This is a genomic window from Streptomyces sp. NPDC102437 (assembly GCF_044765565.1).
GTDB lineage: Bacteria > Actinomycetota > Actinomycetes > Streptomycetales > Streptomycetaceae > Streptomyces.
Window position 1 is genome coordinate 1 of the sequence record NZ_JBIWKI010000037.1, and the last position, 56,240, is coordinate 56,240.

Below are 56,240 nucleotides of genomic sequence, written 5' to 3' on the forward strand. Positions count from 1 at the left end.
TCACCGACCCCGTCGCCAACATCACCGCGGCCGCCAACTACGCCGCCGACCGCTACGGATCCATCGACAACGTCAACTCCGCCTACTGAGCAGCGAGTTCACCGAGTCACGGAATCACCGACTCACGAGATCACTGAGCCGCGGAACCGCTGATCCGCGGAGTCACGGAATCGCCGAGTCGCCGCACCGCCTCCAGATGGCGAAATCATTCGCCGATCGGATCCGCGCTCTGCTTGGCTCGCCCCATGAGTGATCTCCGCATACGCCACGCCGGCCTCCCCGACATCGACACCGTGTTGCGCTTCTGGCGCGAGGCCGCGGAGGGTACGAGCATCAGCGACGACCACGACGGAGTGGCCCGGCTCATTTCGACAGACCCCGAAGCCCTGCTGCTGGCGGCCCGTGACGGCCGCCTCGTGGGAACCGTCATCGCCGGTTTCGACGGCTGGCGGTGCTCCGCCTACCGGCTGGCCGTGCACCCCGACTGCCGCCGGCAAGGGGTCGCCACCGCCTTGATGGAAGCGGCGGAACAGCGATTCCTCGCCCTTGGCGGGCGACGGGTCGACGCCATGGTCCTCGAAGCCAACGAACGGGCACACCACGCCTGGGCCGCGAGCGGCTACCACCGCGAGGATCACTGGCGGCGCTGGGTGAAGCCGCTCAGCGACTGAGGAGATCAGCGGCGAGACGGCCGACTTTGCCGATCCTTTACTATGGTCCCCTCCTGTTCGATCCTTCCGAAAGGTGTGAGCGTCCGTCCATGGGCGAGCCTCCCAGTAGTCGATATCGTCGGCACCGAGCGATCCTCCTGTCCCTGCCCGATCATGGGACGGAGGTGAACCGATGACCGAAGTGCTCCTACTGCTCGTGGCGGTACTGCTATCGCTGGCCTGCGGCGCCTTCGTCGCGGCCGAGTTCTCTCTGACGACGGTCGAGCGCGGACAGCTCGAACGCGCCGTCGAGCGGGGCGAGCGGGGCGCGGCGAGCGCCATGAAGGCCGTACGCAGCCTCACCTTCCAGCTCTCCGGTGCGCAGCTCGGCATCACCGTCACCAACCTGGTGGTCGGCATGCTCTCCGAACCGTCCATCGCGAAGCTGATCCGCGGTCCGGTGGAGGCGGCCGGCCTCTCCCCGAGCGTTGCGTCCTCGGTGGCCCTGGTGCTGGGAACGGCGCTGTCCACCGTGTTCCTGATGATCGTCGGTGAACTGGTCCCGAAGAACTGGGCGATCTCCTCCCCGCTCGCCGTGGCGAAGACCGTGGCCACCCCGCAGCGGGCCTTCACCGCCGTCTTCCGCCCCTTCATCAGCCACCTCAACAACACCGCCAACCGGATCGTGCGCCGCTTCGGCCTCGAACCGGCCGAGGAACTGGCCTCCGCGCGAAGCCCGCAGGAGCTGGCGGCGCTGGCCCGGCACAGCGCGAAGGAAGGTGCGCTGGAGGCCGACACGGCGGAACTGTTCGTCCGCACGCTGAACCTGGCCGAACTGACGGCGGAGAACGTGATGACCCCCCGGGTCCAGGTCACCGCGCTGGAGGCACAGGCGACCGCCGAGGACGTCGCGAACGCCACCCGGGCGACGGGCCTGTCCCGTTTCCCCGTCTACCTCGGCAGCCTGGACACCGTCGTCGGCGTGGCGCACATCAAGGACGTGCTGGCCATCCCCGCCGAGCAGCGGTCCCGTATCCGCGTGTCGGAGATGCTGCGCGAACCCCTGCTCGTGCCGGAGACGCTCACGGTGGACCGGCTCCTGGACCGGTTGTCGGGCAAGCTCGCCATGGCCGTCGTCATCGACGAGTACGGCGGCACCGCGGGCGTCGTGACGCTGGAGGACATCGTCGAGGAAGTGGTCGGTGAGGTGCGCGACGAACACGACCCGCATGAGACCGCGGACCTCGCACCAGCTGGCGAGGACGCCGACGGGCGGACCCTGTGGTCGGCCGACGGCGCCGCCCGCATCGACCAGCTGAAGACGATCGGGCTGCGGGTGCCGGACGGACCGTACGAGACACTCGCCGGGCTCGTTGCCACCGAGGTCGGCCGCATCCCGGCAGTGGGTGACACGGTCGAGCTGGCGAATTGGCGGATCGACGTGGTCGACGCATCCGGACGCCGCGCCGCGCGGGCCCTGCTGCACGCGCCGCTGCCCGGCGGCGACGAGCGGACGGAGGACGCACGATGATCGCCGTCCAGCTCTTCATCGGACTGATGACCCTGGTCGTCAATGCCTTCTTCGTCGGGGCGGAATTCGCGCTGATCTCCGTGCGCCGCAGTCAGATCGAGCCCGAGGCCGAGGCCGGGAACCGGCGGGCGCGCAGCGTCATCTGGGGCCTCGAACACGTATCGGCGCTGCTCGCGGCCGCGCAGCTGGGCATCACCCTCTGCACTCTGGTGCTCGGTATCGTCGCCGAGCCGGCCTTCGCGCACCTGCTGGAGCCGGTGTTCGACGCGGTGGGCGTCCCGCACGGACTGATCCATCCGATCTCGTTCGTGATCGCGCTGTCCGTGGCGACGTATCTGCACATGCTCCTCGGCGAGATGGTGCCGAAGAACATCGCTCTGGCCGAGCCCCTGCGCGCCGCACTGCTGCTCGGACCGCCGCTGGTGGCCCTCGCCAGGGCGCTGCGCCCGGTGATCTTCGCGATCAACGCCTTCGCCAACGCGCTGCTCAAGATCCTGCGGGTCGAAACGAAGGGCGAGGTGACCGCCACGTTCTCCGACGACGAACTGGCCCGGCTGGTGACGGACTCGGGCGACGCCGGGCTGGTCGACGACCGCTCGGCCGAGCGATTGCGGCACGCCCTGGAGCTGGGCCGTCGTCCGGTGCGTGATGTGGCGATGCCGGTGGACCGGGTCGTGTACGCCAAGGTCGGAACCACGCCGGAGCAGCTTGAGCGGCTCTCGAACGAGACCGGCTTCTCACGCTTCCCCGTGATGGACAGCGAGGAGCGGATCCTGGGCTACCTCCATGTGAAGGACGCCCTCGATGCCACACCGCGCGACGTGCCCTTCCCTGTGACGGCGATGCGCCCGATCGCGCGGGTCCGGGCCGGCACACCGCTCGACGACGCCCTGACCGCGCTGCGACGCAGCCGTACGCACCTGGCGGCGGTGCTCGACGAGGACGACAGGCTGGCCGGAATGGTCACCATGGAGGACGTGCTCCGCGAGCTGGTGGGGCGCCCGAAGGCGCGCTGACCGATGTGGGGGCCGCGGCACGGAATTCCGGCCGCGGCCTCCTCAGTCGCCTTCCGGCCTCTTCCGGCCCGTTCCGGCCCCAGGGAGTGGCCGGACCCGCCGCGATACGATCGCATCGCCATGGAAACAAATGCCTCCTACAACAGTCTTGTCGCGGTCGGCGACTCGTTCACCGAGGGCATGTCGGACCTGCTGCCCGACGGTTCGTACCGCGGCTGGGCCGACGTCCTCGCCGGACGGCTCGCCGCCCGCACGCCGGGATTTCGCTACGCGAATCTCGCCGTACGGGGCAAGCTGATCGGGCAGATCGTCGACGAGCAGGTCGATGTGGCCGCCGCCATGCGGGCAGATGTCGTCACACTCGTCGGCGGACTCAACGACGCACTGCGGCCCAAGTGCGACATGGGCATGGTCCGTGGACGGCTCGAAGAGGCAGTGGAGCGACTCGCCCCCTCGTGCAACACTCTCGTGCTCATGCGAAGCCCGGGGCGCAACGGTCCGGTGATGGAGCGTTTCCGTCCGCGGATGGAGGAGCTGTTCGCCCTGGTCGACGATCTGGCTGCCCGGCACGAAGCGGTGGTCGTCGATCTGTACGGGGCACCGGCCCTGGGTGATCCCCGAATGTGGGATGTCGACCGGCTGCATCTGACGGCGGACGGGCACACCAGGGTCGCCGAGGCGGTCTGGCAGACGCTGGGACTGCCTCCGGGGAACGACTGGCGCACGCCCCTGCCTACCGCCGTACCGCCCAGGTGGGCCAGACGGCGGGTCGACGACCTCCGCTTCGCCCGCGAACACCTGATGCCGTGGATCGGCCGCCGCCTGACCGGCCGCTCGTCCGGCGACGGCCGGACGGGCGCCCAGTACAGCTCCGAGCTGGGTCGGGCTTTCTGGGTCACCCCCGAGGACAACGGCGCCCCCGGCCCCGTGGCGACCTGGCGCCGGATCGACTCGGCGCCGCTCTCGTAGCAACCCACAAACCGGACCGCGGCGCTGGCCTGCACAAACCACCAGTAGAATCCGGACACGTGACTGCTGTGTCTGCGAAGCCTCGCATCCCCAATGTCCTGGCCGGCCGCTACGCCTCCACGGAGCTGGCCGTCCTCTGGTCCCCCGAGCAGAAGGTGAAGCTGGAACGCCAGCTGTGGCTGGCGGTGCTGCGCGCTCAGAAGGACCTCGGGATCGAGGTTCCGGACGTCGCGCTCGCCGATTACGAACGTGTCATCGACCAGGTCGACCTTGCCTCGATCGCCGAGCGCGAGAAGGTCACCCGGCACGACGTCAAGGCCCGGATCGAGGAGTTCAACGCCCTCGCCGGCCACGAGCAGGTCCACAAGGGCATGACGTCCCGGGATCTCACGGAGAACGTCGAGCAGCTGCAGATCAGGCTCTCCCTGGAGCTGATGCGCGACCGCACGGTGGCGGTCCTGACCCGGCTCGGCAAGCTGTCGGGCGAGTACCGCGAACTGGTCATGGCCGGCCGCTCCCACAACGTCGCCGCCCAGGCGACCACGCTCGGCAAGCGGTTCGCGACCGCGGCCGACGAGCTGCTGGTGGCCTACGGACGGCTCGAAGACCTGCTGGACCGCTACCCGCTGCGGGGCATCAAGGGCCCCGTCGGCACGGCGCAGGACATGCTCGACCTGCTGGGCGGCGACGCCGGGAAGCTCGCCGACCTCGAACAGCGCATCGCCGCACACCTCGGCTTCTCCCAGGCCTTCACCTCGGTCGGCCAGGTCTACCCGCGCTCGCTCGACTACGACGTGGTGACCGCGCTGGTCCAGCTGGCCGCGGCCCCGTCGTCGGTCGCCAAGACGATCCGTCTGATGGCCGGGCACGAGCTGGTGACCGAGGGCTTCAAGCCGGGTCAGGTCGGCTCGTCCGCAATGCCGCACAAGATGAACACCCGGTCCTGCGAGCGGGTCAACGGCCTGATGGTGATCCTGCGCGGATACGCGTCGATGACCGGTGAACTGGCGGGCGACCAGTGGAACGAGGGCGACGTGTCCTGCTCCGTGGTCCGCCGGGTAGCGCTCCCGGACGCCTTCTTCGCGTTCGATGGTCTGCTGGAGACCTTCCTGACGGTGCTCGACGAGTTCGGCGCGTTCCCGGCAGTCGTCGCCCGTGAGCTGGATCGCTACCTCCCGTTCCTCGCTACGACCAAGGTCCTGATGGGCGCGGTGCGCGCGGGTGTCGGCCGTGAGGTCGCACACGAGGCGATCAAGGAGAACGCGGTCGCCTCGGCCCTGGCCATGCGCGAGCAGGGCGCCGAGCGCAATGAGCTGCTCGACAAGCTGGCCGCCGATAACCGCATCCCGCTGGACCGCGCGCAGCTCGACGCGCTGATGGCCGACAAGCTCTCCTTCACCGGGGCTGCGGGTGACCAGGTCACGGCGCTGGTGTCCCGCATCGAGGAGATCGCCAAGCAGCACCCCGAGGCCGCCGCATACACACCGGGCTCCATCCTCTGACGGCCATGACCCCAGCCGGATGACACCCGAAGAGCTCCAGGCCGCCCGCGACCGCACCGTTCCCGATGTGGTCTCGGGCGGCCTGCGTGTGCTGTTCTGCGGGATCAACCCGAGCCTGATGGCGGGGGCAACGGGCCACCACTTCGCCCGCCCCGGCAATCGGTTCTGGCCGGTACTCCATCGGTCGGGCTTCACACCGCGGCAGTTGAAGCCGGCCGAACAGAGCGAACTGCTGCGATACGGCCTCGGCATCACCAATGTGGTCGCGAGGGCCACCGCCCGCGCGGACGAGCTCACCGCCGAGGAATTCCGCGCGGGCGGTCAGATCCTGGCAGCCAAGGTAGAACTGCTGCGACCGCAGTGGCTGGCGGTCGTAGGGGTCACGGCGTACCGCACGGCCTTCGGTAGGCGTACCGCACGGATCGGCCCGCAGGACCACGCGATCGGCCGCGCCCGCGTCTGGGCCCTGCCCAACCCCAGCGGCCTCAACGCCCGCTGGACCGCTCAGACAATGGCGGAGGAGTATGGCCGCCTCCTCGCCTGCGTCAACCACAACACTGCCGACCCCACTTTTCCCGCTACCCCCGCCGATCCCGCGCGGGCCGCGGAAGCCCCCTGACACACCTGGCGCCACAGCCTCCGCTCCCGGCACCGGGTCTCGACCGCACCGAACGTCTCCCCGAACGTCGTTCCGACCGACCGACGACCGATGGCCTGCTCAGGTCACGGCGGATCGATCTCCGTCACTACGACGTTCAACTCACACCCCGGCCCTTCCTCCTCCAGGTAGAGCCCGATGCCGATCCACCGCTCCTCGATCCTCCAGAGCTGGAGAAAGTCGCAGCCCGCAACCGTATCGGCCCACGCCTCCGGTATCTCCTCGCCGGCGGTCATCCGCTCCTGTGCACTCCACAGGCTGATCGCCTGCGGCTCACCCCAGCGACCGGCGAGCAGTGTCAGCAGTGCGTCATGCTCCGCGAGGCACTGGGCCCGGTGTTCCAGTCGCCGCACCTCGTCGTCGTCCCAGTGATCGACGTCCGCGTGCAGGGACGCCGTGTGGTAGCCGGGCCCGCTGACTCCCGAGCCTGACCGGATGCGCTCCGCGGGAAAGCCCGAGGTGCGCATCGCGTCGATGAGGCGGAGGTGATGTGCGGTGGTCATGCCGCCAGTAAACCGTGCAGCACTGACAAGCCGCTCCTCGCCATGGCCTTTGAGGTGCTTTCAGCCGCCGTGATCCGTATTGAATCGTGGCAACCGGCTACGCGTCCCTGCGCCGGAGCGCCCACCAGCCCGCCAATAGGGCAGCCACCGCCCAGGCCGCTGTCACCGCGAGCCCGCCCCACGGTCCGAGACTGCCCTCGGGGTTCTGGTGGAGCACCAACTGTCCTGCCCGGTCGGGCAGATACTGCGCGGCTCCGCCTGCGACATCACCGACCACGAAGGAGACTATGAGGACGAACGGGATGAGCAGGCTGAGCACGGCTACGGCGCTGCGCAGCACAACGGTCAGTCCGGCGGCGAACAGGGCCATCAGCGCCAGATATATCCCGCCTCCGAAGGCCGCCCGCAGCGCGCCCGGCTCCCCCAGGTCGATCGCGTACTTGCCCATGAACAGCTGTCCCACCAGGAAGGCGCCGAAGCTGGTGACGAGGCCGACGACAAGTGCCGGCGCTCCGACGAGCGCGATCTTGGCAGCGTAGAAGAGATTGCGGCGTGGCACGGCGGCGAGCGATATCCGCAGGGCTCCGTTGAGGTACTCGGACGAGATCGCGGTCGCTCCGAAGCTGATGGCCGCGATCTGGCCGAAGTTCAGCGCGTAGAAGGCGTCGAAGACCGGCTCGGCGTCGGCATTGTCCGCCTCGACCTGGCCGACCGTGGAGAACGCGAGCAGGGTGACGGCAAGTGTCACGGCGAGGACGGATATCAAAGATCCCGTGACGGACCGGACCGATCTGATCTTGATCCACTCGGAACGCAGTACTGCGGTGGTCGACATGGTCAGGCCTCCTGACGGTTGGCGGTTGAGGTGGACGCCGATGCGAATTCCGTGGCGTCGGCGGTGAGGTCGAGGTAGGCCTGTTCCAACGTGACCTGCTCATCGACGAGTTCAAGGACAGGAATTCCTTCGGCAGCGGCTATCGCACCGACCTCCCCTGCCTTCGCGCCCTCGATGGCCCATGAGCCGTCCTCGCTCTGCACGGGGTCATATCCCTTGCGGATGAGGACATCGCGCAGCCGCGTGGATTCGGTCGTCCGCATCCGTGCGCGCGGCTTGCTGCGGGAGTCCAGGAAATCCTGCATCGGCAGGTCCGCGAGGAGCCGGCCCCTGCCGAGGATCACGAGGTGGTCGGCGAACGACGAGGTCTCGTTCATCAGATGGCTGGAGACCAGGACCGTGCGTCCCTCGCGGGCGAGCCGCTTCATCAGCTCCCGGATCCAGATGATGCCTTCCGGATCGAGACCGTTGGACGGCTCGTCCAGCATCACGACCTCCGGATCGCCCAGCAACGCGGCCGCTATGCCCAGCCGCTGTCGCATGCCGAGTGAGAAGGTCTTGATCCGGGTTCCGCCGACCTCGCTGAGGCCTGCCTCTTCCAGAACCTCCTCGACCCTGCGCGCACCGAGGCCGTTGCTGACCGCCAGGGCGAGCAAGTGGTTCCGCGCGGTGCGCGAGCCATGGGCGGCCTGAGCGTCCAGCAGGGCGCCCACCCGATGCAGCGGATCGCTGAGCGCGGCGTAGGGCTGCCCGCCGATCGTGGCCTTGCCGCCGGTGGGCCGGTCGAGGCCGAGGACAAGTCGCATGGTGGTGGACTTACCCGCGCCGTTGGGACCGAGGAAGCCGGTGACGCGCCCCGGGTGCACACTGAACGTGAGGTTGTCCACGGCACGGGTCGTGCCGTATGCCTTCGTGAGCTCGTGGACATCGATGCTGGTCATGTCCTCAGCCTCGCCGTCGCGTCCGGGTCCCCGCTTCCCCCGCGCGTGGGGATCGTCTCCCTCTCGCGGGGGAGCCGCCGCACGCATGCGGGCTGGCACGATGGCTGCATGTTCCGCCTTCTGCGCCCGCTCGCCGCATCTGTCACCTACACCCGGTGGCTGCATCTCCTCATCCCGGGTGCGGGTTACAGCGTGTGGTTGTTCATCTCTCCGGATTCCCCATGGGCGCCCATGGTCTTCGCGGTACCGGTCGGTCTGGTGCCCGGCATGCGGCTGGCCGAGGGGGTACAGGCACAACTTCTGCTCGCACCGGAGGAACGAGGCAAGGCTGATGCCAGCATCTCCGCGGCCACGGCCGCCACTTGGAGTGACCGCTGGAGAACCGTGCTGTGGCTGGAGATACGAATGCTGCTCGCCGTTCCCGTCGGGTACGCGACGGTATGGCTGTCGGCAACCGCGGTGGACCTCGTCCTCACCGCCTCCGGCAGCGGCCCGAGCGATCAATGGCTGGTCCGCGGAGTGGAGCCGCACTGGTGGTATGCCCTGCTCTCCCCCCTGCCACTCCTGCCGCTGCTCGCCGTCGTCGTGTTGAGCGGCCGGCTGATCACCGAGGCCGCCAAGCAGCTTCTCGGCCCCTCGCCGGTGCAGCGGCTGACCGCTCTGGAGGAGCGCACGGAGCAGTTGCTCGAGCGCAACCGCATCGCCCGGGAGCTGCATGACTCGATCGGGCACGCATTGACGGTCGCGGTCGTACAGGCCGGCGCGGCCCGGGCTGCGCACGACCCGGAGTTCACCGAACGGGCCCTGGCCGCGATCGAGGAGACGGGCCGGGACGCGCTCGACGATCTGGAACGGGTTCTGCGGGTGCTGCGCGAATCGGGGCCGCCCGTGGGGCAACGGCCGACGCTCGTCGAAGCGGACCGGCTCCTGGACTCCGCGCGCGGCTCGGGCGCGAAGATCGAAGCTGACGTATCAGGTCCGCTGGAGCAGGTTCCGGGCGCGGTCTCCCGCGAGGGATATCGCATCCTTCAGGAGTCCCTCACCAATGTGCTGCGTCATTCGGGTACGGTCCCCGTCCGCGTGCGGATCACCGTCGCCGACGGCGGGCTGGAGTTGGAGGTGACCAATCCGCTCAGCGCCGCGATAGCCGATTCGGCGGCTGTGCCGGGCGGCGGGAGCGGGCTGCGGGGCATCCGGGAGCGGGCCGCGCTGCTGGGTGGAAAGGCCGAGACGGGTCCGCACGAAGGGGAGTGGCGCGTTCGTGCCAGGCTCCCGTTGGACGGCCTGAGGGCTGCCCCTTAGCCCTTGGCCCATCAGTGCGGCGGCGTGGTGTCGGGTGGGGCAGGTCGCGAGACAGGGGGCGCCGGAAGACCGGGTGCGGGCGTTCCGGCGACGCGGCGAGGTGCCGCAACTGTCGTCGTGCGCCCACCAGGGGGTGTGGCACAGCGCTTAGGGTGGCCCAATGCCAGTTAGCGTACTTCTGGTCGACGACGAGCCCCTCGTCCGCGCGGGGTTGCGTGCGGTCCTTGAGGCCCAACCCGATATCGAGGTGGTGGGCGAGGCGGGCGATGGCGCCGCCGTGATCCCTCTGCTGCATCAGCTGCGCCCCGATGTGGTGGCCATGGATGTCAGGATGCCGTTGATGGACGGGATCGAGGCCACCCGGGTGGTGCTGCGTACGGTGCCTGATCCGCCGAAGATCCTTGTGGTGACCACCTTCGAGAACGACGAGTACGTCTACGAGGCGTTGCGTGCCGGTGCAGACGGTTTCCTCCTCAAACGTGCCCGGCCCGCCGAGATCGTGCATGCGGTGCGTCTGGTCGCCGAAGGCGAGTCGCTGCTCTTCCCGGCGGCGGTCCGGCAGCTCGCCGCCGAGTACGGAACGAGCAAGGCGCGCGCGGTCATGGACCGGGCAGCGCTGACCGAGCGGGAGTCCGCGGTCCTGCGGCTGATGGCCCGTGGCCTGTCGAACGCGGAAATCGCTGCCAAACTCGTGGTCGGCGTCGAGACGGTGAAGACCCATGTCAGTGCCGTCCTGGCCAAGTTGGGCGCGAGGGACCGTACCCAGGCGGTGATCGCGGCATATGAATCCGGGTTCGTCGCGCCGGGCTGAATTCCCGGCTGCAGGGAACCGCCTCGCGGCCCACGGTCGCCCCGCACCTGGGCAGCGAGTACCATCCGCCTGACATGCGCTAGAGCTGGGAGGACACACCGTGGGCCGGCTGACCGGTGGGGATCCGTCGCTGTTGCGACGCATCAATTCCGCGGTGGTACTGCATGCACTGCGAGGTGCCGACTCCCCGACCCTGACAGACCTGACCCGGATCACCGGGCTGTCCCGCCCGACGGTCGAAGGTGTCATGGAGGGGCTCTTCGAGGCCGGGCTGGTCGTCGAGTCGGGGCCCGACGGGGGCGAGACCCGGCGCCAGGGGCGGCCGGCCCGCCGTTTCCGGTTCCGTGCCGAGGCCGGGCATCTGCTCGGCATCGAGATCGGCCCGCACCGCGTTTCCGCGCTGCTGTCGGGGCTGGACGGCCGGATCATCGGCGCAGGCGCCCGCGAGGTGCCGGAGACCGCGGGCGCCGATGACCGGCTCGACAAGGTGAGGGCCGTGGTGGCCGACCTCCTGCGGCGGACGGGCGTGGCCAGGAGCAGTCTGCGCGCGGTCGGGGTCGGCAGTCCCGGCATCGTGGAGGCCGACGGGACGGTCCGGCTGGGCACCGCCCTGCCCGGCTGGACGGGTCTCGCGCTGGGCGAGCGGCTGAGGCGCTCCTTCCGCTGCCCGGTCCTGGTGGAGAACGACGCCAATGCCGCGGCGGTCGCGGAGCACTGGAAGGGCGCGGCCACAGAGTCCGACGACATCGTATTCGTCCTGGCGGGGCTGAGCCCGGGTGCCGGTTCGCTGATCGGTGGACGGCTGCACCGCGGGTTCGGCGGTGCGGCGGGCGAGATCGGCGCGCTGCATCTGCTCGGCCGCGAAGTGACTCCGGAGCGGCTTCTGTCCACGACGGACACCCCGCTGGATCCGCTGGACGAGCCCGCGGTCGCCGATGTGTTCGCGGAGGCCCGGCGCGGCGATGCCCGGGCTCAGGCCGCGGTCGAACGCTTCATTCAGCGTCTGGTGCACGATGTGGCGGCGCTGGCGCTGGCGCTGGACCCCGAGCTCGTGGTGGTGGGAGGCTGGGCCACCGGGCTGGACGATGTGCTCGATCCGCTCCGCAGTGAGCTGGCTCGCTACTGCCTCCGGCCGCCACGGGTCACGCTGTCGCTGCTCGGTGAGGCTGCGGTGGCCACCGGTGCGCTACGGCTGGCGCTCGACCACGTGGAGGAGCAGCTCTTCGCGGTGGAGGGGACGGTGACGGCCCGCCGCTGACTGCGACGGGCCGTGCATATCGACGGACGGTGCCTGCCTGCGTGGACCGGTGGAGCCGGCCCGGTCAGGAGGCCCGACGCTCCTGGTCGTGGTGGCTGATCTCCAGGTCTCCCGAGTCACCGAAGGTGAGTCGGCAGGTGTCGGCCCGGTACGTGGCGACGGAGAGCGCGGCGGTACCGACCGCCGCGAGGTAGCGGGTGGTGACGACGAGCACGGGGGCGCCGGGCAGCCGGTCGAGCTCCTTGGCGTCGTCCACACGCGCCGAGCCCAGCTCCACCGACCGGTCCTGGCCGTCGAGGCCGAGACGGTGCAGCTCGCGCAGAACACGGCGGGCCCGGGCAGGCCCGGACGGAGCGTCGATCGCGGAGAGTTCGGGCACGGACGACGACGGGACGTACAGGAGCTCCGCCGCGACGGTCTGCCCGTTGGTCACCCGGATCCGGCGCACGATGTGTATCGGCTCGTCGGCTTCCACGTCGAGCACGGCCGCCACCGCCGACGGCGCGACCGCGGTGGAGCAGTCCACCGGCTGCCAGACCTCGGCCGGACCTCCGCCGGACCAGTCCCGCTGTGCCGTGGAGACGGCGACCCCGACGCGCGGCGGCGCGACGGTGGTCCCGACGCCGCGGCGGCGCTGCAGCCTTCCTTCGAGTTCGAGCTGTTCCAGTGCCTGCCGGAGCGTGGCTCGGGCGACACCGAACCGGGCGGCGAGCTCGCGCTCGTTGGGCAGGATCTCCCCCACCGCAAAGTCCGAGTCGAGTGCCTCACTGAGCACGGTCTTGAGGTGCCAGTACTTCGGCTCCTGCACCGATTCCAGCTGCGTCGTCCCCACCCTGTCCTCCGCAATCACCCAGCGGCTATTCCGCGGCGTTATTTATTAAAGGTTCCTGTCTTAACGTTGAGACCATAGGACGGTACACACCCTTGGTCAAGACCAATCCTCGGTCGGTCACGCAGGGAAACGGGTCTCTGCCGCAGAGCGTTCACAGGACGTTCGTGGCGCCGTGAGGCGAACGCGGCAAAGAGCCCCACGACCGGGCAGGACGTGGGGCTTCGGACAGGCGCGACGAAGGGCCGGGCAGCCAGAGGCCGGCTACTTCTCCGGAAGGTCGGTGAAGCGGGTGAGCTTGTCTGGGTTCCGCACGATATATACGCACTGGATGAGCCCGTCCTCGACGTCGAGCTGAACGACCGAGTCGACCTTTCCGCCCAGGAACAGCAGCAGGCCGGGCCCGCCGTTGAGTTCCAGCAACCGGTGATCGAGGGCCTCGGCCTGGTCGTGGGCGACGGCGAAGAGGAAGCGGCCGACCTTGTCGGCTCTCTCGATGATCCGCAGCGGCGCCCTGGACTTTCCGCCGCTGTCCCCGACGAGCCGCGCGTCGGGGGCGAGCAGGGCCAGCAGCTCCTCGATGTCGCCGCCCGCCGCCGCGGCGAGGAACCGATCGGTGAGGTCACGGCGTTGCGCCGGGTCGACGTCGTAGCGCGGTTTGCGCTCCTCCACATGGCGCCGCGCACGTCCCGCCAGCTGGCGCACCGCAGCCTCGGTCCGGTCGAGGGCGGCGGCGATCTCGGCGTACGGGAAGCCGAACGCCTCGCGCAGCACGAAGACGGCCCTCTCCAGCGGCGACAGGGACTCCAGGACGACCAGCACGGCGATCGATACGGAATCGGCCAGCACCGCCTGCTCCGCAGTGTCTGGCTCGGACGGTCCGAAATCAGTGACGACCGGCTCCGGCAGCCATGGCCCGACGTACGCCTCGCGCCGCGACTGCACCTGGCGAAGCCGGTCGATGGCGAGGCGGGTGATGATCCTCACGAGAAAGGCGCGCGGCTCCCGCACGTCCTCACGGGACGCGGAGAACCAGCGGAGCCATGCCTCCTGCACCACGTCCTCGGCATCGGCGATCCGGCCCAGCATGCGGTAGGCGACGCCGGTGAGCACGGGGCGGTGGCTCTCGAAGACTTCGGTCGCGGTGTCGGCTGTCACTCCCCCATCCCAGCCGACCTGCCGCACCCTGTCCAGCGCGAATCACCAGCACTCTTGAACTGCGGACTACTGAACGGTAATTGTTATTGACGAGACGTCTAAGTCGCCTTCAGGCATGGCCCCTTCATGCCGGATCACCCCGGGAGCACCAGCATGTCCACCACGGTCTCGTTCAGCGTCGACTCATCGCAAGGGACCCGGACGGTGTCCCTGGCCTATGAACGGACGGGCGTCGGCGAGCCGCTGCTCCTGCTCCACGGCATCGGTCACCACCACCAGGCCTGGGATCCGGTGCTGTCCGTGCTCGCCGTGGAAAGGGACGTGATAGCGCTGGATCTCCCCGGCTTCGGTGTCTCGCCGGAGCTGCCCGAGGGGCTGCCGTACGACCTGCCGACCGTGGTGAAGGTGCTCGGCGCCTTCTGCGTGGCACTCGGTCTGGACCGACCGCATGTGGCGGGCCATTCGCTCGGCGGCCTACTGGCGCTGGGGCTCGGCGGTCTCGACACCAGTCGCTGACGACGCACCGGGCGCCGGGGCCGCACCCCGGGCCGCTTCGCTCCGCGACAGGACACCCGATCCGAGGGCAACCCCCAGCCCGACCAGAAGGCTGCTGCCGACCTGTGCGAGGCCGTACGAACCGGCGCCGACGAGCGGTGCGGTCAGCGCGGCGGAGACGGGGATCAGGCCGGAGAAGAGCGTGGCGCGCTCGGCGCCGATGCGCTGCATGCCGGTGTACCAGCAGACAAAACCGATCACCGTGACCACGGCTGCCTGCCACAGCAGCGCGAGCGCCTCCGCCGCGGTGGGCATCCGCAGCACACCGCTGCCGTCCAGGACCAGGCCGAGGCAGACCGACTCCGCGGCGGCGAGGGTGCAGACCGTGGCGGACAACAGCTTCGGTCCGAGCGGTCGAAGGACCGGTACGGCGAGCACGGCGAAACCGACCTCGCCCGCCAGCGCGCCGACCGAGCAGAGGATGCCGGCCAGGTCCGTACGGCCCCAGCCCTGGACGACGAAGGCCCCGGCGGCGACGAGCGCTGCCGCGTACAGGACCGTACGCGTGGGCCGGCGGCGGTCCATGAGTGGCGCGAGTACGGCTACGAAGATCGGGGCACAGCCCACGAACACCCCTGGAACGGCAGGTTCCGCAGATCGTTCCGCACCCAGCACGGCGAGGTTGAAGCCGACCATTCCGATGGCTGCCAGCAGCGCGAGCCGTCCCCACTGACGCCGGGTGAGCGTGCGCAGCACGGCAGTCGGCCGGGGCCGCTCGTCGCGGGCCAGGAGGATTACGAGCAGGAGCGCCGCGAGGCCGTAGCGCAGCGCCTGGCCGCCCGCGTACGGATGCTCGCCCAGGACACTGTTGGCGGTGAAGGAAGCACCCACGAGGATGCAGGCGAAGGCGGCCAGGAGCGCCCCGCGCAGAGAGCTGACGTTCATGGAATCGACGCTAGGCAGCCGGGCGGTCCGGTTTAAGGTCCACTTTCATGATGTCTTCGCAGACCAATTCGCGGTCGGAGCGCTCTCCGGACGGGGGGTCCGCCACGGCCGCCTGGGAGTTGCTGCTTCCGGCCGCCGCGGAGCCGGCCCGCCGGCGCGGTCGTGCCCTGCAGTCGGCCCTGCGCGAAGCCGTGCGTTCCGGCCGTCTCGTTCCGGGTACGAGGCTCCCGTCCAGCCGTGCGCTCGCCGCCGATCTGCGGGTGTCGCGGGGGCTGGTCACCGAGGCGTACGAGCAGCTCACGGCCGAGGGCTATCTGCGCAGCGGGCGTGGTGCGGGCACCTGGGTCGGCGAAGGGGTCCGCGCTCCGGTGGCGGGGGCGCGTGACCTAGCTCCGCGTGCAGCGGACGTGAGCGTGGACTTCCGGCCCGGAACGCCCGATCTTTCGCTGTTCCCGCGCAGTGCCTGGGCCGCCGCCCACCGCTCGGTGCTCGGCCGGCTGCCGCACGGCGCGCTCGGCTATCCCGATCCACGGGGGCTGCCCGTTCTGCGGGACGCCCTGGCCGCCCTTCTGTCCAGGCGCCGTGGGGTGGTCGCGGATCCGGAGCGCCTGGTGGTGTGCTCCGGCGTGGCGCAGGCGACGTCTCTGCTGGGGTTCGTACTGCACGGGCGCGGAGTGCGGACCGTCGGTGTCGAGGATCCAGGGAGCCCCGAACACTCCGCGCTGTTCGCGTCCGCGGGCATCACCACCATCGGTCTGCCGCTCGACGATGAGGGGCTGGTGACCGCGCCCCTCGTGCGCTCGGGAGTGCGCGCCGTGGTCACTACGCCGGCGCACCAGTTCCCCACCGGGATCGCCTACTCCGCCGCCCGTCGCGGCCGGCTTCTGGAGTGGGCGCGCGCCACGGACGGGCTGGTCGTGGAGGACGACTACGACGGCGACTTCCGCTACGACCGCGCACCGGTCGGCGCGCTGCAGGGGCTCGACCCGGAACACGTCGCGTACACCGGCTCGGTGAGCAAATCGCTGGCGCCCGGCCTCCGACTGGGCTGGCTGCTCGCACCGGCGGCCATGACCGACGAGATCGTCGCCCGCAAGCGCACGATGGATCTGGGCAATCCGGCCGTCGACCAGGCGGTCCTCGCCGACTTCATCACCCGGGGCGGCTACGACCGGCAGCTGCGCCGCTGTCAGCGCGCCTATCGCGAGCGTCGCGACACCCTCACGTCGATGCTGGCGGAGCACTTCCCAGGAACCGAGGTGAGCGGCATCGCCGCGGGTCTCCACATCATCGCCGCGCTGCCCGAGCGGTACGGCCCGGAGCCGGTGTTCATGGCGCGCGCGGCCGATGCCGGAGTCGCCCTGCGGCCGCTGGGTGCCTGCGGCACCGTGACGGGCGAGGACGGGGCGGTGCGCCTGGTGCTCGGTTACGCCCATCTGGCGCCGACCGACATCGAGCGGGGTGTACGTCTGCTGGCGGAGGCGCAACGGGGCGCGGGAGGACCGGCCACCGGCGGGGGCCGTGGCCGGGTGTTCATCTGAGGTTGGTGTACGCGCCGCCGACGGGAACAAGGGTGGAGTCGATCGACCGGTCACCCGTTCGTCCCACCGACCACGCCCCGGAGGCGCCTCGATGTCGTACGCTCCGCGTTTTCCGTCCCCCGCCCGCCGCAGTGTGCTGCGCGGTTCGCTCGCCGCGTCGGCCGCGCTCGCGCTCCCCGCGGTGGGCGCGGCTGCCCCTGCCTTCGCGTTGTCCGGCCGGCCGCGCGCGGCGTGGGGTGTGCAGGTGGGCGATGTGACCTCGTCGTCCGCGCTGGTCTGGGTGCGGTCGGACCGGCCGGCGCGGATGATCGTGGAGACATCGGCGACGGAGTCGTTCCGGCGGGCCCGCACCTGGCACGGTCCGCTCGTCGGTTCCGGCACCGACTTCACCGGGACGACTCCGCTGTACGGGCTGCCGCCGGGCGAGCAGGTGCACTACCGGGTGACGCTCGCCGATCCCCACGACCCGCGCCGTACCGGGGAGCCGGTGTACGGGACCTTCCGGACGGCCCCCGCCCGGCGTCGCGACGGGGTGCGCTTCCTGTGGTCCGGCGACATCGCGGGTCAGGGCTGGGGCATCAACCCGGACATCGGCGGTTACGCGGTGTACGACGAGATGCGCCGCCTCGATCCGGACTTCTTCCTGTGCAGCGGTGACAACATCTACGCGGACGGGGTGATCGAGCCGAGCGTGACGCTGCCCGACGGGCGGGTCTGGCGCAATGTCACCACCGAGGAGAAGGCGAAGGTCGCCGAGACCCTCGCCGAGTACCGCGGGAACTTCCGTTACAACCTGCTCGACCACAACCTCCGTGAGTTCAACGCACAGGTCCCGTCGATCGTTCAGTGGGACGACCACGAGGTGCGCAACAACTGGTATCCGGGGCAGATCCTCGACGATGCCCGGTACACCGAGAAGAACGTGGATGTGCTGGCGGCCCGTTCGATGCGGGCGTTCAGCGAGTACTTCCCGGCGTCCACGCCGCACTCCGCATCCGGCGAGGGCCGGATGCACCGCGTGGTGCGCCACGGTCCGCTGCTAGACGTGTTCGTGCTCGACATGCGGTCCTTCCGCAACGCCAACTCCCCCGGCCGGCAGCCCGACGACACTACGGGCATCCTCGGTGCCGAGCAGCTGCGGTGGCTCAAGCACGAGCTCTCCCGGTCCCGCGCGGTGTGGAAGGTGATCGCGGCGGACATGCCGCTGGGACTGGTGGTCCCCGACGGCGCGACGGACTTCGAGGCGGTCGCGCAGGGCGATCCCGGGGCCCCGCTCGGCCGTGAGCTGCAGATCGCGGAACTGCTGCGGTACATCAAGCACCGCCGGATCACCGGCACGTTGTGGCTGACCGCGGACGTGCACTACACGTCGGCGCAGCACTACGAGCCCGAGCGTGCGGTGTTCAAGGACTTCGCGCCTTTCTGGGAGTTCGTGTCGGGGCCGCTGGCCGCAGGTCAGTTCCAGGCGAACGCACTCGACGCGACGTTCGGTCCCGACCGGGTCTTCGTGCGGGCGCCGGACCGGGCGAACGTGTCGCCGATGGAGTCGCCGCAATACTTCGGGGAGGTCGACATCGACGGCGACAGCGGCGAGTTGACCGTGCGGTTGCGGGCGCAGGGCGGCTCCGTGCTGTTCAGCAAGGTGCTGCAGCCGGGGCGCGTCGGTCAGTGAACCTGCGCCCGGCGACCGGCCCCCGGGCGATGACCGGGGGCCGATTGTCAGTGGTGGGATCTACGGTTTTTCCATGACCCGATCCGTTCAGGCATTGGCCTACGCACGCCCGTCCGCTCTGGAGCCCTCGCAGTCGGGGCAGCTCCTCGGTCTGGAGACCTCCGGTGGCCTCACCCCGCGGGGTGCCGAGTCCCATCCCCGGTTCTTCTCCGGTTTCCTCACCTCGCCGGCGATCGCCGCCCGGGGACTGCTCGCGGTGGCGGACGTGGCGTCCACGCGCTACTACCAGCGCACGCTGCCCGCGTCGCTCGACCCTGTGGTGACGGGCAACGGCGACCGGCTGCGCTTCGAGTCGTTCTCCGGCTGCTGCGGGGTGTACGCACGCCTGGATGTGCTGCAGGAGGGTCTGGACGGGGCGCGGACGGGGCACGGGACGACGAATGTGGATGTCAACAATCCGCTGCGGGAGGCGCTTTCGCGGATAGCGGGTGACGATCCGCTGCATCTGCGGGTGGGTCCGGACGAGATGGCCGTCACCACGCTGGACGGCCCGGTCGTGGAGAAGAAGGTGCCGCTGCCCGACCGGTGGCTGCGTGGTTTCGCCGAGGCCCAGGTGGTGTCGGCCGGTTTCGATCTGCGGGTCGAGCTGTCGGCCGCCGAGGCCGTCCGGTTCCTCCGTTCGCTGCCGCGTTCGGGGAACGCCTCGCGGGGCGCCCGCTGGGTGGTTCCGGCCGGGAAGACGCTTCGGCCGACGACCCGGCCGGTGGCCGGGGCCGTGTGCCTGCCGGGACCGGAGCGGTTGGTGGCGTTGCAGCGGGTGCTGCGTCATGCCACGTCGCTCCGGGTGTACGGGCCGGTCACCGACGGGGCGGCGACCGCGAGTGCCTGGGAGGTCGTGCTGCCGGGCATGCGTCTCACGCTGACGCTCTCGCCCGATGCCTCGCGCGGTTTCTCGGGCGAGGGCGGTGTGCTCGACGCGCTGGCCACCGATGACGCGGCGGCCGACGCCGAGTTGGTGTCCGTGCTGCTGGCCTGGGAGCCCCTGATCGACACCGCCGACCTGGCGGAGCAGTCGGGTCTCACGGTGGAGCGGGTACGGGCCGCGCTCACCCGGCTGGGGACGGCGGGCCGGGTCGGCTACGACCTCGCGGACGCGGCCTACTTCCACCGCGAGCTGCCCTACGACGCCGACCGGACCGAGCGGCACAATCCGCGCCTGGTGGCGGCCCGGCAGCTGGCCGGCTCGGGTGCGGTCGTGCTCGACCAGGACGTGGCGGCCGTGATCTCGGGAGAACGCCGCTATCAGGTGAGGGAGAAGGACGGAATGCTGAGCTGCACCTGCCAGTGGTGGGCGGACTACCGAGGACGGCGGGGCCCGTGCAAGCACGTCCTGGCCGTCCGTATGGTCCGTCGCGGCGCCCCGGTCACCGGGGGTGTGCGATGAAGGAACTCCTCACCGCCGTAAGGGAATTGCGCGTGCACGACGTGCCGGAGGTGTTGGCGGGAATGGACCGGGCGGAACGCAGAGCGGCGCTGACCGAGCTGAAGGCGCTCCGGAAGGAGGTGCGCAGCTGGCACTGGGACAAGCAGGACCGGGTGCGCAGGGCTCTGCTGGTGGCCGGTGCGGGCTGCCACACGGGCGCCGCGGGATGCGCCGCCTGGATCGGCGGACGGGATCTGGCCGGCTGGAACCGCCAGCCCTTCCCGCTGGTCCTCGCGGCCTTGGCGGACCGTGACCCGGAGTGGCTCGGTGACGTCGCGCATCGGCTGGCGGCCCGGACCGCGACCGCGCAGACCATGTACGGGCTGATCTCCGGGCTGGTGAAGAAGGCGCAGTGTCCCGTGCCCACGACGGATGGTTTCGTGCTGGGCTGGGCCGAGGCGATCTCGATGGCGCAGTGGCACCGGCGCAAGAAGCGGCCACTCGTCGAGGTGCTCCGCAGCGATCCGTACGCGCCCGCTCTCCTGCCGCGGATCTTCGAGGTGCCGGAGCTGCCGACGCAGATGCTCTGGCCCGACGGTGCGAACGATCCTTGTCAGTGGGCCACGACGTTGGCCGTGCTCCCGGAGGAGGGCCTGCTGGAGCGGTCGGTACTCGTCGACGGTTGTGTGACCCGGCTGTTGCGTGGCGGAAAGCTCAGCGAACTGCGCTTCTTCCTGGGGCTTCTGCGCAAGCTCGAACTGACCGAGCAGGAGGAGACCGAGCGGCTCGCGGACTGGATCGGGATGGCCGCCGACGGCGCCTCCACCGTGGCGGGCCACGCCCAGGGGGTGCTCACCCGGCTGGACGGACGCGGTGAGCTAACCGTGCGGGCTCTCGCGGACGTCTCGGCATCGGTGCTGTTCCGCACCGAGAAGAAGCTGGTGCGGTCCCAGCTCGTGCTGCTCGGCAAGGTGTTGCGCCGCGATGCGTCGGCGGCCGACGAACTGCTGCCCGTCGTCGCGGGTGCTTTCGAGCACGAGGACATCGACATCCAGGAGCGGGCCCTCAAGCTCGTGGCCTGGTATCTGCCCGCCGCCGGAACCCCGGTACGGGAAGAACTCGCCCTGTCGGCCGCGCTGCTGGGGCCGGCGCACCGCACGATGGTGGCCGAGGTGTTCGGCGGCCCGGCGGCCGGGACGCCCGGCAGGCAGGAGTACGAGGAGCTGCTGCCCCCGGTTCCGGACCCGCAGCTCCTCGATCCCGCACCTGCGACGCTGCCCGAACTGGTCGAGGAGGTGGTGACGCTGATCAGATCGGCGACGCCGGACGTCACCGCCTTCGAGCGGGCCCTGGACGGGCTGGTCCGCCATGCCCACAACAACCGGGCGGCGTTGACGGACGCGTTGCGTGACGCGCTGGCGGGTGAGTGGTGGCTCGAGAACGAACCGCCGTCGCAGACCGAGCGGCAGCTTCGCTCGGACGCGGAGATCAGGCTCGTCGTGGCCACGCTGCTCGGACGGGTGTCGGCACGGGCCGTGCGGGAGGAGCGCGCCTCCTGGACCGGCACCGGGACCTGCGTCCACGCCGCGCTGACCGGGATCCTGAGGGCCCGGCTGTGGGAGGCGGCCGACGCGGTGCTGAGCGGCTCAACTCCGTTCCTGCTGGCCGTCCCCACCTGGCACACCGGCTCGCTCGACCCGGCGGTGCTGGTTGAGCGGCTGCGCACCTGTCAGCGGCTCGGGGTGCGGCCCGGCGAGGCCGACTTCGCCCAGGCCCTGCTGCGGGTGAGGCGCGGAGATCAGCACGGGGCCGCGGAGGCGGCGGCACTGCTCGGCACCCCTGAAGGCGACCGGCTGGCCGCATGGCTGCGGGCCGACGAGCCGCTCGCGCGGGTGCACCGCTTCGATCTGGAGAAGAGGGGCCGGGAGGGGCAGACGGTCGTACGGTCGTCCCGCGCCCTGATGGCCAGCCAGGAACGCCCCTTCATCCAGGAGGCGTTCCCTCGTTCGTTCCACTGGCTGGGCCGGCCGCAGGTTCCGGCGCATCGCCACTGCTACCACTGGGACGACCACCCGAACCAGTGGACCGCCACCCTGCCCGAGGACGCCGAGACACTGGCCGCCTGGCTCCTGCCGAACATCGCGACCGGAGTGATCGAGGAGATACGGGACACCCTCGGGCCGCTCGTACTGCTCACCGAACTCGACGCGCCCGCGGGCGAGGCCGTCCACCTGATGCTGGCGTACGCTCTGGGGGCTCGGCACCCGGAGGACCGGCTGGCGGCGGTGGACGCCCTGCTGATGCTCGCCACCCGGCGACAGCTCGACGCGGTGCTGCTCGGCGAGCAATTGGGGGACCTCCTCGGAAACGGTCTGATCAAGCCCAGCCGCCTCGCGGATTCCGCCCGTACCGCAGCCGCCACCGGCGCGTACCGGACGGTGCTGTCCACGCTGACCGGCGCCCTGCCCGGGCTGCTGGCACAGGAGAAGGCGCCTCGCGGACTGGGCGACCTGCTCTCCGTGGCCGCCGAATGCGTGGAGCACTGCGGTGCGATGGGTGGCGGGGAGCCGATACCAGGGCTCGCCGAAACGGCCGCGCGCGGCGGATCATCGCAGTTGGTACGTCAAGCGGTCCGGCTGAAGACCGCCTGGGAGCAGGTCCCGGATCGGGCGTGACAGCCCAGCGCCGAAGCGGCCGCACCACAGTCCACCAATACGAGGAAAGCGAGCGATAAGGGACTAGATCCACACTTAACCCAGCAGTCACAGAGTGTTCGTGGTCAGGCAACAACACTCGGCCAGAGTGAAGCCATGACTGATGGGACATCCGCGAAGACCGTCCGCCGCTCCCACCACTGGCGACGGGACGTGACCGAGCTCGCCGCCCTGTTCACCGCGGTCGCGGTGGCCGACGCCATCGCGAACCTGATCGGACACCAGCCCGACGGACCGTACCTGCTGATCGCCTCGGCCGTGGCTCTGGCCGTGACGGCCGCGTTCCACACCTGGTGGGCCCGGCGCCACAGCCACGCCCCGCCGCCGACCGGTACCGGCCTCCCCGCCGAGGGGGACGACGGCAGCACGCTCCCGGGCCACGGCACCGGTGTCGCCACGACCGTGCCGGTGGACACGCCCACCGGCACGGGACCGGCGCCGTCCCCCGAGGACACGGCGCTGTGGCGGATGCGGACCACGGTGCGGGACACCCCCGGCAGCCTGGCAGCGCTGTGCGGTGCCCTCGCCCGGCACCGGGTCGACATCCTCACCCTGCAGACGCACCCGCTGGCCCGGGGCACGGTCGACGAGTTCCTGCTGCGGGCACCCGCCCCGCTCCAGGCTCAGAAGCTGAGCCGGGCGATCTCCGCCGCCGGGGGCAGTTCGACCTGGATCGAGCGGGCCGACACACACGATCTGGTCGACGCCCCGACGCGCGTGCTGGGCCTCGCCACCCGCACCGCGCTGGACGCGGCCGAGCTCCCCCTCGCGCTGCGGCAGCTGCTCGGCCGCTGCACCATCCACTCGCTGCCCGCCGTCTCGCTCACCGGCCGGGCGACCGGTGAGACCACCCCCGTCGAAGGAGTGCTGGAGGAGACGGTGATGCGGCTGCGCGACCCGTCCGGGGGTGCCATCACCATCGAACGGCCCTACCTTCCTTTCACGCCGACCGAGTTCGCCCGCGCCCGCGCCCTGGTCGAGCTCGATGCCCGGCTCGGCCCCCGCCTTCCGCGCAGCGAGCATGTGCTCACCCTGCCCGAGGGCAACGAGATCACCGTGCGCCGCGCGGACCGCAGTGACCTCTCGGCAGCGCGTGCGATGCACGACCGCTGCTCCGAGCGAACGCTGCGACTGCGCTACCACGGTCCGGTCCACGACGCGGACCGCTACCTGGACCACCTGCTCAGCCCCCGCTTCGGCCGCACCCTGGCCGTACAGACGGCCTCGGGCCGCCTGGTGGCGCTCGGCCACCTCCTCTGGGACGGCGACGAGACCGAAGTGGCCCTCCTCGTCGAGGACGACTGGCAGCGCCGCGGCATCGGCTCCGAGCTCCTGAGCCGCCTGGTGGCGCTCGCCGTCGAGGCGGGCTGCGACAGCGTCTACGCCGTCACCCAGTCGTCCAACACCGGCATGGTCGCGGCCATGCGCGCGCTGTCGCTGCCGCTGGACTACCAGATCGAGGAGGGCACCCTGGTCATCACCGCCCGGCTGGACGCGACGCCGGTCCGCTCACTGCCCCCGTACGAGCAGGCCGGTCGCTGACTCCGCGGCAGCTCAGGACCCGACCACCGAAGGAGACCCGGGCACAGAGGCCCCGGCCGCTCACGAACCGACCACAGAAGACCCGGGCACGGAGACCCCGACCGCAGAGGACCCGGAAGCGGAGGGCTCACGTCCGGCGTCCTGCGAGCTCAGCGCCTGGCACAGATCGGCCCACAGGTCCTCGACGTCCTCCAGGCCGACCGACATGCGCAGCAGCCGGTCCCCGACGCCGGCGGCCTGCCGGTCCCCCTCATCCACGATGCGATGGCTGATGGAGGCCGGATGCTGGATCAGGGTGTCCACGCTGCCCAGGCTCACCGCGGGCGTGATGAGCTGCACGGCCGAGATCACCCGGTGCGGATCCCCGTACACCTCGAACGAGACCATCGCACCGCCCAGCTTCGGGTAGTGGACCCTGGCGACGCGCGGATCGGCGGTCAGCCTGCGGGACAGTTCAGCGGCGCTCGCGGACGCCGCCCGCACGCGTACCGGGAGCGTGGCCAGGCCGCGCAGCAGCAGATATCCGGCCATCGGATGCAGCACCCCACCGGTTGCGAAACGCACCTGCCGCAGCCGGGCCGCGAACTCCTCGTCGCAGGCGACGACCCCGCCCATCACATCGCCGTGCCCGCCCAGGTACTTGGTGGCGCTGTGCAGCACGATCCGGGCACCGTGCTCGACGGGCCGTTGCAGAACCGGGGTGGCGAAGGTGTTGTCGACGAGCAGCGGCACCGAGCCGCAGGAGTGCGCGATCGCGCGGATGTCGACCTCTTTGAGCGTCGGATTGGCGGGGGTCTCCACCATCACAAGACCGGTGTCCGGGCGGATCGCGTCGGCGATGCCCGCCGGGTCGGTCCAGGTCACCTCCGTGCCCAGCAGCCCGGCGCCGAGCAGGTGATCGCTGCAGCCGTAAAGCGGCCGGACGGCGACCACATGGCGCAGTCCCATGCTCGCGCGGACCAGCAGCACGGCGGTGAGTGCCGCCATTCCGCTGGCGAACGAGACCGCGCTCCCGGTCCCTTCGAGCCGGGCGAGCGCTGTCTCGAACCGGGCGGTCGTCGGGTTGTCCAGCCGTGCGTAGACCGGCGGTCCTTCGAGCCTCGCACCGGTGGCGGCGAACGTGTCGATCCGCTCCGCCTCGCCCCTGGAGTCGTAGGAGGGGTAGGTGGTGGACAGGTCGATCGGCGGGGCGTGCAGTCCGAGGGCCGCGAGGTCGTCGCGGCCGGCGTGCACGGCATCGGTGGCGAGCGCCCTGGACCGGGTTGTCGTCGGGGGCGCCATCGAGTATTCGGTGTCCATGCCACCACTCTGAACAATGCCCGGGACTGGTTGGTGATCCCCCGTGCTACGTTCGGCAGATGGCCGATTCTGTCGCTCTTGACCCGGTGGACCTGCACATTCTGCGACTGCTGCAGAACGATGCCCGGACCACCTACCGCGAGTTGGCCGCCGAGGTCGGGGTCGCGCCCTCGACCTGCCTGGACCGGGTGACCAGGCTGCGCCGCTCCGGCGTGATCCTCGGCCACCAGCTGCGTCTGGACCCGGCTCGGCTCGGCCGGGGCCTGGAGGCGCTGCTCTCCGTACAGGTGCGGCCGCACCGCAGAGAGCTCATCGGGCCGTTCGTCGAACGCATCAGGACGTTGCCGGAGTCCCGTGCGCTCTTCCACCTGACCGGCCCGGACGACTATCTGGTCCATGTCGCGGTCACGGACACGGCCGATCTGCAACGTCTGGTGCTGGACGAATTCACCTCGCGCCGCGAAGTGGCCCGGGTCGAGACCCGGCTGATATTCCAGCAGTGGGAGTGCGGGCCGCTGCTGCCGCCCGCAGAATCGGCGGAGCAGGGGCCCTGAGACCGAATGATGATGACGCGGAGGCCTCCGGCGTACGAGGATGTCCGCATGTCAGACACTTCCAGCAGCGCGCTGCCCCGTCAGGTCGCCGACGCCTACGTCGACGCATTCATCGAACTCGACCCGATCGCCGGCACCTACCTCGGTGTCGCGGAGAGCTCGCGCCGCCTTCCCGACTTCTCCCCCGCGGGTCAGGAGGCTGTTGCCGAGCTGGCCCGCACCACCCTGGCCAAGCTCGATGCCGCCGAACAGCTGCCCGGCGCGGACAGCGACTCCGAGCGCCGCTGCGGGCGGCTGCTGCGCGAGCGCCTCATGGCGGAACTCGCCGTCCACGAAGCCGAAGAGGGGCTGCGCTCGGTCTCCAATCTCCACTCCCCGGCGCACAGCGTCCGCGAGGTGTTCACCGTGACGCCGACCGAGACCGACGAGGACTGGGCGGCGGTCGTGGACCGGCTGCGCGCGGTGCCCGCCGCGTTCGAGGGCTATCGCGAGTCGCTGGCGCTCGGTCTGGAGCGCAAGCTCCACGGCGGCCCGCGCGCCACCGCCACCTTCATCGGCCAGCTCGACGAGTGGGCGGGTGAGGGCGGTTCGGGCTTCTTCCAGGACTTCGTGGCCCCCGGACCCGCCTCGCTCCGTGCCGATCTGGACGACGGTGCCCGGCAGGCCACCAAGTCGGTCGTGGCGCTGCGCGACTGGATGCGCGATGTGTACGCCCCCGCGGTCGAGGGCGCGCCGGACACGGTGGGCCGCGAGCGGTACGCGCGCTGGTCGCGTTACTTCAACGGCACCGACCTGGACCTGGACGAGGCGTACGCGTACGGCTGGTCCGAGTACCACCGGCTGCTCGCCGAGATGAAGACCGAGGCCGAGAAGGTGCTGCCCGGTGCCGGCCCCTGGGAGGCGCTGGCCCATCTCGATGAGCACGGCAAGCACATCGAGGGGGTCGACGAGGTCCAGGCCTGGCTGCAGGCCCTGATGGACGAGGCGATCGAGGCGCTCGACGGAACGCATTTCGAACTCGCCGAACGCGTACGGAAGGTGGAGTCCCGCATCGCCCCGCCCGGCGGCGCCGCCGCCCCGTACTACACGGGGCCCTCCGAGGACTTCTCACGTCCGGGCCGCACCTGGCTGCCCACGATGGGCGAGACCCGCTTCCCGGTGTACGACCTGGTGTCCACCTGGTACCACGAGGGTGTGCCCGGCCACCACCTCCAGATCGCCCAGTGGACGCATGTCGCCGACAGCCTCTCCCGCTACCAGGCGTCGATCGGCGGGGTCAGCGCCAACTGCGAGGGCTGGGCCCTGTACGCGGAGCGCCTCATGGACGAGTTGGGCTTCCTGCCCGACGCGGAGCGCCGCCTCGGCTATCTCGACGCGCAGATGATGCGCGCCTGCCGGGTGATCGTGGACATCGGCATGCACGCGGAGATGGAGATCCCGGCGGACTCCCCGTTCCACCCCGGCGAGCGGTGGACGCCCGACCTGGCCCAGGAGTTCTTCGGCAACCACAGCGGCCGTCCGGCCGACTTCGTGGAGAGCGAGCTGACCCGCTATCTCTCGATGCCGGGACAGGCCATCGGTTACAAGCTGGGCGAGCGCGCCTGGCTGCTGGGCCGGGAGAACGCCCGCAGGACCCACGGTGACGCGTTCGACGCCAAGGCCTGGCACATGGCTGCCCTGTCGCAGGGGCCGCTCGGTCTCGACGATCTCGTCGACGAGCTCTCCAAGCTCTGACGCGGTGGCCCGGCGGCCTGGCCCGGTGCACCCCATGGGCCCGGCCGTCGAGCACCTCCGCGGCCCGGACAGGCCGGAAAGGCCGGAAGGCCGGACATTCCGGACGGGCCGGGGCGCTCAGTCGCCCGCGACGGTCAGCAGCCGCAGTCCTCGGAGTCGACCGGGGCGGTGAGCGGGTCCGCGTCCCGCCGCTCCCGCCCCTCCCAGGTCTCGGACTCGAAGCCCTCACGCACCCAGTACTCGAAGCCGCCGAGCATCTCCTTGACCCGGTAGCCGAGTTCTGCGAGGGCCAGCGCGGCACGCGTCGCTCCATTGCAGCCGGGGCCCCAGCAGTACGTGACCACGGGGACCGCCGGGTCGAGCAGTTGGTGGGCCTGCTCGGCGATGAGCGCGGCCGGCAGGTGCACCGCGCCGGGGATGTGCCCTTGGTTCCAGGATCCGGTGGAGCGCGAGTCCAGGAGCACGAAGCCCGGATCGCCGTCGGCCGCGAGCGCGGCGGCGACATCGGAGACATCCGCGTGGAAGGCGAGCGAGGCGCTGAAGTAGGCGGCGGCTGCCGCCGGGGAGGCGGGCGGGACGCGCAGGACGGGGTGAGCCGCGGTGGCGGTGGGCTGCGAGGTCATGTCCAGAAATCTACGGCCGGTGATCCGCTCCCGGAAGATGAGATCCCCGGCACAATGCTTGCCCTGCCGGGGATTTCCATGTTGTCTCCTGCCCATGACCGACTATTCCCCGGACGCCACCGACTGGCGCATCCTGGACGTCCTGCAACGCGAAGGGCGCGCGTCGTTCGCCGAGCTGGCGCGCGCGGTGGCGATGTCCCCGAGCGCGGTGACCGAGCGGGTGCGCAGACTTGAGGAGGCCGGGGTGATCAGCGGTTACGCCGCCGTGGTCGACCCGGAGCGGCTCGGACTGCCGATTCTCGCCCTCGTACGGCTGCGCTACCCCAACGGCCACTACAAGCCCTTCCACGATCTGCTCGACACGACTCCGGAGATCGTGGAGGCCCACCATGTCACCGGTGACGACTGCTTCGTGCTGAAGGTCACCGCCCGCTCGATGAGTCATCTGGAGGAGGTCGCGGGCAGGATCGGCGCGCTCGGTTCGGTGACCACGAGCGTCGTCTACTCCTCCCCGCTCCCCCGCCGCGCCATCAGCCACTGACCTCGCCGGAGCTGCGGTGCCGGACCGCCGATCCGTGCCGTTCCTTCACCACTTCGAGCTGGGCCGGGATGCGGCGGCGCAGATCGGCGACATGGCTGACGATGCCCACGCTGCGATCCCGCTCGCGCAGCGAGTCGAGTACGTCGAGCACCTCGTCGAGGGTCTGGTCGTCCAGGCTGCCGAAGCCCTCGTCGATGAAGAGCGTGTCCAGCCGAACTCCGCCCGCCTCGTCGGTGACCACATCGGCGAGGCCGAGCGCCAGGGCGAGCGAGGCGAAGAACGTCTCACCGCCCGAGAGCGTCGCCGTGTCGCGTTCGCGTCCGGTCCAGGCGTCGACGACATGCAGTCCCAGACCCGATCTGCGGCCTCCGGTGCGGGCATCGGAGTGGACGAGTGTGTAGCGGCCGGAGGACATGCGCTGGAGCCGTGCGGTGGCGGCGGCTGCGACCTGTTCGAGCCGGGCGGCGAGCACGTACGACTCCAGCCGCATCTTGCGTTCGTTGTCCGCGGAGGTGCCCGCGGTCAGTCCGGCCAGCCGGGCCACCCGGTCGTACTTCTCGCGCAGCGGGCCCAGTCCGCGCACCTCGTCCGCGGTGCGGCGGGAGAGCCGGCCGAGTTCGGCGCAGCGCTCGCGCGCGGCCGCCAGTGCGGCCGAGGCGTCCCGCAGCAGCCGTTCGGCCGTGTCGTACGCGGCCTGCGCCACGTCCACCGCGGCCGGCGGGTGCTCGGCGGCGGCCCGGGTCTCCCTCTCGGCCAGCCGGTCGGCCACCGCCGCCGCCTCGGACTGCCAGGCGTCGACGCGCCGTTGGAGTTCACGCTGCTCGGCATCGGGGAGGAGGGTCTCGGCCGCGGCCTGCGGGGTGTCGAAACCGGCCCGGAACGCGGCGTCCGCGAGCCGGTCGTCGGCCTCCTTGCGGTGCTGCGCGGCGGCCTCCTCCGCGCGTACCGCCTCGGCTGCCGCGGCGAGCAGCGCGACGCGGCGTTCCAGCAGCGCGGCGTGCTCGGCCACGCTGCCCAGATCGCCGCGTGCGGCCGCCAACTCGGCTTCCAGTGCCGCGTGTTCGCGGTCGAGCCCTTCGCGCAGGGAGGTACGGGCCGCGGCCCGGCGTTCGGCGAGCTGCCGGGCGTCGAGGCGTTCGGCCTGCTCCCGCTCGGCGGCCGCGAGGGCCTCGCGCGCGGCGTGCATGCCCGCCGCGGTGCGGTACGCCTCGGCGTGCATGCCGGTCAACCGGTCGACAAGCGCGCCGAGTCCGGCCACGGTGGGCTCGGCGTCAAGCGCGGTGCCGGCCGGGCCTACGGCGACCGGACCGGTCCCGGCGGTCGGTGACGGCCCGGCCGAACGGACGGCGGCGCTCCCGGTCACGCGTGCCGACGCGGCCTGGTCGGCGGCATCCGCCCCGTCCCTCTGCTGGGGCACCGACGGCAGTGCGGCCACGCGGGCGGCGGCGTGCTGCTCCCGTACGACGCCGAGCTCCCGGTCCGCGTGCGTACGTGCCTCGTCGGCCCGGCGGTAGGCGTCGAGCGCCCGCTCCTCGGTGGCCCGGTCGACATGCCCGTCGGCCGCGCGGGCCGGGTTGGGATGGTCGGCCGAGCCGCAGACCTTGCAGTCCTCGCCGTCCACCAGCCCTGCCGCCAGCTCCGCCGCGATGTCCCGCAGCCGGCGTTCGCGCAGCTCCAGCCACGTTTCGTGGGCTCCGGCGGCATGCTCGCGGGCGGTGGCCAGCCGCTCGGCGGCGGCGGACACCCGGGCGGCGAGTGCGTCGCGCCGACGGGCCGCGTCCAGCCGGGCGCGGGCGGGCTCCAGTCGGCCGGCCAGCTGTTCGGCGCGGGTGGCGGCCTCCTGGGCCGCCTCGATGCGGGCGCGCAGTCCGTCGCGGGTGGACTCCCAGCCGGCCAGCCAGGCCTCCGCGTCGCGGATCAGCTCGTCGTCGGCCCTGGCCTGGCGCTCCAGCCCGGCCCGCTCGGTGGCGATCTGCGCGCTGCGCAGCTCGGCCCGCTTCGCGGCTTCGAGCCCGCCGAGCTCCTGCCGGAGCCGTCGCTCCAGCTCCGCGAGCTGTTCGGCCCCGGCGTCGGCCAGGGTGCCGGGCAGTACCGCGCGGGCGCGGTCGCGGGCCTGGCAGGCCATCCGGTAGGCGCGCTCGGCGTCGTCGCGCAGATCCAGTGCCGGTGCGACGAGGTCCGCCTTGCGGGCCCGTGCGAGTCGTTCGTGGTGGCGGTCGCGGTCGGCGCGGCGGTCTTCCAGCACGGCGGCGCGGCGCCGGGTCTCCTCGTACCGTTGCTGCAGTGCGGCGAGTTCGCGTTCGCCGTCGAGGGCCTGTCGGGCGGCCGACTGCCGGTCCTCGGCCGCGGCCAGGGCGCAGGCGGCGATGTCGAGCCGTTCGCGGGCGCTGCTGCGGGCCGCCGCCGCCCATTCCAGTACGCCTTCGGCGAGCCCGGGTTCGCCGGGCTGGATGTCAGGCAGCGGCGCTTCGCGTCCGGCGGGTCCGGCGGCCTGGGCGAGCCGCTGGGCGACCGCGAGGACACGTTCGTCCCCGGCTCTGACACTGGTCTCTGCGGTGCGGCGCAGTTCGGCGAGGCGGTCCTCGACGGCGGCGAACCGGCGGGTGTCGAAGAGCCTGCCGAGGAGTTTGCCGCGTGCCTCGGCATCGGCGCGCAGGAAGCGCGCGAAGTCGCCTTGCGGCAGGAGCACCACTTGGCAGAACTGCTCGCGGCTCATCCCGATGAGCTGGGTGATCTCCTCGCCGATCTCCTGGTGCGAGCGGCTGAGCGGCCGCCAGCCGTCGTCGGGGCCGTATTCCCGCAGCCGGCTCTGGGCCTTCTCCGTGGTGAAGCCGCTGCCCTTCTTCTTGGGGCGGGGCTGTGCGGGGCTCCGGGTGATCTCCAGGCGGCGGCCGCCGACGCTCAGTTCCAGTGCGACCTCGGTGGCGAGATCCGCCGGGGCGTGGTCGCTGCGCAGGGAGGTGCCGGGGGTCTGGCGGGCGCCTGGCACCGCGCCGTAGAGGGCGTAGCAGACCGCGTCGAGCACGGAGGTCTTCCCGGCGCCGGTCGGCCCGTGCAGCAGGAAGAGACCGGCCGACGAGAGGGCGTCGAAGTCGATGGACTGGGTGGTGCCGAACGGGCCGAAGGCGGTGAGGTCGAGCCGGTGGAGTCTCAACGGTTCACCTCGCGCACGCCGTCGTCCACCCGGACGTGGTCGAAGGCGCCGCGCAGCACCGTTCGTTCCTGTTCGTCGGCCGCGGAGCCGCCCCGCACGTGTGCCACGAAGTCCTCGGCGATCTGCTGGTCGTCGCGCCCCTTGAGGCGCTGGGCGTACGAGGCGAGCGGGTCCTCGGGGGCCCGGTCGGGTTCGAACACGAGGCTGAGGGTGTGCGGGAACCGCTCGACGAGCCGGGCCATCGGCTCGGCCGGGCGCGCCGGGTCGGTGAGGGTGGCCTCGACCCAGGACTCCCGGTGCTTCTCCAGCGCGGGTTCGTCGATGAGGTCGTCGAGGCGGCCGCGGAGCCGGGCGAGGGGGCGGGGCACCGGGCAGTCGAGGCGTTCGGCGGTGATCGTGCCCGAGGCTCCGAGGTCGGTCAGCCACATGGTCTTGCGGTGGGTGGCCTCGGAGAAGGAGTACGCGAGCGGTGAGCCCGAGTAGCGGACGCGTTCGGTGACGGTCTGGCAGCCGTGCAGATGGCCGAGCGCCACGTAGTCGACGCCGTCGAAGACTCCGGCGGGCACGGCGGCCACCCCGCCGACGGTGATGTCGCGCTCGCTGTCGCTGGGCTCTCCACCCGCGACGAAGGCGTGGGCGAGGACGACGGAGCGGGTGCCGTCCGTGCGCTTGGCCAGATCTGCGCGTACCCGTTCCATGGCCGCGGTCAGCACCGATTCGTGCCCGGCGCGCTCCGCCTTGAGGACGTCCTTCACCAAGGCCGGTTCCAGGTAGGGCAGTCCGTAGAACGCCACGTCGCCGTGCGCGTCCGGCAGGACGACGGGGGTGGCGCAGCCTGCCGGGTCGGTCCGCAGGTGGATCCCGGCCCGTCCGATCAGTCCCGCGCCCACGCCCAGCCTGCGTGCCGAGTCGTGGTTGCCGGAGATCATCATGGTGGGCACGCCGACGGCGGCGAGCCGGTGCAACGCGTCGTCGAAGAGCTCGACGGCCGCCAGTGGCGGTACGGCCCTGTCGTACACATCACCTGCGACGAGGACCACGTCCACCTCGTGCTCGCGCACCGTCGCCACCAGGTGGTCCAGGTAGGCGGCCTGGGCTTCGAGCAGGGAGACCCGGTGGAACGAGCGCCCCAGGTGCCAGTCGGACGTGTGCAGAATTCTCAAGAGCCGGCTCCGACCTGCATCGTTCTCTTCCTCCGCCCCCGGGGCCGCTGAGTCCCTCTCGTCCCGCCCACCCCAGTCTCGCATCACCGCCGGCCCCGTCCGGGCCGTCGCCCCGCAAGCCGGGTCCGGGCGGGGAATGTCCTGTGAGGGCGCGGGATCCGGTCAGTCGTCCCCGTACGCCTCGCCGCCGAGCTCCAGCCCGGCCTCGCCCGCCGTCACGTCGGCCAGCCAGCCGCGGAAGGACTCGACGTCGGCGTCCGGCAGCCCGATCTCGATGATGACGGCCTCCGCGTATCTGACCTCGCGCACGGTGCGGCCGGTGGCACGGAGATCGTTCTCCAGCTTGCCCGCCCGTTGGTGGCCGATCGTGATCGTAGCGAGGCGGAACCGCCGGCGGGTGATGGTGCCGAGCTCGTCGAGGGCTTCGCCGACCACTCCCCCGTAGGCCCTGATCAGTCCCCCGGCGCCGAGCTTGACACCGCCGTAGTAGCGGGTGACGACGGCGACGACGTAGCGCATCTCACGGCGTGTCAGCATCTGGAGCATCGGTACACCCGCGGTGCCTCCGGGCTCCCCGTCGTCGCTCGCCTTCTGCACGGAGGCGTCGGCGCCGATCACATAGGCGAAGCAGTTGTGGGTCGCGGTCGGGTGTTCCTTGCGGATGCGTGCGACGAAGTCCTGCGCCTCCTGCTCGGTGGCGGCGGGCGCGAGTGCGCAGATGAAGCGCGACCGGTTGATCTCGGTCTCGTGCACGCCCGCTCGGGCGACTGTCCGGTACTGCTCCTGCATACGGCCACCCTATGCCCCGTACGGGAATGGTCCGGGGCGGCCGTCCGTTGTGCGGATCATGTACGCAGACGAAGAGACGATCCGCAGGATTCTCGTGAACGGCGGCGACACCTGGGCCGTGGTGGGCCTGTCCGGCAACCGGTCGCGTGCGGCCTACCGCGTCGCCGAGGTGCTCCAGCGCTTCGGCAAGCGGGTGGTCCCGGTGCATCCGAAGGCCGAGCGGGTGCACGGCGAGGACGGCTACGCCTCGCTGGCCGACATCCCGTTCCCGGTCGATGTGGTGGACGTCTTCGTCAACAGTGAGCTGGCGGGCCCGGTGGCCGACCAGGCGGTCGCGGCGGGCGCGAGGGCCGTCTGGTTCCAGCTCGGCGTGGTCGACCCGGAGGCGTACGCCCGCACGCGTGCGGCAGGGCTCGACATGGTCATGGACCGTTGCCCCGCCATCGAGATCCCAGCTCTGGGCCGCTGAACCGCAACTGCGTTCCTCGCGCGCACGTGCCCCTCGCATGCATGTTTCGCGCCCGGCGTCCGGCTGAGAGAATGGCCCGCTGTGACCACTACCACCGCACCGTCCCGCACCCCCAGCCGAAACATGCTGGCCGGACAGCTCGCCGAGTTGGGGGTGGAGCGCGAGGGCGTGCTGCTGGTGCACGCGTCGATGCGCGCGGTGGGCCCGGTGAGTGGTGGGGTCGGTGCGATGGTGGGTGCGTTGCGAGACGCCCTCGGGCAGGGCACGCTCGTCGTCCCCACTTTCACGCCGGAGAACTCCGACACCTCTTCGCACTACCTCGACCGGGTGCGCGGGCTCGACGACCGGGCACGGGAGGCCGTGCGGGCGAGCATGCCGCCCTTCGATCGGGCGACGTCAACCGCACCGTCGATGGGCAGGCTGTCGGAGGCCGTACGGCTCGGCGAAGGGGCGGTGCGCAGCGGCCACCCGCAGACGTCCTTCGCCGCGCTCGGCCCACTGGCCCGGAAGCTGATGGCGGATCACAGCCCCGACTGTCACCTCGGTGAGGATTCGCCACTGGCCCGGCTCTACGATCTGCGGGCCCAGGTGCTCATGCTGGGCACCGGTTTCGACACCTGCTCCGCGTTCCACCTCGGCGAGTACCGGGTGCCCGCCCCGCCCCGCCGGAACTACCGCTGCGTGGTGACCGCCGGGGGCAGTCGCCAGTGGTGGGAGTACGAGGACATCGTGCTGGACGACAGCGACTTCGCGGAACTGGGCGCGGACTTCGCCCGCGCGGGCACGGGTGCGCAGATCCGCACGGGCCGGGTGGGGTCGTCGGCGAGCCGGCTCTACCGCATCGTCGACGCCGTCGACTTCGCCGCCGGCTGGCTGCCGGCCCACCGTGCCGGTGCGGCGGCACGGGCCCTCTGCCACTCGTCCGGCTGAGGGCGCGGCCCCCCAGAAGGGGCTTCAGCTCCTGATGCCGAGTCCCTCGACGATCAGCGCGCCCGGCAGCGCCGCCAGTGCCTTGCCCGGGACGATCAGCTTGCCCCGGCGGCTGCCGCTGCCGATCAGCACCCACTCCTCGTCGACGACCGCGGGATCGATCAGCAGCGGCCACGCGGCGGGCAGGCCGATGGGTGTGATGCCGCCGTACTCCATGCCGGTCTCGCCGACCGCCGTGTCCATCGGGGCGAAGGACACCTTGCGGGCGCCCAGTTGCTTGCGGACCACGCCGTTCACATCGACACGGGTGCTGGACAGGACGAGGCAGGCCGCGAGTGTCGCCTCACCACCGCGCTTGCCAGCCACCACCACGCAATTGGCCGACCGGTCGAGCAGTTCCGCGCCGTGGTGCTCGACGAAGACTGCCGTGTCGGCGATGGCCGGGTCCGAGTCGACATGGATGATCTGCTCGGCGGGGAACCCTCCCCAGCCCGCGGTCACGGCCGCGGCGACGGGGGCGGGGAGCAGATCGAGCCGGTCGGCCGCCGGACCGGCGTTCTCGAAGGAGCCGATGGGAGCGCGCATGTGCGCCACGCTAACAACGATCCCGGGCCTTCGGTCGGCCGTCTCACCGTACGGGCGGAATGGAGACGGCCATGGTCACTTCGGCCGGCTCGGAGCCGTCGTTGCGGTAGGAGTGCGGGTGGTGCGCCTCGAACGAGGCGGAGGCGCCGGCCGGTACGGCGTACGAGGTGCCGGCGACGACCAGCGTGAGTTCGCCCGCGGTGACGTGGAGCAGTTCGACGGTGCCCTCGGGGTGCGGGTCGGAGGCGCTGCTGTCGCCGGGCATCAGCCGCCAGGACCAGAGTTCGAGCGGCCCCCTGGCTTCCGTACCGACGAGCAGGGTGGTGGAACTGCCCGCGTCGCTGGACCACATGCGTACCGCCTGGCTCTCGGGCACCAGGCGGACCGGTGAGCCCTGCTCGTAGTCGAGCAGGGTGGTGATGCTGACCCCCAGCGCGTCGGCGAGCTTGACCGTGGTGCCGACGCTCGGGTTGGTGCGGGCCTGTTCGATCTGGATGATCATGCCTCGGCTGACCCCGGCACGGGCGGCCAGAGCGTCCAGGGTGAAGCCGCGTTCCCCCCTCCAGCGCTTGAGATTGCGCGCGAGCGACTGAGTGAGCTGATCGAGGTCAGACACATTCCGTCCAATATTTTGGATGACAGGGTCGAAAATACTGCACTACGGTGTGGTGCACTCCACCGTTCACCGCACTGTACTGCGAGGCCTGCAATGACAGCGCTGTTCGCGCTGGCCACCAGCCTGCTCTGGGGGCTGGCCGACTTCGGCGGCGGGCTGCTCACCCGGCGCGTCCCCGCGCTCACCGTGGTCGTCGTCTCCCAGGCCGTCGCGGCCATGGTGCTGGGCGTCGTCGTGGTCGCGACCGGCGGCTGGAGCGAGGCGGGCCCGCAGCTGTGGTTCGCCGTCGCGGCGGGTGTCGTCGGGCCGGTCGCGATGCTGAGCTTTTACCAGGCCCTGGCGCTCGGCCCGATGGGGGTCGTCTCCCCGCTCGGATCGCTGGGTGTCGCCGTGCCGGTGAGTGTCGGGCTCCTGGTCGGGGAGCGGCCGGGGCTGCCTCAGTTCGCGGGGGTCGGCATCGCGGTGGTGGGCGTCGCGCTGGCGGGCGGCCCGCAGCTGCGCGGGGCTCCGGTGCAGCGCCGGGCGGTGCTGCTGACCCTGCTGGCCGCGTTCGGTTTCGGGGCGGTGATGTCGCTGATCGCGGAGGCGTCCTCGACGGTGACCGGGCTGTTCCTGGCGCTCTTCGTCCAGCGCCTCACCAATGTCGCGGTGGGCGGTGCGGCGCTGTACGCGTCGGTGCGCCGGGGCGCACGGGCGCTGCCCGAGGAGGGCGGGGCCGCCGCGGTGCTCGCCGCACTGCCGGCCCTGGCGCTCATCGGGCTGTCGGACGTCGCGGCCAACGGCACATACTCGGTCGCCGCGCAGCACGGGCCGGTCACGGTGGCCGCCGTGCTCGCCTCGCTCTATCCGGTGGTCACCGCCCTGGCGGCGCGGGGTGTGCTGAAGGAGCGGCTGCGCGGGGTGCAGGCCGCCGGGGCCGGCCTCGCCCTGGTGGGCACGGTGCTGCTCGCGACCGGATGAGGCCCGTCAGTCGGAGGTTTCGCCTGGTTCCGCCAGGGCCAGCAGCTGCTCGGGCGTGACGCCTGTCGGGATCGGCACCGGCGCGGGGGTGCGCAGTGGCGGCTGCCAGCCCTTCTCGGGATCCCAGCTGCGTACGACACGGGCGGGGGCGCCGGCCACCACCGCGTGGTCGGGCACCTCGCCCCGTACCACCGCACCCGCGGCGACCACCACATTGCGCCCGAGCGTGGCCCCCGGGAGGATCACCGCTCCGGTGCCGATCCAGCAGCCCGGCCCTATGGCGACCGGCTCCATGCGGGGCCACTGCCGGCCGACCGGCTCGTGCGGATCGTCGTAGCTGTGGTTCGTCGACGTGATGTAGACGTACGGCCCGCAGTACGTGTCCGGGCCGATGGTCACCGTGGTGTCGGCGACCACATGACTGCCCCGGCCGAGCACCACCCCGTCGCCCAGGGTCAGGATCGGGTCGGGACCGAGATCGAGGTCGGGCATGAGCCCGGCCGTCAGGGTGACCTGTTCGCCGATCACGCAGTGCGAGCCGAGCTCGATCCACGGCTCGCCGAAGACAGTGCCCTGCGGGAAGGCCAGCCGAGTGCCCTCGCCGATCCGGCGGAAGCGCAGCGCACCCGGCCGGTCCGCGGTGACCGCGCCCGTCTCCTGCACCCATCGCCAGCCGCGGTGGACGGCCCGGGACAAGGCGCGTCGCCGCCAGGCGGCAAGGGAAGAGAACGTGTTCCTGTTCTTCGGCACTCGCTCACGGTAGTCGGCGGTGCCCGAGTCGATCACCGCGTCGACCTGTGATGTTCACCCCACTCGGTCGCTCTCGCCCGGCCGTCGCCTACCGTTCCTCCAGGCGCGATCGAACAGCCGTGGCCGGCTGCCGGGACGGACAGCCTCGGCCACGCGACACCTGAGCACGGAGGAACGGGCGATGGCACAAGAGGCGTTGATCACGGGAATGGGCGGCGAGGAGCCGGACATCGACGTGGATGCCTTCACGGCACCGACGTCGGTCGTCATCGGTGAGGTCACGATGGCCGCGGGCTCCAGCGTCTGGTATCACGCCGTACTGCGCGCCGACTGCGGACCGATCGCCATCGGTGCCGACAGCAACATCCAGGACAACTGCAGCGTCCACGGCGACCCCGGTTTCCCGGTCACGGTCGGCGAGCGCGTCTCGGTCGGGCACAACGCCGTGCTCCACGGCTGCACCATCGAGGACGATGTCCTGGTCGGCATGGGCGCCACCGTGCTCAACGGCGCGCACATCGGCGCGGGTTCGCTGATCGCGGCACAGGCCCTGGTCCCGCAGGGAATGCGGGTGCCACCGGGTTCGCTGGTCGCCGGGGTCCCCGCCAAGGTGAAGCGGCCGCTGGCCGAGGAGGAACTCGAGGGCATCAGGTTCAACGCGGTCGGCTACGTGGAGCTGGCCAAGGCGCACCGCCAGGCCCACGAGGACTGAGCCCGGCGGGCGGTACGCGACGGGCGGTGCGGGGATCGCACCGCCCGGTCCGCGGCGTCCCCGCACGGTCAGTCAGTGGCCACGGCCGTCGCGGACTCGGGCGCCGGGGCGGCCGACGCAGCCGCCTTCTTGGCCCGGTTCTTCACGATCAGCGTCGAGGCGATGCCGACCAGCACCGCGACCCCGAGGCCGAGGTAGGAGAACCGCTTGAGCCAGGCCTCGGCGACGACTCCCACCGAGTAGATGACGGCCGTCGTGCCGCCCGCCCAGACGATGCCACCGAGCACATTGGCGATCAGGAACTTCCAGTACGGCATGTGCAGTACGCCCGCCAGCGGACCGGCGAAGATCCTCAGCAGCGCCACGAAGCGGCCGAAGAACACCGCCCACATGCCCCACTTCTCGAACGACCGCTCCGCCATCGCGATCTGGCTCTCGCCGAAGTGCTTGGGGAACTTCCCGCCCAGCTTGGCCAGCAACGGGCGCCCGCCCCTGCGGCCGATGGCGTATCCGATCGAGTCACCGATGATCGCACCGGCCGAGGCGCAGGCTCCGACCATCCACGGGTCGATTCCGTCGTGCCCGGCGGCCAGGAGCGCCGCACTGATCAGGACGATCTCGCCCGGCAGCGGGATGCCCAGGCTCTCCAGCCCGATGACCGCGGCCACCAGGGCGTAGACGCTGACCGCGGGGATGGTCTCCAGCCAATCCTGGATGTGCAACGCCGGTTCCTCCCGTAACTGATGCCTGTTGCCCGCCGGGCAACTCCTCGGCGCACGGCGGGAAGCCTACCTGTCCCGTCAGTTGCCCGGACAGCTCGAAAAGCCGCCACACACCCTCCCCCGGGGCGCGTGGCGGCTCTTCCTGAAGCCGGCCGGAATCAGGCGTTGGGGCGCAGCGTCCAGACGACCGTCATCTCACCCGTCACCGCGCCGTCCGCGCGCCGGATCTCGATGGCCACGGGGAACTCCGGCCGCTTGCCCTCGTCGAGTTCGGCGATGACGTCGGTCACCGGGCGGCCGAGGGTCGCCGTCGCGGTGACGACTCCCTTGGCCAGCTTCTTGTAGCCGATCTCCGCCTTCACGGCGAGCGGCACGGCGCGCGACATCTGGTCGCCGAAGGCGGCGATGACGATCGCCCCGCTCGCCGATTCCGCCAGCGTGAACATCGCTCCGGCGTGCGGTCCGCCGATGTGGTTGTGGTAATCCGCCTGGTCCGGCAGGCGGACCACCGCGCGCTCGGCGGTCGTCTCCAGGAATTCGAGGTTGAGGGTCCGGGCCATCGGAACCGTTGCGACGAGCATCTCGCCGACGGTCATCTGTTCAGCACTCATGACCCGATGTTACTAACGAGTAGATCTTTTTGGCCATCCCCGGGAGCCTCCGGTGGACCTCCCCGTCGCTTCCTTCACCGTCCGCACACGGGGGCGGGCGTAGCAGACCGGCCACCGCCCCTCTATCGTTACTCGCCATGTGGCCAGGACAGCAGCCGCCCGGGGGCGAGCAAAACCCGCAGGACCAGAATCAGAACCCGTACCAGCAGCCGGGGTACCAGCAGCCGAATCCCTATCAGCAGCCGGGATATCAGCAGCAGGGACAGCCGGGGCAGCAGCCGGGACAGCCGGGGCAGCAGCCGGGATATCCGCAGCAGGGCCAGCAGCCCGGCTACGCGCAGCCGAACCCGTACCAGCAGCCGACCGTGCCGCAGTACGCGGTGCCCGGTCCGCCCGGTGCTCCGCAGCCCGGCGACAACAACAAGAAGAAGACCACCGCCATCGCGATCGTCGCGGCCACCGCCGTGGTCGTGGCCGCCGTGGTGACCGGTGTCGTCGTGATGAACAAGGACGACAAGGGCAAGGACGTCGCCGACGACAAGCAGTCCTCGGCGCCCGCCAAGCCGTCCGGTTCCGCCTCCGCCTCCGGCGAGGCGAATCCGCGCGGCGAGGACGGGGACCCCAAGCCCCTCATCCCCGGGTGGAAGGTCGTCACCAACCCCAAGTGGGGCACGCAGTTCGACGTGCCCGGCGACTGGGAGGTGGGGAAGCCCGGCGTGTTCTCGTACTTCGAGGACGAGAAGAAGGGTGACGGCTCGCCCCTCATCGGCTTCTCCGCGCCGTCGTTCTACCAGAAGCAGTGGTGCGTGGACGACACCGACAAGGACGGCGTCGACGAGGACATGAGCCTTGCGAGCGCCGGCACCAGGGGCGCCCAGGGCGCCACCGACGCCGCCAAGAACGCCCGCAGCGAGGCCGGCACCTGGGCGTGGGCCGCCTACGCGCAGCACATGCCGCAGAGCACCATCAAGTTCACCGAGGCCAAGCAGTACACCACCAAGTCGGGTCTCACCGGCCAGGTCGTCACCGCCACCGCCCCGAACGTCACGAAGCGGAAGAAGTGCGACAGCGACGGCAAGGCCATCGCCTTCACCTTCAAGAACAAGAAGGGTGAGTTCGCGTCCTGGGTCCTGTACGGAGCCGACTCCGTCAAGGACGAACTCCCCGACACGACGATCGAGAAGATCCTGAGCACCGTGCGGCTGGTGGACGTCACCCCCGCCCCCTGACCCCGTTCCCTCCCCCGGGAAAGCAGTTGGCACGGCGGGGGCGCGGCAGCGATAGTCCCCTGGTGACTGTCACCGCCACCGCACGCCGTCCGCCGCACCCCGGCCGCAACTACCGTCTGCTGACCGCCGCCGCGATCATCACGGGCCTGGGTACCCATGGCGCGCTGATCGCGGCGGCGTTCGCCGTTCTGAAAGCGGGCGGTGACGGCGGCGACGTCGGTCTGGTGGCCGCCGCCAGGACCGCGCCCCTGGTGCTCTTCCTGCTGATCGGCGGGGCGATCGCGGACCGGCTGCCGCGCCACCGGGTGATGGTCGCGGCCAACACCCTCAACTGCCTCTCGCAGGCCGCGTTCGCCTGGCTGGTCCTGGCCGGTGAGCCGAAGCTGTGGCAGATGATGCTGCTCACCGCGTTGTGCGGTACCGGGCAGGCGTTCTTCAACCCGGCGGCCGAGGGCATGCTGATGTCCAGCGTCAGCCGTGATCAGGCGAGCCGTGCCTTCGCGCTGTTCCGGATGGCCACGCAGGGCGCGACGATCGGCGGCGCGGCACTCGGCGGCGCCATGATCGCGGCGATGGATCCCGGCTGGGTGCTGGCCGTCGACGCCGCGGCCTTCGCGGTGGCGGGTGCGCTGCGCGCGTTCCTGGACGTCGGTCACATTCCCCCGCGCACGCCGGGCGGCGGCCTGCTCGCCGACATGCGGGACGGCTGGCAGGAGTTCATCGGCCGCCCCTGGCTGTGGAGCATCGTGGCCCAGTTCTCGGTGGTGGTCGCCGCTGTGGGTGCGGCCGAGTCCGTGTACGGACCGCTGGTCGCCCGGGACGAGCTCGGTGGCGCCCGCCCCTGGGGCTTCGCGCTCGCCGCGTTCGGGGCCGGCACCTTGGGCGGGGCGCTGCTGATGACGCGCTGGAAGCCCAGGCGGCTGCTGCTGGCCGGAACGCTCTGCGTCTTCCCGCTGGCGCTGCCGTCGGCGGGCCTCGCGGTGCCGTTGCCGGTGGGCGCGCTCTGCGCGGTGATGTTCGCAGCGGCGTCGCCATCGAGGTGTTCGGGGTCTCGTGGATGACGGCCATGCACCAGGAGATCCCGGAGGAGAAGCTCTCGCGCGTCTCGGCGTACGACTGGTTCGGCTCGGTGGCGATGATGCCGGTCGCCACCGCGCTCGCCGGTCCGGTGGAGTCGCTGGTCGGGCGGAGCGAAGCCCTGTGGGGGTGCGCGGCGCTGATCATTCTGGTCACCGGGGCCGTGCTGTTCGTTCCGGAGGTACGCCGGCTGACCCGGGCACCCGAGATCACCGAGGTAGCGGCGGGGAAGGACCGGGCGCCGGTCTCAGCCGATGCTGAAGGCTCCGTCGGGCGGCTCGGGTGAGGCGACCGCCTCATCGTCGCCGACCGGCCGGGCGCCACCGACCAGCCGGTCCAGCGCGGCACCGTACTCGACCCGGGCGGGGAAGGCGTCGCCGGCGCAGCGACGGGTCAGCGCAGCGGTGTCGATGGGGCTCGGCGAGGCGACCAGGATGACGTTGCCGAAGCGCCGGCCGCGCAGCACCGCGGGTTCGGCGATGAGCGCGAGCTCCTCGAAGACCGCTGCGAAGGTGGCGAGTTGGGAGCGGAGGAAGCCGAAAGGTGCGCCGTCCGCGAGGTTCGCCGCGTAGATTCCGCTGTTCCGCAGCGTACGGCGGGCAGCCCGTGCGTACTCGACGGAGGTGAGGTGGGCGGGTACCCGAGAGCCGCCGAAGACATCCGCGATCAGGATGTCGAGGGAGGCGGGCGCGGTCCGCTCCAGCAGGCCCCGGGCGTCCGTGCCGTGCACGGTGATCCCGCTGTGGCCGGGAAGCGGAAGCTGCTCGGCGACCAGTTCGAGCAGCCCGAGATCGGCCTCGGCGACGTCCTGGCGGGAGCCGGGTCTGGTCGCGGCGGTGTAACGGGGCAGGGTGAGCGCACCGCCGCCGAGGTGGAGTACGTCCAGCGGTGCGCCCGGCCCGGCCGCGCAGTCGACGACATGGGCGAGCCGTCGGGCGTACTCGAACTCGAGGTGCTCCGGCGCGTCGAGGTCGACGTAGGACTGGGGCGCGCCGTCGACCGTGAGCAGCCAGGCCCGGTGCCGGTCCACGTCGGGGAGGAGTCTGGCGGTGCCCTGGTCCACGTCCCGGATGACGGGTATCGAGTCGTTCACTCCCCCATTGTGGGGTGCCGGATCAGCTGCTCAGGACCGTGGCGACGGCTTCGGAGTGTGCGGCCGACTGTTCGAGCCCGGCGCGGGCCGCCGCCGCCCGGCAGCTCGGGTCGAGGGGGTTGCGGCCGAATGCCTTCTTCGCGGCCGCGTCCGGCGTGATGACCTCGACCCGGGCACCGTCCGCGGTGAGTGCGGCCGCCTGCGAGCGCGGTGAGGCGATGGCCTTGTTGCCGGACGCCGAGGGCGCGATGACGACGACGCGTCCGTATCCGGCGGCGAGCTGGGCGTTGGCCGTGGAGTGCACCCCGCCGTCGATCCAGGTCCGCCCCTGGATACGGGTGACGGGCCAGACGCCGGGGACCGCGCAGCTCGCGGTGACGGCGTCGACGAGGGATACCCCACCGTCCCTGTCGAACGTGTGGAGTTCACCGGTCGTGGCATCGACGGCGGTGACGAGCAAAGGACGCCCCGGCCACTCCGGCGACAGGAGACGGCTCGCGATCGCCTCGCGCCGTTGCTCCTCGGTGATGCCGGGCCGGGCGTCCTGCGCGATCCTGCCCAGCTTCCGGCCGTACGCCTCGGGGGTCCGCGCGGAGAGTACGGCCCCCGCGTACCGCAGCAGCATGAGCGGGCCGAGCCTGCCACCCGTCATGTCCTGCGGATCGGCGAGCTGGAGTTCGTAGAGTTCGGGGAGGCCGAGCAGTCCGGAGGCCAGCTGCGCGCCGACCACCGCTCCCGCCGAGCTGCCGATGATCACATCCGCCGCAAAGAGGTCCACGCCCGCCTTCGCGAGCCCGTGCAGGATCCCCGTCTCCCACGCACTGCCGGTGACTCCACCGGCACCGAGCACCAATGCTGTGTCTGTCATGCCGTCAGTCTCGCCCACGGCACGGGCCCGCCTCCCGCGGGGTACGGGAAACGGGCCCTTGGTGGTTCAGAGCAGCCCGGTGACGGTCCCGGCGCCGACCGTGCGGCCGCCCTCGCGGATAGCGAAGCCGAGTCCGCTCTCCAGCGGGACGTCACGTCCCAGTTCGACGGTCAGGTCGACCGTGTCACCGGGGCGCGCCACCGCCACCGCACCGAGGTCCACGTCGCCGACGACGTCCGCGGTGCGGATGTAGAACTGCGGCCGGTACCCGGTGGTGACCGGGGTGGTCCGGCCACCCTCCTTCGCCGACAGGACGTACACCTGCGCGGTGAAGCGCCGGCTGGGCGTCACACTGCCCGGCGCCGCGACCACATGGCCGCGTCGCACCCGGTCGCGCTCCACCCCGCGCAGCAGCAGCGCCACGTTGTCGCCGGCCTCGGCGGACTCCATCGGCTTCCCGAAGGTCTCCAGCCCGGTGACGACCGTCTCGATGTCCGGGTCCGGTCCGAGCACCGAGACCCGGTCGCCGGTACGGACCGTGCCGCGCTCCACGGCTCCGGTGACGACAGTGCCCCGGCCGGTGATGGTCAGGACGTTCTCCACCGACAGCAGGAACGGCGCGTCGGTGTACCTGACCGGCATCGGCACGTACGTGTCGACCGCGTCCAGCAGCGCCTCGACGGCCGCGGTCCAGCGCGGGTCGCCCTCCAGGGCCTTCAGCCCCGACACCCGTACGACGGGAACGGAGTCCCCGCCGTAGCCGTGCGCGGAGAGCAGCTCACGGACCTCCAGCTCGACCAGGTCGGTCAGCACTGTGTCCTCGCCGTCGTCGACGGCGTCCGCCTTGTTGAGGGCGACCACGATGTGGTCCACACCCACCTGACGCGCGAGCAGCACGTGCTCGGCGGTCTGCGGCATGATCCCGTCGAGCGCGGAGACGACCAGAATCGCCCCGTCGAGCTGGGCGGCGCCGGTGACCATGTTCTTGATGTAGTCGGCGTGCCCCGGCATGTCGACGTGCGCGTAGTGGCGGGTGTCGGTCTCGTACTCGACGTGCGCGATGTTGATGGTGATGCCGCGCTGCGTCTCCTCCGGCGCCCGGTCGATCCGGTCGAACGGGACGAACGTGCCGGTCCCCCGGTCGCTGAGGACCTTGGTGATGGCAGCGGTCAGGGTGGTCTTGCCGTGGTCGACGTGGCCCATGGTGCCGATGTTGAGGTGCGGCTTGGTGCGCACGTATGCCGTCTTGGGCATGGCTCATTCCTTGGTGTTCGAAGCTGAGAGATAAGACCCCAGGGCCCGGCCGACCCTCCCCTTGCGGGGTCCGCCGGACTGTCGGGGGAGGGTCAGCTTCGGGCGCCGCCGATGGGCGCGGCGGCAGCGGTGAACGCTGCCGCTGCGACAGTTGCCGCTGCGATGAAGGGGCTCACGGCAGCCTTCGGCGCGTCCGCGACTGCGGACGGCGCTGCGAGGTAGGCGTACCGGAACATGGGTCCGATCATGTCCGACGGGCCCGGCGGCGTCGAATGGTTTTCCGGCATACACCGCGGTGCGGGCAGGGGAGTTCGGCCCACCCCCGACGTCGGGCGGACGACGGGCGCGGGATCGGCCGACCGGCCCCTGCCGTGTGCGTTACGGCGATCACCCACCGGTGTCGGTTACTCTCCCGGCATGCTCGACCCCGTCCCTCCAGCCCGGCCCGCCCCCGGCCTCGCCGTGCGCTGCACGAGGGCGCTGCTCTCGCCCTGGTCCCGGTTCTCGCTGCTCTTGGCCGTGCTGCTGGGTGCCGCGGCGACGATGCTCCTCCTCGAGCCCCAGCGGCTGCTCGCCACCGGCTGGCCCGCCCAGCTCAGCGGCGGCGCCGTGGCGGTGGCCCTCTTCGGTCTCGCGTACGGCGTGTGCACCGTGGCCTTCGTTCCCCGGCCGCTGCTCAATCTCGCCGCGGGCGCTCTCTTCGGTACGCAGTCGGGGCTGGCGGCCGCACTGGCGGGGACGGTGCTCGGCGCGGGCATCTCGTTCGGGCTGGGCAGGGTGCTGGGGCAGGACGCACTCCGTACGCTGCTGCGCGGGCGGTGGCTGAAGGCGGCGGACGGCCAGTTGAGCAGGCACGGGTTCCGCTCGATGCTGGCGCTGCGGCTGTTCCCGGGCGTGCCGTTCGCTGCGGCCAACTACTGCGCGGCGGTGTCGCGCATGGGGTATCCGCCGTTCCTGGTCGCCACCGGGCTCGGCTCGATCCCGAACACCGCGGCGTATGTCGTCGCGGGCAGCGAGGCCACGTCACCGACATCGCCGGCTTTCCTGGCCGCGATGGGTTTCATCGTGCTGACGGGGCTCGGCGCGGCCGTCGTCGCCTGGCGCAAGCGCCACCGGCTGGCCGCCGAGTGAACCGGGGCGCCCGGAGGCCGTCGGAGGGCGTCCCGGGGGACGCGTAACGCTGTTCACCTGAGGGCGGTACCCTGCCCGCGACCGACCGAAGATCTCCGGGGCCCGTCATGGCCCTGTCCTCATTCGACCGCAATGCGCACACTGCCGACGGCCCTCGTCGCCGTCTGCCGATGCACGATCAATCCGGGATGGCCAAAGCCCCATGAGCTGGTTCGAATCGTTCGTCCTGGGCCTCGTTCAGGGACTGACCGAGTTCCTGCCGATCTCCTCCAGCGCCCATCTGCGGCTCACCGCAGCTTTCGCCGGCTGGCACGACCCGGGTGCGGCGTTCACCGCCATCACCCAGATCGGCACGGAGGCGGCAGTCCTCATCTACTTCCGCAAGGACATCGTCCGGATCGTCTCGGCCTGGTTCCGTTCGCTGACCGACCGGTCGATGCGCGGCGACCACGATGCCCAGATGGGCTGGCTTGTCATCGTGGGCTCCATCCCCATCGGCGTGCTCGGGGTGACGTTCAAGGACCAGATCGAGGGCCCGTTCCGTGATCTGCGGCTGATCGCCACCACACTGATCGTGATGGGCATCGTCCTCGGCATCGCCGACCGTCTCGCCGCCCGCGACGAGGTGGGCGGGAAGCACCGGGCCGCCAAGGAGCGCAAGACGCTCAGGGAACTCGGTGTGAAGGACGGCCTGATCTTCGGCTTCTGCCAGGCGATGGCGCTGATCCCGGGTGTCTCCCGCTCCGGAGCGACCATCAGCGGCGGTCTGCTGATGGGCTACACCCGTGAGGCCGCGGCCCGGTACTCCTTCCTGCTCGCGATCCCGGCGGTGCTCGCCTCGGGCGTCTTCGAACTGAAGGACGCGGGTGAGGGGCACGTGTCGTGGGGGCCGACCATCTTCGCGACCGTCATCGCGTTCGGCGTGGGGTACGCGGTCATCGCCTGGTTCATGAAGTTCATCACGACCAAGAGCTTCATGCCGTTTGTCATCTACCGGATCATTCTGGGCATTTTGCTCTTCGTCCTGGTCGGCGCAGGGGTCCTGAGTCCCCACGCCGGCGAATCCGCCGGATGATCCACTCTCCACTTCTATTCTGATCTAGCGCTTTCTAGCATCCATGTGCATTCGCGCGTCATGATCGTCTCCCACCCGTCTCCCAGTCTTCTCCCGCTTTTCTCTCGCCCAGGAGGCGGAGCGGCAGGCAGCACAACCGTGCGCTATCGCAAAGTCGGGGAGCAATAGGGATGGCCCGCACAGCCGGAGCTGTGCGGGCCATCTGGGTGCTTTGGGGGTCCGGCCGAACTGGACACCGTTCATGTGGTCGATGGCCCGGCCCCAGGTGGCACATGCCCGGGTCGGGGGCGCCGGGGCTCCTCGGTGGGCCGCCACGGCTCCGGAGCAAGCGGCAGCGCGCCGAACCGCGGAAGACGAACACGCTCCGCCGCGTCCTGGGTGCCGGTCTCTTCCACGGCCGCGGCATGGTCTCCGGCCACACCGGAGGGAACCCACTGGTGGCCGTCCCACTCCAGCATCCCGCGCGCCGTATCCGGGGCCACGTGAGCGCCCCGCGCGCTACCGTCGCCGAGCGGAACCGCCCTGCGCGCGCCGGGCGCCGGTCGGCGGGCGTCCCGGCGTTCGGCCCATTCGTCCAACGGTTCGTCGCTCAACGGGATCTCCTTCCCTACTCGTGATACCGCCGGCCTGCCCACCTCCGGGCGAAAGCCGAGGGCGCGTAACACCTATGCGTCCGCCTGAGCGACCGAGCGCAGCATGACCGAGAAGACGGGGGAGTCGGCAAACGGCTGCTGATCGCCCAACTTGCGGTAGCCCCACGCCTCATGGACAGCTTGGACCGCGCCGTCCCCGTTGAGGGGATTGACGAGCAACGTGACGCGCTCCTCCGCTCGGTGAGTCAGCCAGGCCTCGTGCAGTTGCCACGCGACGCCCCGACCCCGCCACGCCTTGCGCACCACGATTTCGTTCAGCGAGACAGTGCGCTTCCCGTCTTCGGTAGCCAAGGCGTCAGGGAGGGGCGTGAGCATGCTGTCCCACCACTTGGTGGCCGGCACCAAGGTCGTGCCGAAGCAGAACCCGACGACGACGCCGTCACCAGCGCGTCTCCGCGCAGCGTCTCGGTGTTCACGCCGAGGTCGGTGGCGACCGACTTGATCGTCGCTCCTGGACGCGACCGGTAGAGCGCGACCGCGTCCGCCTCGAACTCGGCGGGGTAGTGCTTCATCCCCACGGGGACTCCGTTCTCCTGGACCATCAGGATCCAAGTCTCTCCGGCGTCCAAGATCCGGGGTCAGGGCCCGATGTCGCAATCCACACCGAACCCGGAAGGCCCTCACTCGTTCAAGATCCCCAAGCCGTGGGATCCGTCAGCAACCTCCGTGGACAGAAATCCTAGACGGCATTCAGGGCAAGCCAGAGGGCAGCCAGATCTCCCGTGTCGGCGATCTGCCTCCCGGTCAGCTGCTCGAGCCGCCGAACGCGGTAGAGCACAGTCTGCCGGTGGACGTGCAGAGCCTCGGCGGTGCGCTGCCAGGACCTGCCGTTCTCGAGGAACGCCTGCAGGGTTGCCAGCAGCTCGCCGGACTGCGCGGACGGCAGTTGGAGAACAGGCCCCAGTACGCGATCGACGAGGGCCCGGGCCTCTGCCGGGTTGCGTGGGCCGAGAAGCGGATCGGCATCGGCGTACCGCAGCAGTGGGATGTCCTGCTCCCTTGCGGTGTCGAGCGCCCAAGTGGCCTCCCGCGCCGCGTCGACGACGCGGTCGGCGCGGATGATCAGGTCGCTGACACCTGCTTGGCCGCCCGGCCCAAGCGCCTGCATCAGCACCTGCACGGCCGCGTCGGGCAGCACCGTGAGTGACGTGGCTCCGCGGTGCACGGTGGCGTGCCTGACGGCAGAGCGCCACAGGCTGAGGTGCAGGCTTTTGAGCAGTTCCGGGTCGTCGTTGCGTGCCGTCACGCAGACTGCGTCCTCGACCGGGACGCCGAGTTCTGCCAGCTGGCGCCGGGAAACCTCCGGCGCCAGCTGCGCATCGAGGATCTGCAGCAAAAGCTCCGCACCAGTCCTGCGGTCGTGTTCGATGGTCAGGCGGACCTGGGAAAGCGCCAGCGCACACACCGTCGCGGCGTGCTGCTGCAGCAGCGCGTCCGGCTGCCCGGTCGGCTCGGAGAGGGCGACGAGGACCGCGTCCGGGTGGGTGGGGATGTCGACCAGGAGCGCGCGACGGTCTTGGTGAAGAGGGACCGCGATGACGCCGGCCCGCAGCTTTCCGCGACCCTCGGTCACGGCGATGCGGATGTCTTCCGGGAGCGGGGCGCTTCCCGGATACCAGTCGTGGCCGGTCGCCCGGTCGCACACCCGGATGTCGCAGCCGAGCTCGCGGGACAGAGCGCTCGTGAGCATGGTGAGCCCGGAGCCGTGCGAGGTGATCTGCTGCAGCGCGTGGTAGATCCGTTCGGTCCGGATCAGGCGCTGGGACTGTTCCAGGAGGGTCGCCTCGGCGACGGCGCGGGAGATCGCAACGAACGGCATGGGATAGGCGACCCAGATCACCGGGAACCCGAGCTCTTCGCTGGTTTGCGTCAGCCGCTTGGTCAGAGGCGGAGCGTACATCTGCTCGGCGATGCCCAGCGCGGCGGCACCGTGCTCTGCCAGCTGCCGGACGAGTTCCTCCTGCCCGGACGCGCTCCGGGGGATCGGCATGCCGTTGGTCACGAGGAGCTCGCCACCGGCCACCCAGCGCCACGGCTCGGGCAGGTCGGTCGTGTGCGTCCACGTGATAGGCCGTTCCAGCGCACTGGCCCCCGAGTGAAGTCTCAGGCGCAGATGCGACATTTCGAGCAGCTCGCCCACTGTGATGGACATGGGATCACGCTAAGACGGGGTCTGGCCGTTTGTACAGCAGCGTTATTCAAATGCACAGTCACGGGCAAGAACTTTGAGCGGTGGGGGCCTTCGTTACACACCTCGCAGCGGCGTACACCTTTGTGAGCATTCCACAACACCTTCCCCGGCCTTCGAGAGCCAAGAATTCTCTCCATGACTGCTCGACCGCAGCACCCGCATAGACGACGCCGGCCGGTCGATCATGAAGGTTCACAGCCCGCGGTACGGCATGGCAGATCCGGCCCTTGACAGCCCCGCCACCTGACACCGAGGCGCGGGACGCCATGTCCCCTCGGTCGGAGCCCGGCCACAGATTCGATCTCACTCTCTCGTGTCCCGACCGGCCGGCCCGCCCCCGCGGTCAGCGGCTTCCTCATCACAGCACCCGGTAGCAGCGTCAAAAGTCAGCATTCCGGTGATCGACTGAGGGGCCGCCTCTCCATGCGGTGCACTTTGACATGATCCCCCTTTGGGCGCAGTCTGTAATAAATCCGTCTTTCTGCGCGGTCTTGCCGTCCGAGGACGCTCAGTAGGTTTCCATGAGTTTCAGAGATACGAAGCTGGATGGCTGCGGGCCTTTCAATACTGCTCCGTCGGCGACCGCGGTGCTAGACGCCCGGGGCACGGTCACCGCTTGGAGCTCGGCAGCCGAGGAGCTGTTCGGTTACACGTCGAAGGAAGCGCTTGGCATTCCTGTCGCCGACCTTCTGGGGGACACGGGGAGGGCGCCTCCTCAGGAACCTGGAAACGTATACACAGTTCGCTCGGTGCTTCATCGGGACGGCCACACGGTACGGGTCGCGCTGCTGCTCAGCCCGCTGGAGCAGGACGAGGGCGCTGCCGCCTGGCTGCTGTCGGCCGTCAGCGCGGCCCGCCTCGAGCAGTGGGCCAGCGATCAGGCGCTGCTGAGCGGTCTGAGCGATCAGTCGTCGATCGCGATCACCCTCTACGATACGCAAGGCCGGTTTGAGTGGTTCAATACTGCCGTCGAGAAGCAGTTCGGCTTGATGTTGGAGGACTGCGCCGGTCGGCAAGTAACGGATGTGGAGCCTCATGGCGAGATCCTCGTCGAGAACGGTGACGGAGTTCCGGCACCGGGGCTGCAGAGGCTCATCGAGCGAGTCGTACAGACTGGCGAACCCGTCACCGACGTCCGCTACCGCACCCCGATCCCGGCCGACCCGCATCACGATCACGTCTGGTCCTTCACCTACTTCCAGCTGCAGGACTACGAGGGACGGCCACTGGGCGTGTGTGAAGCAGGGCTCGACATCACGGACCGTTACGTGGCGAGGCGACGCCTAGCACTGCTGAGCGGAGCCAGCGGCAGAATCGGCGGGACTCTCGACATGGGGCGTGCCGCCGATAACCTGGCCGATCTGGCCGTTCCGGAGTTCGCGGACCTCGTCCAGGTGGACCTCCTCGAACCTGTGCTCCGCGGTGAAGAACCTGGTCCGTGGGCGGATGGCACCACACGCGACCTGCGGCGGGTGGCGGAACGGCTGGCGGACCACGAGCTTCCCGCGGCGGCAGCGGCTTCGCCCCGCCCAATCGAATATGCACCGGATTCGCCGCAGCCGCGCTGCCTTGCCGAAGGGCATTCGGTAACCAGCGACCAGGTCGTGGTCGTTCCGCTGCAGGCCCGGGGAACGGTGCTGGGCCTGGCGACGTTTACAAGGGTCCCGCCGCGGGACCCTTTCGACCCCGAGGAGATCGCCCTCGCGGAGGAACTGGTCGGCCGGACCGCAGTGAGTGTGGATAACGGACGCCGCTACGCTCGAGAGCGCGCGACCGCGCTGACGCTGCAGCACGACCTGCTCCCTCATCGCCTGGCGCAGCATGCGGCCGTGGAGGCCGCTCACCGCTACCTTCCCGCGGCCGGACCCGTGGGAGTGGGCGGGGACTGGTACGACGTCATCCCGCTCTCCGGGGAACGGGTCGGCCTGGTCGTCGGGGACGTCGCCGGTCATGGCCTGCGCGCCGCCGCAACCATGGGTCGGATGCGGACCACTGTGAGGGCGCTCGCGGCAATGGACGTCGCACCGGATGAGCTGCTCGCCCGGCTCGATGACCTGGTCGCGCAGTCCCTGGGGGGTGAGGATGACCAGGACCTTGGTGTGACCTGCCTCTACGCCATCTACGACCCGGTCGAGCGGCACTGCGTCATGGCCCGGGCCGGCCACCTGCCCCCCGTAGTGGTGACTCCTGACGGCCACGTGGAAATCCTCGACCTGCCCACTGGCCCACCGCTCGGCCTGGGCGGCCTGCCGTTCGAATCCGTCGGATTCGACCTCCCCGAGGACAGTCTTCTGGCCCTGTTCACCGACGGCCTGGTGGAGGCCCGCCACCGGGACATCGACATCGGCCTGAACGAACTGTGCGACGCACTGTCCCTGCCAGGCCGACAGCTGGAAGAGACCTGTGACAGTGTGATGCGCGCTGTTCTGCCGAAGTCTCCAGAAGACGACGCCGCCCTGCTCTTGGTCAGGGTCCATGCGCTGAGCGACAACCAGGTGGCAAGCTGGGACCTTCCCGCCGTTCCCGCAGAGGTCGCAAGGTTCCGCGCCCTGGCTGTACAGAAGCTGGCTGAGTGGGGGCACAGCGAGGCGGCGTTCGTCATCGAGCTGGTGGTGAGCGAGTTGGTCACCAACGCGCTCCGGTACGGCGGTGCTCCTATGCGGCTGCGGCTCATTCGGAACCGCAGCCTGATCTGCGAGGTCTCGGACGGGGGCCACACCTCCCCGCACCTGTTGCGGGCCGCGCAGGAGGACGAGGGCGGCCGCGGACTGTTCCTCGTCGCCCAGCTTATGGAACGCTGGGGCACCCGCTATACACCACACGGCAAGACGATCTGGGCCGAAATGCCGATTGATGCCCGAACCTGCAGCTGACCCCGCCCCGCTGCGCCCCGAAGCTGCTGGTGGGCAGCCGGGCTGGTGTGCGCGGCGTGCCGCCCGCCCTGATCACGGACTCGCCCGCACAGCCGCTACATCCCGCTGCTGAGCGCGTTGACACAGAGCGGGCTGGCCCTGGCCGGCCGTGCCGGAGCGGGTAGCCGCTGTCCCGGGATTACGGGTGGGACGCGACATGCTGCTTTCGCCCCGCCCTCCACAGGCCGACCCGCCCCTGGCCCCGGCAGGCCGGCAATGGTTCAGTGCTCATGCATTCCTACGCGTCAACGGTGACGTGGCCGGGCCACGTCTCGGATAATAGAGGGTTGTGCATTCGCTCAAACCTGACTTTTCATTTGTGGTGGATGAACATGGAGTTCTCAAGGCGGCCCGGAGCATTCTGGGTGCGGGGCATTCGATCCCCTGGTCCGGCAGGCACATGAGAGTCGACCGGACCGGAAGGTCCACCGATGCGGGGCGAACGTGTCCGCAGCGGAATGAACAAGCGGGAGAGCTAGTGGTGAACACACAGCATGATCACGAGGATGCGGATGTGCTCATCGTAGGTGCCGGCGCCTCCGGTGGGGTTGCGGCCCTGGAACTGGCCAGCCGTGGATTTCGTGTGGTCTGTTTGGAGCAGGGCGACTGGGCTCTTCCCGATGACTTCACGGGCGGCAAGCCCGAGTGGGAGCTGACCCGCCTCAAACAGTGGCACCCCAGTCCGAATGTGCGCGGGCGAAAGAGCGACTACCCGGTCGACGCCAAGGAGAGCCCGATTGAGCCGTTGATGTTCAACGGCGTGGGTGGCAGCACCATCCTGTTTTCCGGACATTGGGTCCGGGCAATGCCATCCGACTTCCGGGTCCGGACTCTCGACGGGGTCGCGGATGACTGGCCGTTCACCTACGAGGACCTGCGGCCGTTCTACGACGAGGTCACTCACCATATCGGCGCGTCTGGACTCGAAGGCGACCCGGCTTACCCGGACGCGCACACGTTCCCGTTGCCGCCAATGCCGATCGGCAAGTACGGCCTCGCCGCGGCGAAGGGCATGGACAAGCTCGGCTGGCACTGGTGGCCCGCCCCGAACGCCATCGCGTCGCGCAAGTTCAAGAACCGGCCCGCGTGCCAGCGGTATGGTGCCTGCGAGTCGGGATGCCCGACCGGAGCGAAGGCGAGCACCGACTTCACGCACTGGCGCGACGCGATCGCCGCGGGTGCTGTGCTGGTGACCGGGGCCCGGGTACGGCAGCTCACGGTCGACAACCGAGGTCTGGTGACCGGTGCCGAGTACGTCGACCGCGCGGGAGTCGTACGCCACCAGGCCGCAGGTGTGACCGTGCTGGCCGCCAATGGGATCGGCACCCCGCGACTGCTGCTCAACTCGGCCTCCGCCCAGTTCCCCGACGGTCTGGCGAACTCCTCCGGGCTGGTCGGCAAGCGGCTCATGGTGCATCCCTACGCCTCGGTGTACGGGGCCTACGAAAACGAGCTCGAGACCTGGCTCGGCCCGACCGGGCAGGCCCTGCAATCGATGCAGTTCTACGAGACCGACACCAGCCGCGGCTTCGTACGCGGGGCGAAATGGAACCTGATGCCGACCGGCGGCCCGCTCACCCACACCCTGTGGGAGCCGGGCGAGAACTGGCGCGACGCCTTCGGGGCCGCCTTCCACCCCCGGTGGCAGTCGACCTTCGGCCGGTACACCGAGTGGGGGATCACCACCGATGACCTGCCCGAGGAGCACAACGAGGTCGTCCTGCATCCGGACGCGGTGGACTCCGACGGCATCCCGGTGCCCAGGATTCGCTACACAATCAGCGAGAACACGGAACGCATGCTCAAGTTCCACGTCGACCGGGCGGTCGAGGCCCATTTGGCCGCGGGCGCGACCTCGGTGCACCCCGTCCCCGTTGTCCGGGAAAGCGGCTGGCACCTCCTGGGCACCACGCGCATGGGCCCCGATCCCACCACTTCCGTCGTCGACGAGTACGGGCGAGCGCACGACGTGCCGAACCTTTTCGTCATTGACGGGAGCGTGTTCGTCACCTCGACCGGCGTCAACCCGACCGCGACCATCATGGCCGTCGCGCTGCGGTCGATGCGCCACCTCGCCGACAACCGCCACAACCAGCCCGCTGCCGATAGGACCTCGTGATGCTCGAGACCGACCAGCGACGCACCTTCGCCGCACTCATCGACGTACTGATTCCCGCGTCCGATCGGATGCCCTCGGCCACCGCCGCGGGTGTGACGGATGCGCTGCTCGACCAGGTGCTCGGCTACCGG

General features: G+C 70.7%; 51 protein-coding genes and 3 pseudogenes (1 of these 54 running past the window's edge). 30 read left to right on the plus strand and 24 right to left on the minus strand.

From position 1 onward, the window contains the following. From ACIRJP_RS32745 to mug, 7 genes and pseudogenes are all read left to right on the plus strand, one after another. Positions 1-89 (plus strand): annotated as a pseudogene (locus tag ACIRJP_RS32745) (lytic transglycosylase); the annotation flags it as partial. Positions 90-245: 156 nt separating this feature from the next. Next, the gene (locus ACIRJP_RS32750; protein WP_266735347.1) at positions 246-671 is read left to right on the plus strand and encodes a GNAT family N-acetyltransferase; all 426 of its coding nucleotides are present in this window, start codon (positions 246-248) and stop codon (positions 669-671) included. A gap of 172 nt (positions 672-843) precedes the next feature. Further along, complete coding sequence (locus ACIRJP_RS32755; protein ID WP_404182074.1) at positions 844-2,181, plus strand: hemolysin family protein; 1,338 nt, start codon at positions 844-846, stop codon at positions 2,179-2,181. Then, positions 2,178-3,197, plus strand: coding sequence for a hemolysin family protein (locus ACIRJP_RS32760; protein ID WP_404182076.1), 1,020 nt, complete (start codon positions 2,178-2,180; stop codon positions 3,195-3,197). Before ACIRJP_RS32755 ends, ACIRJP_RS32760 begins: the two co-directional genes overlap by 4 nt. Positions 3,198-3,317: 120 nt before the next feature. Next, positions 3,318-4,166 (plus strand): SGNH/GDSL hydrolase family protein, encoded by an 849-nt coding sequence (locus ACIRJP_RS32765; RefSeq protein ID WP_404182079.1) that lies wholly within the window; start codon positions 3,318-3,320, stop codon positions 4,164-4,166. 59 nt (positions 4,167-4,225) lie between these two features. Next, positions 4,226-5,668: an adenylosuccinate lyase gene (purB, locus tag ACIRJP_RS32770; RefSeq protein ID WP_404182083.1), complete on the plus strand. Its 1,443-nt coding sequence runs from the start codon at positions 4,226-4,228 to the stop codon at positions 5,666-5,668. Positions 5,669-5,687: 19 nt separating this feature from the next. Then, positions 5,688-6,287 carry a G/U mismatch-specific DNA glycosylase gene (gene mug, locus ACIRJP_RS32775; protein WP_404182086.1) on the plus strand — a complete coding sequence of 200 codons (600 nt, stop codon included), beginning with the start codon at positions 5,688-5,690 and terminating at the stop codon, positions 6,285-6,287. 104 nt (positions 6,288-6,391) lie between these two features. Here mug and ACIRJP_RS32780 read toward each other — a convergent pair whose 3' ends face one another. From ACIRJP_RS32780 to ACIRJP_RS32790, 3 genes are all read right to left on the minus strand, one after another. Further along, positions 6,392-6,829, minus strand: coding sequence for a hypothetical protein (locus tag ACIRJP_RS32780; protein ID WP_404182089.1), 438 nt, complete (start codon positions 6,827-6,829; stop codon positions 6,392-6,394). Positions 6,830-6,926: 97 nt separating this feature from the next. Continuing rightward, positions 6,927-7,664, minus strand: coding sequence for an ABC transporter permease (locus ACIRJP_RS32785; protein ID WP_404182092.1), 738 nt, complete (start codon positions 7,662-7,664; stop codon positions 6,927-6,929). A 2-nt stretch (positions 7,665-7,666) separates the two neighbouring features. After that, positions 7,667-8,605, minus strand: a complete 939-nt coding sequence (locus ACIRJP_RS32790) for an ABC transporter ATP-binding protein (protein ID WP_404182095.1) — start codon at positions 8,603-8,605, stop codon at positions 7,667-7,669. A gap of 108 nt (positions 8,606-8,713) precedes the next feature. Between ACIRJP_RS32790 and ACIRJP_RS32795 the strand changes: the two genes are divergently transcribed. The 3 genes from ACIRJP_RS32795 to ACIRJP_RS32805 all read left to right on the plus strand — a co-directional run bounded on the left by ACIRJP_RS32795 (position 8,714) and on the right by ACIRJP_RS32805 (position 11,976). Then, a complete protein-coding gene (locus tag ACIRJP_RS32795; protein ID WP_404182098.1) occupies positions 8,714-9,907 on the plus strand; it encodes a sensor histidine kinase in 1,194 nt (397 codons plus the stop codon). Positions 9,908-10,067: 160 nt separating this feature from the next. After that, positions 10,068-10,718, plus strand: coding sequence for a response regulator transcription factor (locus ACIRJP_RS32800; protein WP_072489065.1), 651 nt, complete (start codon positions 10,068-10,070; stop codon positions 10,716-10,718). A gap of 100 nt (positions 10,719-10,818) precedes the next feature. Next, positions 10,819-11,976 (plus strand): ROK family protein, encoded by a 1,158-nt coding sequence (locus ACIRJP_RS32805; RefSeq protein WP_404182101.1) that lies wholly within the window; start codon positions 10,819-10,821, stop codon positions 11,974-11,976. 64 nt (positions 11,977-12,040) lie between these two features. Here the strand turns inward: ACIRJP_RS32805 and ACIRJP_RS32810 are convergent, their stop codons facing one another. Both ACIRJP_RS32810 and sigJ read right to left on the minus strand, forming a co-directional pair. Next, a complete protein-coding gene (locus ACIRJP_RS32810; RefSeq protein ID WP_404182104.1) occupies positions 12,041-12,808 on the minus strand; it encodes a GntR family transcriptional regulator in 768 nt (255 codons plus the stop codon). Between the two features lie 261 nt (positions 12,809-13,069). Continuing rightward, entirely contained in the window at positions 13,070-13,963 is an 894-nt protein-coding gene (gene sigJ, locus ACIRJP_RS32815) for an RNA polymerase sigma factor SigJ (protein ID WP_404182107.1), read from the minus strand. A 153-nt stretch (positions 13,964-14,116) separates the two neighbouring features. Between sigJ and ACIRJP_RS32820 the strand changes: the two are divergent. Then, positions 14,117-14,458 (plus strand): annotated as a pseudogene (locus ACIRJP_RS32820) (alpha/beta fold hydrolase); the annotation flags it as partial. On the opposite strand, the gene ACIRJP_RS32825 reads toward ACIRJP_RS32820, so the two are convergent. After that, positions 14,438-15,403 (minus strand): DMT family transporter, encoded by a 966-nt coding sequence (locus tag ACIRJP_RS32825; RefSeq protein WP_404182110.1) that lies wholly within the window; start codon positions 15,401-15,403, stop codon positions 14,438-14,440. The pseudogene ACIRJP_RS32820 and the gene ACIRJP_RS32825 overlap by 21 nt on opposite strands. A gap of 47 nt (positions 15,404-15,450) precedes the next feature. On the opposite strand from ACIRJP_RS32825, the gene ACIRJP_RS32830 reads away from it, so the two are divergent. The 5 genes from ACIRJP_RS32830 to ACIRJP_RS32850 all read left to right on the plus strand — a co-directional run bounded on the left by ACIRJP_RS32830 (position 15,451) and on the right by ACIRJP_RS32850 (position 24,295). Further along, the gene (locus ACIRJP_RS32830; RefSeq protein ID WP_404182113.1) at positions 15,451-16,944 is read left to right on the plus strand and encodes a PLP-dependent aminotransferase family protein; all 1,494 of its coding nucleotides are present in this window, start codon (positions 15,451-15,453) and stop codon (positions 16,942-16,944) included. A gap of 91 nt (positions 16,945-17,035) precedes the next feature. Beyond that, positions 17,036-18,616, plus strand: coding sequence for an alkaline phosphatase D family protein (locus ACIRJP_RS32835; RefSeq protein WP_404182115.1), 1,581 nt, complete (start codon positions 17,036-17,038; stop codon positions 18,614-18,616). 73 nt (positions 18,617-18,689) lie between these two features. Continuing rightward, entirely contained in the window at positions 18,690-20,060 is a 1,371-nt protein-coding gene (locus tag ACIRJP_RS32840) for an SWIM zinc finger family protein (protein WP_404182118.1), read from the plus strand. Between the two features lie 32 nt (positions 20,061-20,092). After that, positions 20,093-22,714 carry a DUF6493 family protein gene (locus ACIRJP_RS32845; RefSeq protein ID WP_404182120.1) on the plus strand — a complete coding sequence of 874 codons (2,622 nt, stop codon included), beginning with the start codon at positions 20,093-20,095 and terminating at the stop codon, positions 22,712-22,714. Positions 22,715-22,849: 135 nt separating this feature from the next. Then, complete coding sequence (locus tag ACIRJP_RS32850) at positions 22,850-24,295, plus strand: GNAT family N-acetyltransferase (RefSeq protein ID WP_404182123.1); 1,446 nt, start codon at positions 22,850-22,852, stop codon at positions 24,293-24,295. A 60-nt stretch (positions 24,296-24,355) separates the two neighbouring features. On the opposite strand, the gene ACIRJP_RS32855 is transcribed toward ACIRJP_RS32850, so the two are convergent. Beyond that, positions 24,356-25,594, minus strand: a complete 1,239-nt coding sequence (locus tag ACIRJP_RS32855) for a trans-sulfuration enzyme family protein (RefSeq protein ID WP_404182126.1) — start codon at positions 25,592-25,594, stop codon at positions 24,356-24,358. A 59-nt stretch (positions 25,595-25,653) separates the two neighbouring features. Here ACIRJP_RS32855 and ACIRJP_RS32860 point away from each other — a divergent pair, with 59 nt between their 5' ends. After that, positions 25,654-26,148, plus strand: coding sequence for an Lrp/AsnC family transcriptional regulator (locus ACIRJP_RS32860; RefSeq protein ID WP_404182129.1), 495 nt, complete (start codon positions 25,654-25,656; stop codon positions 26,146-26,148). Positions 26,149-26,196: 48 nt separating this feature from the next. Next, positions 26,197-27,882, plus strand: coding sequence for a DUF885 domain-containing protein (locus ACIRJP_RS32865; protein ID WP_404182132.1), 1,686 nt, complete (start codon positions 26,197-26,199; stop codon positions 27,880-27,882). Between the two features lie 134 nt (positions 27,883-28,016). Here the strand turns inward: ACIRJP_RS32865 and ACIRJP_RS32870 are convergent, their stop codons facing one another. Then, positions 28,017-28,505, minus strand: coding sequence for a rhodanese-like domain-containing protein (locus ACIRJP_RS32870; protein ID WP_404182135.1), 489 nt, complete (start codon positions 28,503-28,505; stop codon positions 28,017-28,019). A gap of 94 nt (positions 28,506-28,599) precedes the next feature. Between ACIRJP_RS32870 and ACIRJP_RS32875 the strand changes: the two genes are divergently transcribed. After that, positions 28,600-29,046 (plus strand): Lrp/AsnC family transcriptional regulator, encoded by a 447-nt coding sequence (locus tag ACIRJP_RS32875; protein ID WP_404182138.1) that lies wholly within the window; start codon positions 28,600-28,602, stop codon positions 29,044-29,046. On the opposite strand, the gene ACIRJP_RS32880 is transcribed toward ACIRJP_RS32875, so the two are convergent. From ACIRJP_RS32880 to ACIRJP_RS32890, 3 genes are all read right to left on the minus strand, one after another. Beyond that, positions 29,036-32,200, minus strand: a complete 3,165-nt coding sequence (locus tag ACIRJP_RS32880; RefSeq protein WP_404182141.1) for an AAA family ATPase — start codon at positions 32,198-32,200, stop codon at positions 29,036-29,038. The two genes, ACIRJP_RS32875 and ACIRJP_RS32880, sit on opposite strands and share 11 nt — an antisense overlap. Continuing rightward, positions 32,197-33,363, minus strand: coding sequence for an exonuclease SbcCD subunit D (locus ACIRJP_RS32885; RefSeq protein WP_404182144.1), 1,167 nt, complete (start codon positions 33,361-33,363; stop codon positions 32,197-32,199). The genes ACIRJP_RS32880 and ACIRJP_RS32885 overlap by 4 nt, the downstream gene beginning before the upstream one ends. A 162-nt stretch (positions 33,364-33,525) precedes the next feature. Next, positions 33,526-34,152: a YigZ family protein gene (locus ACIRJP_RS32890; protein ID WP_266735389.1), complete on the minus strand. Its 627-nt coding sequence runs from the start codon at positions 34,150-34,152 to the stop codon at positions 33,526-33,528. Between the two features lie 58 nt (positions 34,153-34,210). On the opposite strand from ACIRJP_RS32890, the gene ACIRJP_RS32895 reads away from it, so the two are divergent. Together ACIRJP_RS32895 and ACIRJP_RS32900 are read left to right on the plus strand one after the other, a co-directional pair. Then, positions 34,211-34,621, plus strand: coding sequence for a CoA-binding protein (locus ACIRJP_RS32895; protein ID WP_404182148.1), 411 nt, complete (start codon positions 34,211-34,213; stop codon positions 34,619-34,621). A 123-nt stretch (positions 34,622-34,744) separates the two neighbouring features. Further along, entirely contained in the window at positions 34,745-35,551 is an 807-nt protein-coding gene (locus tag ACIRJP_RS32900; protein ID WP_404182221.1) for an aminoglycoside N(3)-acetyltransferase, read from the plus strand. 24 nt (positions 35,552-35,575) lie between these two features. On the opposite strand, the gene ACIRJP_RS32905 is transcribed toward ACIRJP_RS32900, so the two are convergent. Next, positions 35,576-36,136, minus strand: a complete 561-nt coding sequence (locus ACIRJP_RS32905) for a YbaK/EbsC family protein (RefSeq protein WP_404182151.1) — start codon at positions 36,134-36,136, stop codon at positions 35,576-35,578. Positions 36,137-36,179: 43 nt separating this feature from the next. Then, positions 36,180-36,752, minus strand: a complete 573-nt coding sequence (locus ACIRJP_RS32910; protein ID WP_404182154.1) for a helix-turn-helix domain-containing protein — start codon at positions 36,750-36,752, stop codon at positions 36,180-36,182. Positions 36,753-36,845: 93 nt separating this feature from the next. On the opposite strand from ACIRJP_RS32910, the gene ACIRJP_RS32915 reads away from it, so the two are divergent. Continuing rightward, positions 36,846-37,712, plus strand: coding sequence for an EamA family transporter (locus tag ACIRJP_RS32915; RefSeq protein ID WP_404182157.1), 867 nt, complete (start codon positions 36,846-36,848; stop codon positions 37,710-37,712). 6 nt (positions 37,713-37,718) lie between these two features. Here the strand turns inward: ACIRJP_RS32915 and ACIRJP_RS32920 are convergent, their stop codons facing one another. Further along, positions 37,719-38,462, minus strand: a complete 744-nt coding sequence (locus ACIRJP_RS32920; RefSeq protein WP_376318979.1) for an acyltransferase — start codon at positions 38,460-38,462, stop codon at positions 37,719-37,721. 181 nt (positions 38,463-38,643) lie between these two features. Between ACIRJP_RS32920 and ACIRJP_RS32925 the strand changes: the two genes are divergently transcribed. Further along, positions 38,644-39,174: a gamma carbonic anhydrase family protein gene (locus tag ACIRJP_RS32925; RefSeq protein ID WP_404182160.1), complete on the plus strand. Its 531-nt coding sequence runs from the start codon at positions 38,644-38,646 to the stop codon at positions 39,172-39,174. Positions 39,175-39,242: 68 nt separating this feature from the next. Here the strand turns inward: ACIRJP_RS32925 and ACIRJP_RS32930 are convergent, their stop codons facing one another. Next, complete coding sequence (locus tag ACIRJP_RS32930; protein WP_404182163.1) at positions 39,243-39,896, minus strand: DedA family protein; 654 nt, start codon at positions 39,894-39,896, stop codon at positions 39,243-39,245. A 158-nt stretch (positions 39,897-40,054) separates the two neighbouring features. Beyond that, positions 40,055-40,492: a DUF4442 domain-containing protein gene (locus ACIRJP_RS32935; protein ID WP_404182224.1), complete on the minus strand. Its 438-nt coding sequence runs from the start codon at positions 40,490-40,492 to the stop codon at positions 40,055-40,057. A 152-nt stretch (positions 40,493-40,644) separates the two neighbouring features. On the opposite strand from ACIRJP_RS32935, the gene ACIRJP_RS32940 reads away from it, so the two are divergent. Continuing rightward, complete coding sequence (locus tag ACIRJP_RS32940) at positions 40,645-41,736, plus strand: hypothetical protein (protein WP_404182166.1); 1,092 nt, start codon at positions 40,645-40,647, stop codon at positions 41,734-41,736. Positions 41,737-41,795: 59 nt separating this feature from the next. Further along, positions 41,796-43,099, plus strand: a pseudogene (locus ACIRJP_RS32945) (MFS transporter). Here ACIRJP_RS32945 and ACIRJP_RS32950 read toward each other — a convergent pair. The 4 genes from ACIRJP_RS32950 to ACIRJP_RS32965 form a co-directional block, all read right to left on the minus strand. Continuing rightward, positions 43,061-43,906, minus strand: a complete 846-nt coding sequence (locus ACIRJP_RS32950) for a spermidine synthase (RefSeq protein WP_404182169.1) — start codon at positions 43,904-43,906, stop codon at positions 43,061-43,063. The pseudogene ACIRJP_RS32945 and the gene ACIRJP_RS32950 overlap by 39 nt on opposite strands. Positions 43,907-43,928: 22 nt before the next feature. Continuing rightward, complete coding sequence (locus tag ACIRJP_RS32955; protein ID WP_404182172.1) at positions 43,929-44,774, minus strand: patatin-like phospholipase family protein; 846 nt, start codon at positions 44,772-44,774, stop codon at positions 43,929-43,931. Between the two features lie 66 nt (positions 44,775-44,840). Continuing rightward, positions 44,841-46,028: an elongation factor Tu gene (gene tuf, locus ACIRJP_RS32960; protein ID WP_376320057.1), complete on the minus strand. Its 1,188-nt coding sequence runs from the start codon at positions 46,026-46,028 to the stop codon at positions 44,841-44,843. Between the two features lie 92 nt (positions 46,029-46,120). Next, a complete protein-coding gene (locus tag ACIRJP_RS32965) occupies positions 46,121-46,264 on the minus strand; it encodes a hypothetical protein (protein ID WP_404182176.1) in 144 nt (47 codons plus the stop codon). A gap of 181 nt (positions 46,265-46,445) precedes the next feature. On the opposite strand from ACIRJP_RS32965, the gene ACIRJP_RS32970 reads away from it, so the two are divergent. Beyond that, on the plus strand, positions 46,446-47,159 hold the full coding sequence (locus ACIRJP_RS32970) for a TVP38/TMEM64 family protein (RefSeq protein WP_404182179.1): 714 nt from the start codon (positions 46,446-46,448) through the stop codon (positions 47,157-47,159). Positions 47,160-47,361: 202 nt separating this feature from the next. Then, positions 47,362-48,234 (plus strand): undecaprenyl-diphosphate phosphatase, encoded by an 873-nt coding sequence (locus ACIRJP_RS32975; RefSeq protein WP_404182182.1) that lies wholly within the window; start codon positions 47,362-47,364, stop codon positions 48,232-48,234. Positions 48,235-48,473: 239 nt separating this feature from the next. Here the strand turns inward: ACIRJP_RS32975 and ACIRJP_RS32980 are convergent, their stop codons facing one another. The 4 genes from ACIRJP_RS32980 to ACIRJP_RS32995 form a co-directional block, all read right to left on the minus strand. Then, a complete protein-coding gene (locus tag ACIRJP_RS32980; protein ID WP_404182185.1) occupies positions 48,474-48,899 on the minus strand; it encodes a DUF6087 family protein in 426 nt (141 codons plus the stop codon). After that, positions 48,900-49,202: a hypothetical protein gene (locus ACIRJP_RS32985; RefSeq protein ID WP_404182227.1), complete on the minus strand. Its 303-nt coding sequence runs from the start codon at positions 49,200-49,202 to the stop codon at positions 48,900-48,902. After that, positions 49,142-49,429, minus strand: coding sequence for a transposase (locus ACIRJP_RS32990; protein WP_404182188.1), 288 nt, complete (start codon positions 49,427-49,429; stop codon positions 49,142-49,144). Before ACIRJP_RS32990 ends, ACIRJP_RS32985 begins: the two co-directional genes overlap by 61 nt. A gap of 137 nt (positions 49,430-49,566) precedes the next feature. Next, the gene (locus tag ACIRJP_RS32995; protein ID WP_404182191.1) at positions 49,567-51,027 is read right to left on the minus strand and encodes a PucR family transcriptional regulator; all 1,461 of its coding nucleotides are present in this window, start codon (positions 51,025-51,027) and stop codon (positions 49,567-49,569) included. A 572-nt stretch (positions 51,028-51,599) separates the two neighbouring features. Between ACIRJP_RS32995 and ACIRJP_RS33000 the strand changes: the two genes are divergently transcribed. From ACIRJP_RS33000 to ACIRJP_RS33010, 3 genes are all read left to right on the plus strand, one after another. Further along, positions 51,600-53,951, plus strand: coding sequence for a SpoIIE family protein phosphatase (locus ACIRJP_RS33000; protein WP_404182194.1), 2,352 nt, complete (start codon positions 51,600-51,602; stop codon positions 53,949-53,951). A 328-nt stretch (positions 53,952-54,279) separates the two neighbouring features. After that, on the plus strand, positions 54,280-56,109 hold the full coding sequence (locus ACIRJP_RS33005; protein WP_404182197.1) for a GMC family oxidoreductase: 1,830 nt from the start codon (positions 54,280-54,282) through the stop codon (positions 56,107-56,109). Continuing rightward, positions 56,109-56,240, plus strand: partial view of a hypothetical protein gene (locus ACIRJP_RS33010; protein WP_404182200.1) — the start only. 261 nt of this gene lie beyond the right edge of the window; 132 of the gene's 393 nt are visible here — the first part of the coding sequence; it begins with the start codon at positions 56,109-56,111; the stop codon falls past the right edge of the window. Before ACIRJP_RS33005 ends, ACIRJP_RS33010 begins: the two co-directional genes overlap by 1 nt.

Coding starts and splice junctions, on each gene's coding strand:
- ACIRJP_RS32940 (WP_404182166.1), top strand. CDS start 40,645: ATGTGGCCAGGACAGCAGCCGCCCGGGGGCGAGCAAAACCCGCAGGAC.
- ACIRJP_RS32865 (WP_404182132.1), top strand. CDS start 26,197: ATGTCAGACACTTCCAGCAGCGCGCTGCCCCGTCAGGTCGCCGACGCC.
- ACIRJP_RS32750 (WP_266735347.1), top strand. CDS start 246: ATGAGTGATCTCCGCATACGCCACGCCGGCCTCCCCGACATCGACACC.
- ACIRJP_RS32955 (WP_404182172.1), bottom strand. CDS start 44,774: ATGACAGACACAGCATTGGTGCTCGGTGCCGGTGGAGTCACCGGCAGT.
- ACIRJP_RS32785 (WP_404182092.1), bottom strand. CDS start 7,664: ATGTCGACCACCGCAGTACTGCGTTCCGAGTGGATCAAGATCAGATCG.
- ACIRJP_RS32895 (WP_404182148.1), top strand. CDS start 34,211: ATGTACGCAGACGAAGAGACGATCCGCAGGATTCTCGTGAACGGCGGC.
- ACIRJP_RS32975 (WP_404182182.1), top strand. CDS start 47,362: ATGAGCTGGTTCGAATCGTTCGTCCTGGGCCTCGTTCAGGGACTGACC.
- ACIRJP_RS32765 (WP_404182079.1), top strand. CDS start 3,318: ATGGAAACAAATGCCTCCTACAACAGTCTTGTCGCGGTCGGCGACTCG.
- ACIRJP_RS32900 (WP_404182221.1), top strand. CDS start 34,745: ATGCTGGCCGGACAGCTCGCCGAGTTGGGGGTGGAGCGCGAGGGCGTG.
- ACIRJP_RS32780 (WP_404182089.1), bottom strand. CDS start 6,829: ATGACCACCGCACATCACCTCCGCCTCATCGACGCGATGCGCACCTCG.
- ACIRJP_RS32840 (WP_404182118.1), top strand. CDS start 18,690: ATGACCCGATCCGTTCAGGCATTGGCCTACGCACGCCCGTCCGCTCTG.
- ACIRJP_RS32985 (WP_404182227.1), bottom strand. CDS start 49,202: ATGCTCACGCCCCTCCCTGACGCCTTGGCTACCGAAGACGGGAAGCGC.
- mug (WP_404182086.1), top strand. CDS start 5,688: ATGACACCCGAAGAGCTCCAGGCCGCCCGCGACCGCACCGTTCCCGAT.
- ACIRJP_RS32860 (WP_404182129.1), top strand. CDS start 25,654: ATGGCCGATTCTGTCGCTCTTGACCCGGTGGACCTGCACATTCTGCGA.
- ACIRJP_RS32870 (WP_404182135.1), bottom strand. CDS start 28,505: ATGACCTCGCAGCCCACCGCCACCGCGGCTCACCCCGTCCTGCGCGTC.
- ACIRJP_RS32760 (WP_404182076.1), top strand. CDS start 2,178: ATGATCGCCGTCCAGCTCTTCATCGGACTGATGACCCTGGTCGTCAAT.
- ACIRJP_RS32990 (WP_404182188.1), bottom strand. CDS start 49,429: ATGGTCCAGGAGAACGGAGTCCCCGTGGGGATGAAGCACTACCCCGCC.
- ACIRJP_RS32795 (WP_404182098.1), top strand. CDS start 8,714: ATGTTCCGCCTTCTGCGCCCGCTCGCCGCATCTGTCACCTACACCCGG.
- ACIRJP_RS32890 (WP_266735389.1), bottom strand. CDS start 34,152: ATGCAGGAGCAGTACCGGACAGTCGCCCGAGCGGGCGTGCACGAGACC.
- ACIRJP_RS32830 (WP_404182113.1), top strand. CDS start 15,451: ATGATGTCTTCGCAGACCAATTCGCGGTCGGAGCGCTCTCCGGACGGG.
- ACIRJP_RS32835 (WP_404182115.1), top strand. CDS start 17,036: ATGTCGTACGCTCCGCGTTTTCCGTCCCCCGCCCGCCGCAGTGTGCTG.
- ACIRJP_RS32915 (WP_404182157.1), top strand. CDS start 36,846: ATGACAGCGCTGTTCGCGCTGGCCACCAGCCTGCTCTGGGGGCTGGCC.
- ACIRJP_RS32905 (WP_404182151.1), bottom strand. CDS start 36,136: ATGCGCGCTCCCATCGGCTCCTTCGAGAACGCCGGTCCGGCGGCCGAC.
- ACIRJP_RS32935 (WP_404182224.1), bottom strand. CDS start 40,492: ATGACCGTCGGCGAGATGCTCGTCGCAACGGTTCCGATGGCCCGGACC.
- ACIRJP_RS32850 (WP_404182123.1), top strand. CDS start 22,850: ATGACTGATGGGACATCCGCGAAGACCGTCCGCCGCTCCCACCACTGG.
- ACIRJP_RS32825 (WP_404182110.1), bottom strand. CDS start 15,403: ATGAACGTCAGCTCTCTGCGCGGGGCGCTCCTGGCCGCCTTCGCCTGC.
- ACIRJP_RS32800 (WP_072489065.1), top strand. CDS start 10,068: ATGCCAGTTAGCGTACTTCTGGTCGACGACGAGCCCCTCGTCCGCGCG.
- tuf (WP_376320057.1), bottom strand. CDS start 46,028: ATGCCCAAGACGGCATACGTGCGCACCAAGCCGCACCTCAACATCGGC.
- ACIRJP_RS32755 (WP_404182074.1), top strand. CDS start 844: ATGACCGAAGTGCTCCTACTGCTCGTGGCGGTACTGCTATCGCTGGCC.
- ACIRJP_RS33000 (WP_404182194.1), top strand. CDS start 51,600: ATGAGTTTCAGAGATACGAAGCTGGATGGCTGCGGGCCTTTCAATACT.
- ACIRJP_RS32855 (WP_404182126.1), bottom strand. CDS start 25,594: ATGGACACCGAATACTCGATGGCGCCCCCGACGACAACCCGGTCCAGG.
- ACIRJP_RS32925 (WP_404182160.1), top strand. CDS start 38,644: ATGGCACAAGAGGCGTTGATCACGGGAATGGGCGGCGAGGAGCCGGAC.
- ACIRJP_RS32875 (WP_404182138.1), top strand. CDS start 28,600: ATGACCGACTATTCCCCGGACGCCACCGACTGGCGCATCCTGGACGTC.
- ACIRJP_RS32970 (WP_404182179.1), top strand. CDS start 46,446: ATGCTCGACCCCGTCCCTCCAGCCCGGCCCGCCCCCGGCCTCGCCGTG.
- ACIRJP_RS32790 (WP_404182095.1), bottom strand. CDS start 8,605: ATGACCAGCATCGATGTCCACGAGCTCACGAAGGCATACGGCACGACC.
- ACIRJP_RS32965 (WP_404182176.1), bottom strand. CDS start 46,264: ATGTTCCGGTACGCCTACCTCGCAGCGCCGTCCGCAGTCGCGGACGCG.